The sequence below is a fragment of the Paenibacillus sp. FSL R5-0713 genome (assembly GCF_037973325.1).
Lineage (GTDB): Bacteria > Bacillota > Bacilli > Paenibacillales > Paenibacillaceae > Paenibacillus.
Map to the genome: position 1 here is coordinate 6,745,904 of NZ_CP150229.1, position 43,003 is coordinate 6,788,906.

40 protein-coding genes and 1 tRNA gene (1 of these 41 only partly in view) are annotated in these 43,003 nt (G+C 44.9%); 5 read left to right on the forward strand and 36 right to left on the reverse strand.

All coding sequences use genetic code 11. The features are described from left to right. From MKZ12_RS29895 to rpsF, 20 genes are all read right to left on the reverse strand, one after another. Positions 1-859, reverse strand: the 5' portion of a protein-coding gene (locus MKZ12_RS29895; protein WP_339238880.1) for an adenylosuccinate synthase. Its footprint begins 428 nt before the window's first position; 859 of the gene's 1,287 nt are visible here — the first part of the coding sequence; it begins with the start codon at positions 857-859; its stop codon lies beyond the left edge, outside the window. Positions 860-1,303: 444 nt separating this feature from the next. Then, entirely contained in the window at positions 1,304-2,665 is a 1,362-nt protein-coding gene (dnaB, locus tag MKZ12_RS29900) for a replicative DNA helicase (protein WP_253442260.1), read from the reverse strand. Between the two features lies 1 nt (position 2,666). Next, positions 2,667-3,110, reverse strand: coding sequence for a 50S ribosomal protein L9 (rplI, locus tag MKZ12_RS29905; RefSeq protein WP_036611925.1), 444 nt, complete (start codon positions 3,108-3,110; stop codon positions 2,667-2,669). Beyond that, on the reverse strand, positions 3,107-5,098 hold the full coding sequence (locus MKZ12_RS29910; protein ID WP_339238881.1) for a DHH family phosphoesterase: 1,992 nt from the start codon (positions 5,096-5,098) through the stop codon (positions 3,107-3,109). The genes rplI and MKZ12_RS29910 overlap by 4 nt, the downstream gene beginning before the upstream one ends. A gap of 11 nt (positions 5,099-5,109) precedes the next feature. Beyond that, positions 5,110-6,021, reverse strand: a complete 912-nt coding sequence (locus tag MKZ12_RS29915; protein ID WP_017691446.1) for a DUF2232 domain-containing protein — start codon at positions 6,019-6,021, stop codon at positions 5,110-5,112. Positions 6,022-6,026: 5 nt separating this feature from the next. Further along, positions 6,027-6,329 (reverse strand): MazG-like family protein, encoded by a 303-nt coding sequence (locus MKZ12_RS29920; RefSeq protein WP_253442948.1) that lies wholly within the window; start codon positions 6,327-6,329, stop codon positions 6,027-6,029. A gap of 265 nt (positions 6,330-6,594) precedes the next feature. Further along, positions 6,595-7,020: a CBS domain-containing protein gene (locus MKZ12_RS29925; protein ID WP_091035263.1), complete on the reverse strand. Its 426-nt coding sequence runs from the start codon at positions 7,018-7,020 to the stop codon at positions 6,595-6,597. Positions 7,021-7,204: 184 nt separating this feature from the next. Beyond that, the gene (locus MKZ12_RS29930) at positions 7,205-8,239 is read right to left on the reverse strand and encodes an LCP family protein (protein ID WP_091035261.1); all 1,035 of its coding nucleotides are present in this window, start codon (positions 8,237-8,239) and stop codon (positions 7,205-7,207) included. Positions 8,240-8,671: 432 nt separating this feature from the next. Continuing rightward, a complete protein-coding gene (locus MKZ12_RS29935) occupies positions 8,672-10,261 on the reverse strand; it encodes an MFS transporter (protein WP_339258129.1) in 1,590 nt (529 codons plus the stop codon). Positions 10,262-10,489: 228 nt separating this feature from the next. Beyond that, entirely contained in the window at positions 10,490-12,919 is a 2,430-nt protein-coding gene (locus MKZ12_RS29940) for an alpha/beta fold hydrolase (RefSeq protein WP_339258131.1), read from the reverse strand. Positions 12,920-13,038: 119 nt separating this feature from the next. Further along, the gene (locus tag MKZ12_RS29945) at positions 13,039-13,929 is read right to left on the reverse strand and encodes a D-alanyl-D-alanine carboxypeptidase family protein (RefSeq protein ID WP_339238886.1); all 891 of its coding nucleotides are present in this window, start codon (positions 13,927-13,929) and stop codon (positions 13,039-13,041) included. A gap of 252 nt (positions 13,930-14,181) precedes the next feature. Further along, a complete protein-coding gene (locus MKZ12_RS29950; RefSeq protein ID WP_339238887.1) occupies positions 14,182-16,011 on the reverse strand; it encodes an oligopeptide ABC transporter substrate-binding protein in 1,830 nt (609 codons plus the stop codon). A gap of 19 nt (positions 16,012-16,030) precedes the next feature. Beyond that, positions 16,031-16,936, reverse strand: a complete 906-nt coding sequence (locus MKZ12_RS29955) for an ABC transporter permease (RefSeq protein WP_253442274.1) — start codon at positions 16,934-16,936, stop codon at positions 16,031-16,033. A gap of 29 nt (positions 16,937-16,965) precedes the next feature. Next, positions 16,966-17,928, reverse strand: a complete 963-nt coding sequence (gene opp4B / locus MKZ12_RS29960) for an oligopeptide ABC transporter permease (protein WP_253442276.1) — start codon at positions 17,926-17,928, stop codon at positions 16,966-16,968. 7 nt (positions 17,929-17,935) lie between these two features. Next, complete coding sequence (locus MKZ12_RS29965; protein WP_339238889.1) at positions 17,936-18,868, reverse strand: ATP-binding cassette domain-containing protein; 933 nt, start codon at positions 18,866-18,868, stop codon at positions 17,936-17,938. Continuing rightward, positions 18,868-19,872 (reverse strand): ABC transporter ATP-binding protein, encoded by a 1,005-nt coding sequence (locus MKZ12_RS29970; protein WP_339258133.1) that lies wholly within the window; start codon positions 19,870-19,872, stop codon positions 18,868-18,870. The genes MKZ12_RS29965 and MKZ12_RS29970 overlap by 1 nt, the downstream gene beginning before the upstream one ends. 728 nt (positions 19,873-20,600) lie before the next feature. After that, the gene (locus MKZ12_RS29975; protein ID WP_339258135.1) at positions 20,601-21,194 is read right to left on the reverse strand and encodes a M15 family metallopeptidase; all 594 of its coding nucleotides are present in this window, start codon (positions 21,192-21,194) and stop codon (positions 20,601-20,603) included. A 217-nt stretch (positions 21,195-21,411) separates the two neighbouring features. Next, a complete protein-coding gene (rpsR, locus tag MKZ12_RS29980) occupies positions 21,412-21,684 on the reverse strand; it encodes a 30S ribosomal protein S18 (RefSeq protein WP_017691433.1) in 273 nt (90 codons plus the stop codon). A 56-nt stretch (positions 21,685-21,740) separates the two neighbouring features. After that, positions 21,741-22,226 carry a single-stranded DNA-binding protein gene (ssb, locus tag MKZ12_RS29985; RefSeq protein WP_307218987.1) on the reverse strand — a complete coding sequence of 162 codons (486 nt, stop codon included), beginning with the start codon at positions 22,224-22,226 and terminating at the stop codon, positions 21,741-21,743. A 48-nt stretch (positions 22,227-22,274) separates the two neighbouring features. Continuing rightward, positions 22,275-22,568 carry a 30S ribosomal protein S6 gene (gene rpsF / locus MKZ12_RS29990; RefSeq protein ID WP_036611944.1) on the reverse strand — a complete coding sequence of 98 codons (294 nt, stop codon included), beginning with the start codon at positions 22,566-22,568 and terminating at the stop codon, positions 22,275-22,277. A 202-nt stretch (positions 22,569-22,770) separates the two neighbouring features. Here rpsF and MKZ12_RS29995 point away from each other — a divergent pair, with 202 nt between their 5' ends. Then, a complete protein-coding gene (locus tag MKZ12_RS29995; protein ID WP_036611947.1) occupies positions 22,771-22,965 on the forward strand; it encodes a YjzC family protein in 195 nt (64 codons plus the stop codon). Positions 22,966-23,406: 441 nt separating this feature from the next. On the opposite strand, the gene MKZ12_RS30000 is transcribed toward MKZ12_RS29995, so the two are convergent. From MKZ12_RS30000 to MKZ12_RS30015, 4 genes are all read right to left on the reverse strand, one after another. After that, positions 23,407-23,497: transfer RNA gene (locus MKZ12_RS30000), tRNA-Ser, on the reverse strand. 103 nt (positions 23,498-23,600) lie between these two features. Continuing rightward, the gene (locus MKZ12_RS30005) at positions 23,601-23,810 is read right to left on the reverse strand and encodes a DUF951 domain-containing protein (RefSeq protein WP_339238893.1); all 210 of its coding nucleotides are present in this window, start codon (positions 23,808-23,810) and stop codon (positions 23,601-23,603) included. Continuing rightward, on the reverse strand, positions 23,800-24,738 hold the full coding sequence (locus MKZ12_RS30010) for a mechanosensitive ion channel family protein (protein ID WP_339258137.1): 939 nt from the start codon (positions 24,736-24,738) through the stop codon (positions 23,800-23,802). The genes MKZ12_RS30005 and MKZ12_RS30010 overlap by 11 nt, the downstream gene beginning before the upstream one ends. A 14-nt stretch (positions 24,739-24,752) precedes the next feature. Beyond that, complete coding sequence (locus MKZ12_RS30015) at positions 24,753-25,016, reverse strand: DUF3343 domain-containing protein (RefSeq protein ID WP_017691427.1); 264 nt, start codon at positions 25,014-25,016, stop codon at positions 24,753-24,755. A 117-nt stretch (positions 25,017-25,133) separates the two neighbouring features. Between MKZ12_RS30015 and yyaC the strand changes: the two genes are divergently transcribed. Continuing rightward, positions 25,134-25,739, forward strand: a complete 606-nt coding sequence (gene yyaC, locus MKZ12_RS30020) for a spore protease YyaC (RefSeq protein WP_036611957.1) — start codon at positions 25,134-25,136, stop codon at positions 25,737-25,739. On the opposite strand, the gene MKZ12_RS30025 is transcribed toward yyaC, so the two are convergent. The 12 genes from MKZ12_RS30025 to rpmH form a co-directional block, all read right to left on the reverse strand. Then, positions 25,714-26,214, reverse strand: a complete 501-nt coding sequence (locus tag MKZ12_RS30025) for a DUF4446 family protein (RefSeq protein WP_062836527.1) — start codon at positions 26,212-26,214, stop codon at positions 25,714-25,716. The genes yyaC and MKZ12_RS30025 overlap by 26 nt on opposite strands. A gap of 142 nt (positions 26,215-26,356) precedes the next feature. After that, positions 26,357-27,511 (reverse strand): aminotransferase class V-fold PLP-dependent enzyme, encoded by a 1,155-nt coding sequence (locus MKZ12_RS30030; protein ID WP_339258139.1) that lies wholly within the window; start codon positions 27,509-27,511, stop codon positions 26,357-26,359. A 160-nt stretch (positions 27,512-27,671) separates the two neighbouring features. Then, positions 27,672-28,517: a ParB/RepB/Spo0J family partition protein gene (locus MKZ12_RS30035; protein WP_339238899.1), complete on the reverse strand. Its 846-nt coding sequence runs from the start codon at positions 28,515-28,517 to the stop codon at positions 27,672-27,674. Next, complete coding sequence (locus MKZ12_RS30040; protein WP_024629525.1) at positions 28,510-29,271, reverse strand: AAA family ATPase; 762 nt, start codon at positions 29,269-29,271, stop codon at positions 28,510-28,512. The genes MKZ12_RS30035 and MKZ12_RS30040 overlap by 8 nt, the downstream gene beginning before the upstream one ends. A gap of 185 nt (positions 29,272-29,456) precedes the next feature. Then, positions 29,457-30,275, reverse strand: a complete 819-nt coding sequence (gene noc, locus MKZ12_RS30045) for a nucleoid occlusion protein (protein ID WP_253442288.1) — start codon at positions 30,273-30,275, stop codon at positions 29,457-29,459. Between the two features lie 514 nt (positions 30,276-30,789). Then, positions 30,790-31,512, reverse strand: a complete 723-nt coding sequence (gene rsmG / locus MKZ12_RS30050) for a 16S rRNA (guanine(527)-N(7))-methyltransferase RsmG (protein WP_062836523.1) — start codon at positions 31,510-31,512, stop codon at positions 30,790-30,792. Next, on the reverse strand, positions 31,512-33,401 hold the full coding sequence (gene mnmG, locus MKZ12_RS30055; RefSeq protein WP_339258141.1) for a tRNA uridine-5-carboxymethylaminomethyl(34) synthesis enzyme MnmG: 1,890 nt from the start codon (positions 33,399-33,401) through the stop codon (positions 31,512-31,514). Before mnmG ends, rsmG begins: the two co-directional genes overlap by 1 nt. A gap of 180 nt (positions 33,402-33,581) precedes the next feature. After that, on the reverse strand, positions 33,582-34,958 hold the full coding sequence (gene mnmE / locus MKZ12_RS30060; RefSeq protein ID WP_339238901.1) for a tRNA uridine-5-carboxymethylaminomethyl(34) synthesis GTPase MnmE: 1,377 nt from the start codon (positions 34,956-34,958) through the stop codon (positions 33,582-33,584). 212 nt (positions 34,959-35,170) lie between these two features. Beyond that, positions 35,171-35,872 (reverse strand): RNA-binding cell elongation regulator Jag/EloR, encoded by a 702-nt coding sequence (jag, locus tag MKZ12_RS30065; RefSeq protein WP_339258143.1) that lies wholly within the window; start codon positions 35,870-35,872, stop codon positions 35,171-35,173. Further along, positions 35,869-36,747: a YidC/Oxa1 family membrane protein insertase gene (locus tag MKZ12_RS30070; protein ID WP_124118701.1), complete on the reverse strand. Its 879-nt coding sequence runs from the start codon at positions 36,745-36,747 to the stop codon at positions 35,869-35,871. Before MKZ12_RS30070 ends, jag begins: the two co-directional genes overlap by 4 nt. Before the next feature lie 74 nt (positions 36,748-36,821). Then, the gene (rnpA, locus tag MKZ12_RS30075) at positions 36,822-37,172 is read right to left on the reverse strand and encodes a ribonuclease P protein component (protein WP_036611981.1); all 351 of its coding nucleotides are present in this window, start codon (positions 37,170-37,172) and stop codon (positions 36,822-36,824) included. 359 nt (positions 37,173-37,531) lie between these two features. Continuing rightward, positions 37,532-37,666 carry a 50S ribosomal protein L34 gene (rpmH, locus tag MKZ12_RS30080; protein ID WP_017691413.1) on the reverse strand — a complete coding sequence of 45 codons (135 nt, stop codon included), beginning with the start codon at positions 37,664-37,666 and terminating at the stop codon, positions 37,532-37,534. 612 nt (positions 37,667-38,278) lie between these two features. Here rpmH and MKZ12_RS30085 point away from each other — a divergent pair. The 3 genes from MKZ12_RS30085 (at position 38,279) to gntK (ending at position 42,140) form a co-directional block, all read left to right on the forward strand. Then, on the forward strand, positions 38,279-38,953 hold the full coding sequence (locus tag MKZ12_RS30085) for a GntR family transcriptional regulator (RefSeq protein ID WP_339238903.1): 675 nt from the start codon (positions 38,279-38,281) through the stop codon (positions 38,951-38,953). A gap of 211 nt (positions 38,954-39,164) precedes the next feature. Then, entirely contained in the window at positions 39,165-40,526 is a 1,362-nt protein-coding gene (locus MKZ12_RS30090) for a gluconate:H+ symporter (protein WP_339258145.1), read from the forward strand. Positions 40,527-40,592: 66 nt separating this feature from the next. Beyond that, positions 40,593-42,140, forward strand: coding sequence for a gluconokinase (gene gntK / locus MKZ12_RS30095; RefSeq protein WP_339258147.1), 1,548 nt, complete (start codon positions 40,593-40,595; stop codon positions 42,138-42,140). Positions 42,141-43,003: the final 863 nt, after the last annotated feature.

The following is a 43,003-nucleotide window of genomic DNA, read 5'->3' on the forward strand; positions in this document are numbered from 1 at the left end:
CGCCGATCGCATCATGCAATTCCGTAGGGAATGGGCCATCTCCTACACGAGTTGTGTAGGCTTTGGCTACGCCAATAACTTGCTGAATACGAGCTGGGCCTACGCCAGACCCGATACATACGCCACCTGCGGACGGATTGGATGATGTAACAAATGGATAAGTTCCTTGGTCAAGGTCCAACATCACGCCTTGTGCGCCTTCGAACAATACTTTTTTGTTCTCATCAATATATTCGTTCAGAACAACGGATGTATCACGTACATAAGGACGCAGAATTTCTGCGTATTCGAGGTAATCTCGCAGAATCTCTTCCACATCAACAGGCTGACCGCCATAGACTTGCTCAATGACGCGGTTTTTTTCTTTGACCAGGTGACGCAGTTTCAGTTCGAAATCTTCAGCATCCAGCAGGTCAACCATTCGAATACCGATACGAGCTGATTTGTCCATGTAACATGGGCCAATTCCTTTGCCAGTCGTACCAATTTTGTTCGGGCCTTTGCTCTCTTCTTCCAGTGCATCCAGTACCATGTGATATGGCAGGATGATATGTGCACGCTCACTGATGGACAGGTTCTTCGTTGTAAAATCATTGTCATGAATATAGTTAATTTCTTCGATGAGTGCCTTCGGGTTGATAACCATTCCGTTACCAATAACACACGCTTTATCCGTGTAGAAAATCCCTGATGGAATCATCGTCAGTTTATATTTTTTGTTATCAATTAGAATTGTATGACCCGCATTGTTACCACCTTGATAACGAGCCACCACATCAGCGCTCTCCGCCAAATAATCCGTGATTTTACCTTTTCCTTCGTCTCCCCATTGCGTTCCCACTACAACTACCGTTGACATAGTTAACATTCCTCCGTGGGTGCCTTGCGCACCTTTGTATTGGTCTGTCCGTCCTCTATCCCGGCAGGCATGTTACGCAATAAACCGACTGAGAAGCGTGCTAACGGACAGTAAAAATGTCCTTCCGTTACATTCAAGGGAAGGTTTGCGCTGCTTTAACGCAGCAGTATTAGTGTACCAGTACCTTTTTTCAAAGTCAAATCAAATGGCGAACAATTAGATATAGTACAACTGTAATGTTCGGGATTTGCCCATAATTTCGACACAAAAAACCGGAGACCTCAGTCCAATCTTGCTTGACTGCTATCACCGGTTCAAGGATATCTATTTTAGTGTGAATCTATATCTGGTATTTATAACACATGTTTGAGTTCTGTTGTTCTAATAGTTGATCTTCGGGACAGACGAGTTTGCTTCCTGATCGAAGCCGTCAGCACCTGCCCGTTACATCGCAAAGGCGTCATTGTGCGCCCTCTCGTAGTTGACGAATTTATTAAAGTTTTTCAGGAAGACCAGTTCTACTGTACCTACCGGACCGTTACGCTGTTTGGCGATAATGATCTCGATAATATTTTTCTTTTCGGTATCCTGATTATAGTAGTCATCCCGGTAGAGGAACGCTACGATGTCGGCATCTTGCTCAATCGAACCCGATTCCCGCAAGTCACTCATCATCGGACGTTTATCCTGACGCTGCTCTACACCCCGGCTCAGCTGAGACAAGGCGATAACTGGAACTTCCAGTTCCCGGCCAATCTGCTTCAGTGTACGTGAGATCTCGGATACCTCTTGTTGACGGTTCTCCCCGGCTTTGCCGCGTCCACTAATCAATTGAAGATAGTCAATCAGGATCATACCCAGACCCTTCTCCTTCTTCAGACGACGGCATTTGGCACGAATATCGGCTACCGTGATACCAGGTGTATCATCGATATAGATATTAGCTTCGTTGAGAGCTGCGATACCCATAGTCAGCTTCTGCCAATCTTCATCCCCTTTGAATTCCCCTGTACGAAGAACTCCTGCGTCCAGGTTGGCTTCCGCACAGATCATACGTTGTACGAGCTGTGCAGCCGACATCTCGAGACTGAAGATGGCTACCGTTTCTTGCGCCCGGATGCCTACATTCTGAGCGATATTCAAGGCGAAAGCCGTCTTACCTACGGATGGACGTGCCGCTACAATGATCAAGTCACTGCGCTGGAAGCCGGCAGTCATCTTGTCCAAATCGATGAAGCCGGAAGGGATGCCAGTTGTCGTTCCCCGGTTCTGATGCAGCGTTTCGACTTTATCGAATACTTCCATCAATACGTCCTGAATGGCTATAAAACCACTACTGGAGCGACGATTGGAAATCTCCAGAATACGACGTTCAGCTTCTCCAAGCATGGCTGCAACATCTTCGCCGCCTGTATATCCTTCGCTTACGATCTGTGTTGCCGTACGAATCAGACGACGCAGCATCGATTTCTCTTCGATAATCTGAGCGTAATAGTCTACGTTCGCGGCTGTAGGTACACCATGTGCCAGCTTAGCCAGATAACTAACGCCGCCGATGTCCTCCAGCTCACCTTTATCCTTCAGAAGCGAAGTCAGTGTCACGAGGTCAATCGGTTGATTTCCCTCACCCAGCTGAATCATCGCTTCAAAGATTAATTGATGGGGTTTATCATAGAAATCCTCGGTTTGCACCCGTTCCATCGCTGTAATCAGGGCTTCACCCTGCAACAGGATTGCACCCAGCACGGCCTGTTCGGCTTCCAGGTTCTGCGGGGGAATCCGGTCGAATAACATTTCGCCGCCCATCTTACTCTTCCGTTACCTGTACCTTCAAGGTTGCCTTCACTTCAGGGTGAACCTTGACAGTTACTTGTGTTACGCCGAGTGTACGAATAGGCTCGTCCAGCTCAATTTTGCGTTTGTCTACTTTCAAACCCTTTTTAGACAAAGCTTCTGCGATCTGTTTGCTGGTAATGGCGCCGAACAGACGACCACCTTCGCCGGACTTGGCTTTCAGTTCAGTCACTTCTGCTTCCAGCTTCTTCGCGAGTGCTTCCGCTTCTGCTTTCTCTTCCTGTTTGAGTCGTTCCTCAGCTGCCTTCTGGTTGTCGAGTGTCTTCATATTGCCGTCCGTTGCCAGACGAGCAATTCCCCGTGGCAGTAGGAAGTTCTGTGCGTAGCCCTCAGATACTTCCTTCACTTGCCCTTTCTTGCCTTGACCCTTCATATCTTTTATAAAAATGACTTTCATTCGAACAGCCCCTCTTCCTTTTCGATTTCAGCCAGTACGTTCGTCAGCCGTTTTTCTGCCTCTCCAAGCGTTCCTTCGAGCTGAACGGCAGCATTCGTCAAATGTCCGCCACCGCCCAGTCGTTCCATGACAACTTGAACATTCATGCGTCCCAGCGATCTCGCGCTGATGCCAATCAGTCCATCCGGACGCTCACTAATTACAAATGAAGCGACCACGTCAGTCATGTTTAGCAATGTGTCCGCCACCTGGGCGATCATCATCTGTGAAATCTTGCTGCCAGGGTCCGTGACCGCCAGCGCAATGTTCCCGTATACCATTTTAGCATGCTTTATGATTTCTGCCTTAGCAATATATTCTGACAGATCTTCTTTCATCAACCGCTGAACCATAATGGTGTCCGCACCACTACGTCGCAGGAAGCCTGCGGCCTCGAACGTTCTAGACCCGGTGTGCAATGCAAAATGCTTCGTATCCATCGTGATTCCGGCAAGCAGAGCCGTAGCTTCAAGTGGAGTAAATTGTACTTTGTCATGAATATATTGCAAAAGCTCCGTTACCAGTTCCGCAGCCGAAGAAGCGTAAGGCTCCAGATAGATCAACACAGCATCATTGATGAACTCCTCACCCCGACGATGGTGATCCACAACAACAACTCGGGTTGCAGACTGCACCAGTTTCGGCTCCATGGTCATAGAGGCCTTGTGTGTATCCACCACGACCAGCAGCGTGTGCTCTGTCATCATCTGGGTTGCTTGTTCCGGTGATACAAATGCTTTGGACAACTTCTCGTCCTTGTTCACTTGCTCCATCATCCGTTCAATCGCTGGATTGATTCCATCCAGAACAATGCGTGCTTCCACATTGTACAGACTCGCCGCTTTCCATACCCCGATGGACGCACCGATTGCGTCCATATCCGGAATTTTGTGCCCCATGATGAGCACTCGATCGCTCTCCTGCATGAGGTCACGCAGCGCATGCGCAATAACTCGTGCTCTCACCCGTGTTCGTTTCTCCACGGCGTTGGACTTGCCCCCGTAGAAAGACAGACGTTGCCCCGATTTCACAGCCGCCTGGTCGCCGCCGCGTCCAAGTGCCATGTCCAGACTGGACTGTGCCAATTCTCCCATCTCGCTGATGCTATCCGAACCAAACGCGAGTCCGACACTGAGTGTCATGGGCACTTTGAGGTCAGCGGTCATCTCCCGAACTTCATCCAAAATGACAAATCGGCTCTGCTCCAGTTCTTGCAATGACTTATGATTCAGCATCAACAGATAACGATCCGAAGACAGCCGGCGCAGGTACACTTCATACTGTTTGGCCCATGATGTAATCTCACTGGTCACACGAGCAATCAGCGCGGTACGCTGCTGGTCGTCCATGCCTTGGGCAGCCTCGTCCAGATTATCGAGAACGAGAATACCCAAAGCAAGGCGTTCATTTTCATATTTATCACGAAGAATGGCTAGCTCCGTAATCTCGTATACATATACATACCGCTCCTGCGGGTTATGAATAACTCCATAATGCCGATCATCCAACTGGAATTCGTCATGGAATTCCCTGGATGCATGTTCCTTCGTCCCATCCTTCTTCTCTTTAGGCTGAGGAAGTTTGGGAAACAAATTAAGCAGCGGATTACCCACCATTGTCTTCTCCTGGAACATCTCCGCAACAAAGCGATTATGCCACTCTACCGTACGATCTTCGCTGTACAGCACAATTCCGAATGGAAGCATGCTGACCGCTTCCCCCTCCATCCGTTTGATCCGGATAGACAGGCCATTAATATAGTCGTTAAGCTCACGGCGGAACGCGAGCTCCGCCTTAATCATGACGATTCCCAGCGCCGAAGCCAGTATCAGACTAATCAAACCAAGCGTCCAGTTATAAATGGTAACGAACATAACGAGCAATAGAAGCAGTATGAACGCCCATACGGTATAGTAGCCGTGCCAGCGTTTCTTCAGAAATTTAGGCAAGACTCATCACCCTATCGTTTTGATTTCGATATTGCCTCACGAAGCGGGAACGCCAGATCGATAATTCCGATAATCCGAAGCGGACCAATGAAGAAGACCGCAGCCGCCAGGAAATATGGTATAACCGGATTCCATTTCTTTGTATGTGAGAGAAAGAAGAAGAAGCCGATCGCTTGAATCATGAAGCCCAGATTGATTAATGGCGACAGGTTCATGGCAATCATCGTCCAATATGTTCCATCGCTTTGTCTCGAGATCACTTCGATCAACAGTGCAAGGAAATAATACCAGATCAACGCACGCGGCATACGCCACTCTCTCGCTGGTGGAAGCTTCGATACCACCACACCCATCACATTCAGAATCGGACGCGCAATGGCGTGCGTAATGAAGGCCATTACCATCGATGTAACAACGAGAGCAAACGGAATCATAAGCTGCGTTTGCTTGGCGACATCCTCGGTCATCTCAGGAGTCCATGCAAACCCGTTAATCATCTGATTCGATGAATTCGTTAACGGTTCAATAGTCAATTTGACTACATCTTCAATATAACTGGACAGGTCGAATTGGAAAATGACACTGCCAACCAAGAGCAACAACAAGTATTCTGCCAACATCATGCCACTTCCCGCCATCAGTGCAAACAGCGCCGATTTGCGTGTTTTATACGCGTGACCCATAACGATCGCTGGCAGGGTAAAGATAAGCAATAGTAACAGGTAGATGGGGTGGAATACGACCAAAATAACAGCTACAGGCACGAGATGCCATATAAAAGATTTTAAAGATAATGAAGCATACAAAATAACTCCCGGTATCATCATAAAAAATATGGCAAGTACCGATAAAGGAGTTAACAGCGAAAGTAGCAAGAGCAGATAAACTGCGCTCCAAACAGCTGATTTAAAGCTAAATTTCAACAAATTCACCTCTTACGCATATGATCTTCTAGTGCGGAAATATCCTGGTACCAGTCTTCAAGCTGGTGACCTTCCTGTTTATGCTTCCTCAACTTCTCAACTAGCAGAGCATCCAGATCCTTGAAAGGAATACCGAGCCTGCGGCCCAATATGTAACTACTCATAATCAAACTGGCAAGACTGTCCCCGATTCGAGTTGTACTGCCTTCCCATAACGCCTTGAATAATCGGGATACCTGATCAAGCACTTCGGTTTTCAGCCATTCAATCACTTTAGCACGTTTGGCTACATCCAGTTCTTTAGGCATATTGGCGAAAGTCACTCTCCCCCGAAAAAGCTTTATTCTCCATTATAGCATAAAAAGAGGGCCCGCAAAATTACCCCAAAAAGCGGAGAAGTTCTCCGAAACTGATGTCAGGTACTTATGCGGAGTCCTCCGTACATCTTATCGACCTATATATTTGTCAAAAGCTTCGAGTGCGCCCTTGGTTCAGCACTTCTTAAGTTTAACATGATACTGGATGGCTGTGATTATCCCTCATGACACCATAATATTTAAATTCGGTACAGCTTTACTTAGCCTTGATTGATTCTTTAGCTACAATGCCCTCGCAGTACTCAATAATCTGACTCCGTCTGACAATACCAATGAACCGATCCATGTCATCGACCACAGGAACAAAGTTCTGAACTTTAGCCAGATTAATCAGGTCTTCCATGTTGGCGTCAATGGATACGGGTTTAATATCCAAGCGGAGTGGAACGTCTTTGAGTAAAAATTTTGAAGCGTTTTCAAATGAAATCTTTCCCTCGGCATTCTTCATATACCACAGTAAGTCGCCTTCGGTAACCGTACCAATATATTTGCCCTCTTTATTCAAAATGGGAACCGCCGTAAAACGATGATATTCCATCCGTTCCAACGTTTGCCGCAGCGTAGAATCCGACGTCACACACGTAACCTCTTGTTTGGGTAGCAAAAAGAATGCGATGTTCATACCCTTGTGTATCCTCCTTATGAATTTCTTCGTTCAACTTATCTCGCTCAACTTATATTATACGGATTAGAACGCAGGATGTTCCAAAAGGATCACAGTTCTCACTGCAAAGAAAAAAAACAGCAGCCCGCGAATAAACGTACTGCTGATTGTGGTCTACAACACATCATCGGTATGGAATTGGTTATTCAATCTTTTGCCGGTCAGGGATCATTACTTCGCCGGCTGGAGTCGATTGATCCATCCAGTTGTTAATCAGCTCTTTGGCATATTGGACATCTTTCTCGTCAGCCTGGCCATAATAGATACCATCCTTTTTCATCCCCTCACCAAGAATGGTGAAGCTCGAAATCTGAGGTTTCTCCTGAGTAAGCACCTGTTTAGCCAGATCAATAATAAACGAAGCTCGCATATCCGTCTGGAAGCTGTCTCCCATAATCTGAATCAATTCGGGAATTTTGGCGATTTGATTCAAATTGAGCATCTCATTCGCCATCGCGTTCAGGAAAATCTGCTGCCGTTTGGTACGATTAAAATCACTATCCTCACGGTATCTTACATAATACAATGCTTCCTGCCCGTCATAGATCGGCTTACCGCCTTCAATCGTGAATTGCACATGATCCGGGTTCTTGTTCACAATGTCCTCATCAATTGGCAGTTTTACACCACCAAGCGCATCAACTACTTTTTTGATCCCGTCAAAGTTGATCGTTGCATAGTAACCTACATCAGCATCAAGGAATTTCTCCACCGTATTGATGGACATATTCTCCCCACCAAAAGCATAGGCATGCGCCAGCTTATCATAATCATCTACGCCGTCTTTGTTTGCATCCCGTCCAACAATCTGCACATACGTATCACGTGGAATGGATACCAGAAGCACACGAGATTCCTTGGGGCGTACTACAGCATAGATAACGGTGTCTGAACGTCCGCGCGTCTTCTCATAGGCACGTTTATCCGAACCCAGCAGTAACACGGAGAAAGGTTCCTTACGGTATACTGTTGGATCAGGCGTATTGTTGCCTTCTTGTGGTACATAAGAGCGGGATAGCTGATCTTCTACCGAGCCGGCGAGAAACAGATCAAATGCCGCCACAGCCAGCTGTTGACGGAACAAGTAACCTCCGATTAACAAAACAACAAGTGAAACGAGCGTTATATATAGGCCTTTTCTTCTTTTCTTCTTCTTATCTTTAGTTCTGCTTTTCATCCATTGATTCCTTCTTCACTATGAAAATGATACTGCCTGGCTATATAAGTTTCAGCTAATATTTACACAAATAACGGAGAGGTCAGAGAAAACCTCAAGAAGCGTAGCGCTCGCCTTTATTACCGGATTTTAACCTTTGGAAAGGAAATCAAAAAATCTGGGGATAACAGCGATCGGAAGGTTACTCTGAACTCGCAGTGATGCAGTGTAACGATTCGTTGAACTTATATAATACCAATTAAACGTCTGAGATACCTTGTGACTCGGTGTTCTTCAAAGTTTTCTCTCTCTGGAATCAAGACACCGCTTACGCTCGTTCTATTGTAATCATTGCGGGAGGAGGAAAAGTTACAATCCGGTTAAATTGAAAAGAACAGTGACTCCTTTTTCGTTTCAAAAGGTACACTGTTCTCTTCATTTTCACACATGATTTTATCCGTTCGTCGATACACTTTCCACATGAGGATTCTTCTCTTTATGACGCAGACGTCCCGTTATAAGCGCAGCCACCAGCGTAAGCACACTGAATATAACCGCGGACCAGAAAAGTCCACTGTAACCCTCGCCTGTCGTTTGATGCAGTGCCTGAAGCAACACATCACGGATACCTTCATCAGGGATCTGGGACAGGCCCTGGGTCAGACTGGAGACATCACTACCTGATGCCCCGCCTGACGCATATTGTTGCAGCATTTCAGGCGGCACCTGAATTCCTTTATCAGCGAATCCTGCCTGAATGTTGGACCCCAGATTAGTGAAAGAACGTGCCAGGAATCCGGCGAAAATGGTAGGTGCAATAGCCATTGCCATCTGGCGGAATAACGAGCTTGTCGCTACCGCGATACCTTTGTTGTTCTCCCCCGCCTGTTCGGTGACAAGTACGTTAACTGGCGCACCAAGCATCATGCCGAAGCCGATCCCTACGAGAGTACTCGCAATGACAAATTGCCAGATATGCTCCACCCATAATGGGAACAGCAGAAATCCAATGGCAGATAATAACCCCGCAACCGATAACGTCCAGATGGGCCCTTTGCGGTCAACAAGGTAGCCACCTCCGCCCGCCCCAATACCGGATGCCAGCGCGAGTGGAGTAAACCAATACCCAGAAGCCGTATTGGATACGCCAAGATACTGTTCAACGAAACCGGGAATAAAGATCACCGAGGCCAGAATGGCTCCCGAGAAAAAGGCAATCAACAGCGTCCAACGAAAGGATGCAATGCCCAGAAGCTGTGTTGATACAACAGGTTCACGTTCAGATCCTTCCAGTCTTTTTTCCATGAAGTAAAAGAGCACCAGAATGATTACACCTGCCAAGAAAAAGCCGAAGAACATTGGTGATCCCAGGCTTTGAATCATGTTCACACCATCCAGATTGCTGAAGCTATACATTAGACTGAGTACACCCAGCGTCAGGACAGCAATACCGCTCCAGTCCACTGCTGCACGATTAAGCTCCTGCTCTTCATGAATAAATCGGATACCTGCAATGAATAGCAGGATGGCAATAGGTACGTTGATCAGGAATAACCAATGCCAGTTGCCCGTAATGTCCAGTATAAAAGCACCGATATTCGGCCCCAAAATGGCCGCAACACCATTCATACCCCCTAGCAGACCCAAGGCTGTACCTTGACGCTCCGCCGGGAACTTACTTAGCACGTAGGAGCTGGCAATGATAAATATCCCCCCACCGCCCAAAGCTTGAATGACACGAGCGATCAGGAAGAACGTAAATGATGTGCTTAGCGCAACCAGCAGGGACCCGATCCCAAACAGCGCCACTTCTATCAAAAACAGTTTCTTGCGACCATAACGGTCAGACAGTTTGCCTGCAATCGGAACACTCACCGCAAGCCCAAGTGTGTAGAGCGTAATCGTCCATGCTCCCCACGTTGGTGACACACCAAATGATGCATTTAAGGTGGTCAGTGAAGAGGTGATGATTCCGTTATCCAGTGCAGCCATAAATACCCCTATGGCAAATAGGACGAGCGGCCATTTCATTTGTTTTTGCATCACATGTTACCTCCCGATCAGATCTTGATTTAAGTATCGTACAGTGGGTCTGGTACATATATATTAAACCGAATTGAATATTAATGACTCACTGGTCATTTTAAAACAAAAGAAATCCATATGTCAATTTAATAATAAGGTTACATGGTTCATTTTACCTCTGCTCCGATAAAAAAAGCTGCCCACAGGTTTGATAAAACCTGCGGGACAGCCCTCATGCCTAACGTATTATGGCTGCATCAGGTGACGATTCAGGAATTTCTCAATCGCACGGTACAGATCAAGCTGATTCTCCACATTTGCGAAGCCATGACCTTCATTGGTCTTTAACATATAGGGTACGTCAACTCCACGCTTGCGTAATGCTTCAACAATCTGGTCTGACTCGGCTTGTTTGACACGTGGATCATTAGCGCCCTGAACCACGAATAATGGAGCCTTCATCTGATCGATGTGGAAGAGAGGTGAAATCGCTGTTAACAGCTCCTTGTCTTTCACGGGATCTCCTACACGTTCATAGAACATACTACGCTCAGACTCCCAATAAGGTGGAAGTGAGTCAAGAAGGGTGAAGATGTTGGAAGGTCCCACATAGCTGATGCCAGCAGCATAGACATCCGGTGTGAAAGCCAGTCCTGCCAGAGCGGCATATCCACCGTAAGAGCCTCCATATATGGCTACTCGTTTTGGATCAACCGTCCCCTCTTCAACCAGCCAATTCACACCGTCTGTGAGGTCGTTCTGCATCGCTTTGCCCCACTCTTTATTACCTGCATCCAGGAATTCTTTGCCGTATCCCGTGGAACCACGGAAATTGACCTGAAGAACAGCATAACCACGGCTTGCAAGGAATTGAGTCTCAGGATTGAAGCCCCATGAATCACGCGCCCAAGGACCACCATGTGGAACAACCACCAAAGGCAGGTTAGAAGTCTCAGCTCCTTGAGGCAATGTTAGATAACCATGAAGGGTCAGACCATCACGTGACTTATACGTAATAGGCTTCATATCTGCCATTTGACTCTCATCAATCCAAGGTGCAGCATCAGCCAGTTTATCGAGTTTGCCTGTTTTGGAATCATAGAAATAATACGTTCCCATTGCTTTGTCACTATACGCTACGAACAATACTTGGCCTTCCTTACTTATGCTACCGATACTAACTTCCTTGCCTGGCACTTTCGCTTTGATATCCTGCATTAATGTTTTGAACTCTTGATCAAAGAATTCATAGTTCACTTTATCTGTCTCATATATAGCAGCAAGAATAGTACCCTTTTCTTTGGAAGGTACGAAGTTGCTTACATCCACATCTTTATTTTCATAGATGGTTTTGGTTACCTTTTTGCTGCTTGGGCTGTACTCGACAATCGCCGTTTTGTCTCGCTCCAAGTTGGATATCGCATAGATATTTTTGTTATCATACGTGAACATGACTGGCGCAAAAGTCTCTCCAAGCTTCGTTGTCAGAAGCGGCTCAAATTCTTTGTCCTCCGATTCACGATACAGTAACGAAGACACATTGCCATCACTGGACACGGCAACACGAATTTTACCTTCGTGATCCGTCAGCCAGCCCGTAATATTACCCGGGTTCTCTGCAGCAAGTACAGCCTCCCCTGTCTTGATGTTAATCCGATACACATCGAAAATGCGCGGATCACGCTTGTTCATGCCTACCAAGATTTCATCCGGAATATTCTCAAGCGGATCTACCAGGATGGCTCTTGTGTTAGGATATGGCGTCAGATCCTTGCTGTTTTTACCATCGATATCCGTGACATATATATGGTAATTCTCATCGCCTGCCTTATCTTGTACATAGAGCAGCTTTTCATTGGTTGCCCAAGCAAATCCTGCAATATTACGTTCTGTTTCGCTCGTAATCCGTGCAGGCTTATCCTGGCCATTTGCAGTAACTACGATATTCATGCGGTTGTTCCACGGCTCCAGGTAAGCAAGATGCTTACCGTCCGGGGACATCTGGAACCCTGCCTGAGCAGGCTGTTTGAAGAAGTCTTCCAGAGGAGTAAGACCATCCGATTTCACATCGAGTCCAAGCGCCAGATATAGTGCATCAGCGAATTCCCCATGGGTGACTGACTGTTTGGCGTTAAATGCGCTACCTTCGATAATAAAATGCTGTTTCACGCGCGCAGCGTCATCCGCATGCACAGCTGGGATCTGATCGGCATCACTGTATACGACTTGGATTCCGTTATCCTTCAGTTCAAATGCACGTGTGAACAACGATGCCATCTGGGCGCGTGTAAGTGGAGCATCCGGGGCATATCCTTTGGCCTTCCCTTGAATAAATCCGCCTTGTTTTAATGCGTAGATGGCAGGCGCAGCTTCATTCTCTGGCAAAACATCTGCAAAACCCTTGAGTGATGCAGGCGCATCCAGTTGAAGTACCCGTTGCAAAATGATTGCTGCCTCCGCGCGAGTGATTGGAGCCGTTAATTGGGCCATGCCATCTGTCGTACCATCTATGTATCCGAGTTGTTGCAGTGTTTGTGTTGCCTTGGAAGCAATTGCCTCCGAGACAGAGGCTGTAGGTTTAACGGCTTCGGCCGCCTGGACAGCCGGTTGAATCAGTGCGATGGACATAGCCATGGTAAGCGTGAGAGCGTATACCTTTTTACTAATTGCGTTCAAACAATCTCCCCCTTTAAAGTGAATTACATATTAATATGGAATTATACGTAAGTCATTTTACCATGATTAACCATAAGTTAACAGCGAGATGTCTCTCTGAGCAAGCCCATGTCCACTCTTTATTTTGAGCCCGAAAATCCATAGTTGAACAACTTTCGTGTCTCCACAAAACGCCCTTCACGGGTATCCGTCCCAAAAACAACTGAAATCAGTCTTTTGCCATCACGTTCAGCTGTCCCCACAAAGTGATATCCCGATTCTTCATCATATCCGGTTTTCAATCCGTCATTCCCATCATAAGCATAAGGCCCACCAATGGAGGACAACATCCAATTCGTGTTGCTCATGTACATCCCTTTTTGATGCATGGAGACTTGCATTTGACTGGAGATTCTTAAAATCTCGGGATGGTTATTCAGCAGATATCGCGCAAGTTTGCATGCATCTATAGCCGTCATTAAGGTTTGCCCTTGTATTTCCATCGGACGGTTAGGACCAAGCAGCTTTTCACTGAGGCCCGTTGAATTCGTGAATTGTGTATTTTCAGACAACCCGATCTGAGAAGCTTTCTGATTCATCTGCTGCACAAACTTCTGCTCTGAACCACTGATATGTTCTGCCAGAGCGACAGTTGCATCATTGGCTGAATAGACAGCCACGATCTCGAATAATTCCTGAACGGTGAATTGCTCTCCCTGCTTCAGGGTCAGTTGACTACCACCCACAGAGCTGGCATACAAACTCACATTAACTAGATCGTCCCATCTTATATCTCCTTTAATCACGGCTTCCATCACAAGCAGTTCTGTCATCAACTTACTAACGCCTGCAGGAGCAATCTCTTCGGAGCCGTTAAAATCCATTAGGATCTGTTCGGAGTTCATATCCATTAATACCGCGGATTCAGCTTTAATTCCCGGTTTGCCTACCAGCATGTCCGGTTTTACACCCAAATATATAATGAGCAGTAGAGCCAGCAGCATACCTGCCCGTTTCCACCATTTTTTCATAAGATGATCACCTCTTACCTATATAGACGAAGTGAAGAGGCATTTTGTCTGCACTTTTTTGAAAAAAAGTTAAATTTTTTTTATTTTTTGGTTACAAAAAAAACATGAACCCCATACACCCATGCCAGAGTGTACAGAATCCATGTTTGTAAAGACACTTTAGTTCAATTTCCCAGGAGAATTCTTCATCATAATCTAGCAACCGACTTCTTAAAGGACCCCAATCCTTACAGTTACTACTGGAAGAAAGGATTACTCAGCTACAACTGCTTTTTCTGCATTCACTTGCAAGTCGCTCAGGTAAACACCTGTTCCATCGCCAATCGCGTAGTTCATTACACGTTTGTTAACTGGTGCTACAACTGCGCGATACAGTGTAGGGAATACAGGAACTTCATCTACCATGTATTGCTGCCATTGATTGTAGATCTCTTTACGCTTGTCTACATCGAATGCTTCAGCAGAGATACCTTGTGCCAGCAATTTGTCATTCTCTTCGCTGGAGAATCTGGAGAAGTTGTAGAGTGCATCACGGCCGTACAGGCCAGATGGATCTACGTCAATACCAACACCCCATGCGGCTTGATACACATCAATGTTCGGATCATCTTTACCTGTGTTACCTACACGGTCATAGAAGCTGTTGAATTCAACCATTTCCAGGTTTACTTTCAAACCAATAGCTGCCCATGATTGAACATAATAACGTGCCAATGGTTCAGCTGTGTCCCCACCAGTCATAGATACAAAGTTGATTTCGAGTGGTGTTCCATCCGGATTGGTACGGAATTCACCATCCAGTTTGTAACCAGCTTCATCAAGCAAAGCTTTCGCTGCTTCTGGATCATACGTTACACCTGGATTGCTGGCATCATGGAATTCTGGGTGAGACGGTGGAATCAGAGTTGTTGCATTCCAACGCAGGCCATTATAGAAACGTTTACCAACTTGATCGTTATCTACAGCCATCCACATTGCTTTACGCAAGTTTTTGTCGCCCATTTTTGCTTCAGCATTGCTTTTAACTTTTCCATTCTCTTCATCCCACGTTCCCAGTTTGAAACCGATGTACGTATAAGCACGATCGATTGCGCCCAGGAATTCTACGTTGGACAGGTTAGCATTGTCTTTATATTGATCTGTCGGGAAGGCATCCACGAGGTCTACCCCGCCAGATTTCAGTTCTTGAACAACCGTTGTCGGGTTGATAACTTTCAGAGTTACACTATCCAGTTTTGGAGCTCCACGCCAGTAGTCATCGTTTTTAACAAAAGTTACAGACTCACCTGGAGTGATAACATCCACTTTAAATGGACCAAAACCAATTGGTTTTTCACGTACTTCTTTGGAAGAAGACATTTTTGCTACATCCATATCTCCGAAGATATGTTTAGCGAGTGGGTACGTCCACACGCCACCTGTCAGCAGGGACGGAGTAGATTCTTTATACGTAATGCTGATTTGTTTGTCGCTCAGCACCTTAATACCAGAGATTGTTTTTGCTTTTCCAGCATGATACTCATCCATACCCACTACACTAGTGAAGTTGGAGTCGTAACGTGGACCATCATACGCTTTGTTACCGATAACTTCATAAGCAAACTGCAGATCTTCAGCCGTTACCGGCTTACCATCATGCCAGTTTACATTGTCGCGAATAGTCAGTGTGAACGTTTTACCATCTTCGGAAGTCTCATATGTTGCAGCACCATCATTGGTGTACACATAGTCTTTATCCCAAGTCAGCAAACCTTCATCGAACCATTGAAGAACCTGTGCATCAGGGTTACCGGAATAAAAGTTGAAATTCAGTGTACCTTCAAAAGCAGTATCCGATACAAGTCCGAATGTAATTGATCCACCTTCGATCGCAGTACCTTCATTCGTTTTGACATTGTTGAAGTCTTCAATGGAGTAAACGCCCTCTTCATTAGCAGGTTTTTCCTCCGTTTTTCCCTCTTCTGTGTTGTTGGTAGCAGGAGCTGGAGTAGCTGCTTCTTTTTCAGAGCACGCTGCGAGCACCAATACAAAGACCAACATCATCGTGAAAAATAGTCCCCGTGAAAATAATCCCTTTTTCATGAACCTTTCCTCCCTTTTTTTAACCTCTTCTTTGTCTTGCATCAGTCGCACGCTTTAGGGCTTGACCGACATTATTTATACTCAACATCAATACCAGGATCAGTACTGATGCGGGTAGCCATATCCACCATCTGGATTCCAGGGTTTGCGGATTACGTGCATAACTTACGAGTGTTCCAAGACTAGGCGTACTTTCGGGAAAACCAAACCCGAGGAAAGACAGCCCTGATTCGAGGCCAATGTTGGCAGCGAGATTCAATGTCATCGTTACGATGATAATGGAGCTCAGATTCGGAAGAACCTGTGAGAGCATAATCTTCAGATGAGAAGAGCCCAATGTTTTTGAAGCTTTTACATAGTCCAGCTCCCGTTCCTGTAATGCTTTAGAACGAATCAATCTGGCGATACCCATCCAGAGAAACGCCGTCATGATTAGAGAGAACGAGATGATATTGTATTTCGGTACTGCCGTAACAAACGCGATAACAATCATCAACATCGGAAGGATCATGAAGAAGTCAACAACACGCATAAACAGGTTGTCTATCATTCCACCGAAGTAACCGGATAAAAGGCCAATTAAGATACCTATGAAGCCAGTCATTAACGTTACGATAATTCCAATAGTCAGCGAGTTACGTGTACCAATGACCAGTTGGCCAAATACATCACGACCCCCATAGTCTGTTCCAAGCCAATATTGTGCAGAAGGTGGTTCATATAAGGCAAACAGATCCACGCGTACGATATCATCCTGATTCAGAATGAGAGACGTGCCATACACCAGCAACATGACCAAGCCCAAGAAAATGAGCGAGATTAGTGCCACCTTATCTCTGACAAGCTCCCTCCATAAAATACTCAAACTGGAGGGGCTTTTATCAACTTTTTGTGAAGTTACAACTACCTCGTTGGCCTTGCTCATCTTGTTTTCACCCCGAAATCTTCAAGTTCTTACTTGATCCGTATACGTGGATCTACAATTCCCAGAATTATGTCAGACAGCAATGCCCCGAGAATGGAAGCTACGCCATATAACAATACGAGTGCAGTCACAACGCTGAAGTCACGCAATGAGATGGAATTCAGGAACAACTGCCCCATACCTGGATAACTGAATATGCTTTCGATAAATACGGTACCACCGATAAGCCCCGTAATCTCATATCCGAAGAATGCGGCGATAGGTAATAGCGAGTTTCTCAAAATATGTCTGTTATAGATCCTGGATTCTGAAGCCCCTTTGGCTCTCGCAGTAATAACGAATTCCTTATGCTTGATATCAATGATTTCACTACGCAAATATTGAACGGTAGATACCGTTGTAATCAGTGCCATGGATAATGCCGGCAATAATAGATGATAGAACTTACTCATTACGTAGCTGAATGTGCCTGGTGTAAGTCCTGGCGCAACGCTTCCTCCCGTCGGGAACCAGCCGAAATGGAATCCGAAGATCCATACCATCACCAGTGCGAAGATAAACAATGGAGCGGCGAAGCCCAAGTAGGTGTAACCAGTGATCAACCGATCAGACCAGGTATCGTTGTAACGACCACTGATGATACCCAGTGGAATAGCAATCAGGTAAGTCAGTACAAGTGTCGCCAGTGCGAGCCAGAACGTGTTTGCTACACGTTGACCGATCAGGTCCGTAACGGGCATTTTGAAGCGGAAAGATTGTCCAAAATCACCTTGGATGGCGTTTTTGATCCAGTCCCAATATTGCACGTACCAGGGATTATTCAATCCCAGTCTCTCTCGCTGGGCTTCCAACGCTTTGGGATCAACGCTTGGATCAAGCAATCCGGTTAGTGCATCACCCGGCATGGCCTTGGCCATCAGAAAGACCAAAAGACTTAGTAAAAAGATCTGAGGGATCATTATGATAATTCTGCGTACTATCGTTTTCCACATATGGCCTTCAACCTTTCTGAGGTAGAGCTACTCGGTGAGTATCGGAAATGGATTGGAGCGAGTATGCAAGCCCTTCCTCATCAAAGAAATTTCGGTATGAATGTTCATACTCGGACTTGACCTGTTGACGGAAGGCTACCATTTCCTCTCGTTTGGTTGGGTCCATATCCGGAATGGCAGCAATCAGACGTTTGGTATAGATGTGTTGCGGATTCTCAAAAATATCATTCGTTGTACCTTGTTCCACATATCGACCTTTATACATAATTCCGATCTGATCACACATATGGCGGATGATGCCCAGATCGTGACTGATGAACAGATACGTCAGATTTAATTCTTTTTGAATCTCCTGCATAAAGTTAAGTACCTGAGCCTGTACTGATACATCCAGTGCAGAGACAGGTTCGTCCGCGATAATCAGCTTCGGCTTCAGTGCAATAGCCCGTGCAATGCCGATTCGTTGCCGCTGCCCCCCTGAGAATTCATGCGGATACTTGTAGATGGACTCCGGACTCAGACCAACTTTTTCAAGTAATTCTCTTACTTGTCTTTTCTCCTCGGTCGCTGTCAGACGCTCATAGTTACGAAACGGTTCAGCGATGATATCGATAACCCGCTTCTTTGGATTCAATGATGAATATGGATCTTGGAAAATCATTTGTACATCCCGCTGGAGCTGTCTGTTTTTACGTCGCTCCGTAGCCAGGTTTTTGCCGTTAAACAGAATTTTTCCGTCAGTGACATGGTTCAGCCCAATAATGGCTCTGCCTGTTGTCGTCTTGCCTGAACCTGATTCGCCAACCAGTCCATAAGTCTGTCCTTGTTCAATGGAGAAGCTCACATCATCAACAGCCTTTACACTGCCGATTTCCCGTTTAAGCAACCCCCCGCGAATCGGAAAGTGTATCTTGAGCCCTTCTACTTCGAGTAATGCCATTATGTTATTCCTCCTCCGCTTTGGTCAGGGAAATGAAAGTGCTGGTAACAGGTACACCGTACAAAGTGACCTGGTGCAATTTCATGCATCTGCGGGTTCTCTTCATGAGCCGATTCACTAATCCATGGAATTCTGGCTTTGAATCTGCACCCTTTGCGAGGAAGATTTTTGAGTGATGGTACGATGCCTTGGATAACATGTAATTTGGATCTTTCTTCAGACAGGGTGGGAATAGAATTCAACAATGAGCGGGTATATGGATGCTTCGCATCGTTCATCAATGTGAAGATATCTGCGATTTCAACAATTTCGCCTGCGTACATAACGGCAACGCGATCAGCCATCTCAGCCACAACACCCAAATCATGTGTAATCAGAATAATGCCTGCGTTAATTTCATTCTTCAGATCTCGGATCAGCTCCAGAATCTGTAGTTGAATGGTAACGTCAAGCGCCGTCGTTGGTTCATCGGCTATGAGTAGTTCTGGTTTGTTAGCAATCGCAATGGCGATGACAATTCTCTGTCTCATACCACCAGATAATTCGTGGGGATACTGCTTGTATATTTGTTCGGGACGTGGAATCCCTACCTGATTCAATAAGTGAATAACCTTCTCTCTCTTCTCTCTGGAAGACAGCTTAGACTGATGAAGTGTAAGGATCTCTTCAATCTGTTCACCAATAATCATTAGAGGGTTTAACGCAGACAATGGATCCTGAAAAATCATAGCCATTTCTTTACCGCGTAGCTTGTTCAACTTGTTTGGAGAGATGTTGGCAATATCTTGCCCTTTATAGAGAATCTGGCCTTCGATTTTTGCTTTGTTATGCAAACCCATAAGAGAGAATGCAAAAGCACTTTTACCTGACCCGGATTCACCTACAATCGCCAACACTTCATTTTTTTTCACCTTAAGGTTAACGTGATCCACTGCTGCATAATAGTCATCTTCAATTCTGAATGATGTCGTTAGATTTCTGACTTCCAATAGCTCTGTATTCAAATCAATCACCCTAACCCCATAATTTCCGTAGATTGTATTCGTGTGTAGAGGAATGCATCCACTGTATATTTCCAAGTTCTTGAAGATAACGAACAATAGCTTATACAAAATACCAAATCATTAGGAGAAACTAGTTTAAGAGACTTATATTTAGACCATTGGTCAATTAATGTTGATAATTCCTAGTGGAATTATACAGCAAAATAATTAATGTAATCATACGTGTAATTTTAGCTAACGTCAATGCTTATTTTGAGATTTTTGGTATAAATGTTTTTTATACTACAGATTTGGATATTAGTAATATTATAAAGGCATATAGCAAGGATTTGGGGAATTATTTTCATGTTTTTAGATGTGAGGTGCACATAGGCAATTGGTCAATTTAACATATACATAACATAGTAGTTACATCAGTTGTATGTGTATCTCTTAATTAGGGTAGAGTTTCTTAAATTAACGTGAGGTAAATGTTACATTTAGTAGTGTTGATTATATCTCGAACTATAGCTGAAATTTATTCAATTGGAGCTACCATGCTTATATTTGAAATAATATGTGCGATCAAAGTAAAAAATCTAGTTATTATAGTATAGTTTTATTTATTTGCTAATGTAAAGACCAAATTGTCATCTTTTATCATTTATTTTACAAAAGAAAGAAAAAAGCCCTGCAAAATGCAGAGCTTAGTTAATATTTATTCATTTCATTGTATATAAACAATTGTTTTAGGAAGTTTCAGGAGGCCTTTTACCACGTTTTAACTCATTGATACTCAAGCCAAAATCCATCTGTAAGTGAGGATAGTCCGGAAAGTTAGCCCAGTCTCCACCCCAAGTGAAACCTAACTCTTTGGCGAGATCTACAACTTCCATCCAGTCTGCCTTGCCATTCCCGTTATCATCTCGCTCCATATCCCACACCACATCACCCTCAGGCGTCCTCAATGCAAAATCAATAGCTAATCCATAGTTATGATATGACTCACCACCACGCGCATTCGTAACGATATTACCTGCACTTGAGCGTCCTTGGTTGAATAGTGCGTCTTGCTCCTCAGAACTTCGGTAGCCGTGGGTAATAACCATCTCTATTCCTCGTCTCGCTGCCTTCCGTACCAATAATTTCTCATTCTCTGCTACCACAGGATGAAGGCCTGTAATCGGTACAACCTCTTGAATCGTTGTCCCGGGCCACATGCTTTCTATATCACCTTTTTGCTGTAACCATACATATATAATGGAAAGTAAAAGAGTTGCTAGAATCCAGGTTTTCAGACTTCTCTTTTTTCTCTGTTTGCCTCTACGCTTTGATGTATTCATATCCACTCCTGGTGATTATTCTGAAATATAGCTATTTCTGCGAACTGAGCCTTTTCAGTAGATTAGACTCTATTATAATTCATTTGAGCCTTAAATGCTTCTATCACCATAGTTTTGGAATCTCATATTAGCCAGAGTGAGCATGTTATTTTATTGTATAAATACAAAAAAGCAGCCGGCTATGAGCCGACTGCTTCGTATGCAAGCTGAGTATATACTACTCAGTTGTGTATGGCAATAATGCGATTTGACGGGAGCGTTTGATTGCAATCGTCAGCATGCGTTGATATTTAGCGCTAGTACCTGTTACACGGCGTGGCAAAATTTTTCCACGTTCGCTGATAAATTTACGAAGCAAGTCCGTATCTTTATAATCGATGTGAGTAATTTTGTTAGCTGTGAAGAAGCACACTTTACGACGTTTATTACGGCCGCCACGACGTGCCGGTCTTTTATCGTTGTCTCCGCCTTCTCTTTGCTTGAAGCCCATGCTTTTCAGTCCTTTCCTATCATGTAACCCATATCTCCGAAGAGTATCAGCTCATGTTAAAATGGCAAATCATCATCCGATATATCAATCGGTTTTCCGTCATCAGAAAAAGGATCCTGATTGTTGCTACGCGAATTATTGTTATTGTTCGCGCGTCCGCCGCCTCCATAAGAAGGCTCTTCACGCATTGGTTGCCCACCGCCGCCACCGCTATTATCACGGTTAGCTGACTCCAAGAAACGAACATTATCAGCAATAACTTCGGTCACGTATACACGTTTTCCTTCGTTATTCTCGTAGTTCCGTACTTGAATGCGTCCTTCGACTGCAGCCAGGCGTCCTTTGCGCAAATAGTTTGCACAGGTCTCGGCAAGCTGTCTCCAGGTTACGACCGGAATGAAATCGGCTTCCCTTTCTCCTCCTTGGCTTGTAAACGGTCTGTCCACTGCCAAAGTAAATTGCGTAACTGCTACTCCTGCTGGAGTGTAACGCAACTCAGGATCCCGGGTTAACCGTCCGATCAGAATGACACGGTTCAACAATGTAATCCCCTCCTTCAGAGCGTATTGGTGCGTTAATCACGAGTTGTCTTAAGCAGACTTAACGTCGTTGGTAATGAGATAACGAATTACTTCGTCAGAAATCTTCATGAGACGCTCAAGTTCAGTTACAACTGCTGGTTCAGCAGTGAAATGTACCAGAACATAAAAACCATCACGGAATTTCTTGATCTCATACGCAAGACGGCGTTTACCCATAACGTCGTGAGCTGTAACTTCACCACCGCCATTGGAGATGATGCCTTGGAATTTATCGACTGTAGCTTGAACAACTTCTTGCTCAATGTCAGGACGAATAATGTACATCACTTCATATTTGCGCATAATTTTCACCTCCTTATGGACTCTGGCCCTCAATCCAGGTTGAGAGCAAGGAACGAGCACAAACTCGAACTATATTAATATAACAAATACCGAGTCAAAGTGCAAGCAAACGTTCCCTGTACATATTGGCACATGATCAGCCCGGCTATGGAGCACACTACAAAAGCAACAAAGTAACATAATCTGCAGAGGAGGTTTTATCATGGGTGAAAAAACCGAGTTTGAACCAGGAGACAAAGCCCCAAACGATGGAGAGTACACGGAAGTTGGGGAAAAAAGCTTTGTCACGGAAATTCAGAATCCAAAGCGGGTTACACTGCAAAAAGGTGAAGCATTTCCCGAAACAAGCAATCAAAATCGTAAGTGGAAGAAGCTGACCAAAGCCCGCGTCCATTAATCGCAATACTTTTTTCACAATCCATGTATACAATACGGAATAAAGCACATAATACAATTAGGCGGTGCACGAGAGAGGTGTGGTTCCGTTGGACAACGAAGCCGATCATTCGCTGTTGGAGATTCATCACGTAATTTAAGAAGCAAGTGGTTATGTGTTGTAAGGCCCTTCGTCTGAAGCACGCGTATTGCTACGTGCAGTACACCAAGTTTCTGATTGTTACGACCGATTGTTTCCTAACAAACAAATGCACCGCCGGATAAAGAGCCCTTCGGGGCTCTTTATTTTTCGACTTTAATCATTGTTGATGTATCTGATATGGATACGTGTTCAATACATATTCGATAAAACGTTATACCAAAAAAGACTTCCCTAATGGGAAGTCTTATTAACGATCTTTTTTATAAAACTCAATGTATATTGAGTAAATTGTAAATGAAGTGGCGGAAAGGGTGGGATTCGAACCCACGCACGCTGTGACACGCCTAACTGATTTCGAGTCAGCCCCCTTGGGCCTCTTGGGTACCTTTCCGCAGCAATAATGATTATAGCATGATCATTTACAGAACGCAACACTCATGCGGGGCCTGCATGTAAACGTTATTTTGAGCACCCTGCCCCTATTATTTTCAAGGTCATGATTCAGTGGACTCTTCGGCTGAGCGCAATACTTTCTTCATGTTTTTCTCGAATTTTGCTCTTGGAATCAATACGCTATGTTTGCAACCGACACACTTGATCCGAATATCCATACCCATACGAATGATCTCCATTTCATTACTGCCACAGGGATGCTGCTTCTTCATCTGCACGATATCCCCAAGCTGGAAACTTTTACGCTCCACCTGTGCCATCCCCCTCATCTTTATCCAAAGCTGCTGCCTGTTCCAATGCTGCTTGATGACTCAACTCACGATACTCCAGCGTTTTTTTCACATCGCCCTGAATCTGACGTTCCACAGAAGCACGGGAGTTGGGCATACATTCAGCTACGATCCTCACCACGTACTCTGATGTGGACATCGACTGTATACCGAGCACATCCGGCACCTTCACAATATTTAGGTCACGCTCTTCGATTCCGACCAAAGATTTCTTCACTAGCTGTACCGACTCATCGAGAGTTAAGTCCGCCTTCATCGGAATATCCACTACAGCCAGCGAATTCGACATGGAGTAGTTCGTTACACTTGCAATCGTCCCGTTCGGGATAATGTGCACCTCACCTTGCCAGCTGACCAGTTTGGTTGTTCTAAGTCCGATCACCTCAACCGTTCCCTTGTAGGTTCCCGTCTGTATAACATCCCCCACAGCGAACTGGTCCTCCAATATAATGAAGAAACCCGTAATCACATCCTTGACCAGACCCTGTGCACCGAAACCAATGGCAAGCCCTAGCACACCTGCACTCGCGAGTAGCGGTCCAACTTGGATATTGATCTCAGATAACAGTAGCAGAATCATAATAAAATTACATGTTATGGAGGTCGCATTTTTCAATAGTTCCCCTACAGTTACGAATCTGCGCGGATTTACGCGAATCTTGCCTTCCTGCTTGCGTTCCATGGAACGATCTATAATGCGATATACCACCTTAATAACAATACGGGTGATGATAAAAATAATGATGATACGGATGGAGCTGAACATAATGTTAAGCCACATATCGGGATCTGCAATTCTGTTCCAGACTTTATCTGTCCAACGAAGGGCTTCATTCAAAGCACCAGTGGTGTCACTACTTCCTCCTTGAGCAAATTGAAATGGCAACATCCAGCATGCCTCCTCTACATCGGTATGTTATCATAGCTGTCTTCTGTTTTGAAATAGAGGCCCCGGATCTCTACGAACTCGTTACGAATGATCTTTTGCACTCGCTCCAGATCCTCTTTTGGAAACTGGATACACAGCGCGCACCCTGCTGTAATTTCTTTTGGCGTAGGGAACAAGTCGATTTCTATCTCCGCAAACTCCAGCAGCATTTCAGCACGCAGGGCCTGCTGGGTTGAATCAAATGCAATCAGCATCCAATCATTAATCCATTCGTCCATGTCCGGCTCCTTTCGCCATACGTTTAACCTTGGAGAAAAAGCTTGTCCTCGTGAAGTATAAAACGCTCTACCTTTCCATATACTGTTACTACTATTCCAAGGGAAAGGATAGATCCTATGAATCCTACTTCGCGTTCCTTTTCATCACAAGACATGACCAGTTTGAAAATCCCCCATACCGATCCAGGCATTCACTCCGCCATTACCCATCGGTTAATGTTCCATCTCTATAAAGCCCATTCTCTGCAAAATGTAGTGATCGTCTGCATCGGCACTGATCGCTCAACAGGCGACTGCCTTGGTCCTCTGGTCGGATCAGCCCTTTCCAAGTGGGACAGCCCTTTATTCCATCTCTATGGTACCTTGGATGAACCCGTCCATGCGATGAACCTGCAGGATACACTTCACAATATACAAAAAACACACCATAACCCTTATGTGATTGGCATTGATGCTTGTCTAGGACAATCATCCAGTGTAGGATGCATTCAAGTCGTCAATGGCCCACTCAAACCAGGTGCGGGAGTAAATAAAGAATTACCGCCGGTCGGCGATATCCATCTGACAGGTATCGTTAACGTCGGCGGCTTTATGGAATACTTTGTTCTACAGAACACACGGCTCAGTCTCGTTATGCGCATGTCCGAGATTATATCCAGCAGTCTGTATTCGGCCATTCGGGAATGGCATACACGTTCTACTCTGCTTGCTGTGCCAGAGTAATAGCTTCCTTTTCCTCTGGGGACAGAGTATAAGCGGACTCTCCCCCTTTAAGAGGTTTTGCATATACATAAGAACCGTCACGGTTATATATCCCCGTAAGGATCATGCCATCCTGGCTGTCGTTAATCATGGCCATGGAGAAGCTCAGATCACTGCCATGCTCTCCATAGGCATTGTATCTTTTCACGCCAACTTTACCTTGAATGCGGGTCAGCTTTTGCATGACAACTTGCAGCTGATTCGTTTGCAGTTTGTGTTCATCCTCAATGCTGTCCATCTGAATTTTCAGATTAATCAGCAATGACTCCAGGTCCTCTACTCCACTGCCAGCCATCATGGCTTCATATTTACGTTTAAACTTTCGTAACTTTGCTCCTTGAGCAATACTCACAATCAGCAAGATCACCGTAAGTAATGCCATTCCGCCAATAATCCATAACAGCTGTTCCAGAATCAGCTCGTTTAATTCAGCCATGTAAGTGCAACTACCCCTCTATATTTTTGATCAGATTAACGTCTGTCTGTAATATTATCATTTATTATAAATCAACCCGATATCCCTAAGCTTAATCACACAGCAGCACACTACCAAATGAGTTCAACATTTCAACTATAATCTAGTCTGCCCCCGTCAATTCCAACACTGCCTTAACGAGCGCATCCACATCTTCTCGAGTTGAATTGTATCCCACACTTGCCCTTACTGCTCCGGTAGCGGTTGTACCAGCAGATTCATGTGCAAGCGGTGTGCAATGAAAACCGGAGCGAACCGCAATCCCATAATTCCGATCTAATCGGAAGGCGAGTTGTGCTGAATCATACCCATCCACAGTAAAAGATACCAATCCAGTACGTGGCTGTCCAATCTCTGGACCAAGCATGCGAATACCCTTAACAGATGACAAACCGTCCATCATATGTTGGGTCAGTTCCCACTCATGCTGGTAGATAAACGTTGGTGTCATTTCCAGTACGTGCTTCACGCCCGCATTCAACCCTGCGATCCCGACTGTATTGGGTGTCCCCGCTTCATACCGATCAGGACGCACCTTGGGCTGCTCCAGAGCTTCTGATTGACTTCCTGTGCCCCCATGAAGCAAAGGCTCTATATCGAGCTCAGGAGCAATGTACAAGCCTCCTGTACCCTGGGGTCCAAGCAGTCCCTTATGCCCTGGAAAAGCCAACATATCAATGCCCAATTGTTGGACATTCACAGGCATAACCCCAGCACTCTGCGCCGCATCTACCAATAAAATCGCCCGATGTTTACGACACAGAAGCGAAATTTCTCCAATAGGAAGAATACTGCCAAGGAGATTGGAACTATGTGTACATACCACTAATTTCGTATTTGAACGAAACATACGTTCCATTTGCATCAGATCAATGGCTCCCGCAGCATTAACAGTTACATAATCAATCTCCACATTTCGGAGTCTGCGCATGTACTCCAGTGGACGTCTAACTGAGTTATGTTCAACCATGGTGGCAATCACATGATCGCCTTCCTGGAGCGAACCTTGAATAGCCAGATTCAAGGCTTCTGTCGTATTTGATCCGAAGGCAATATCATTCGCATTTTTGATTCCAAAAATATCAGATACAGATTTTCTCGCCTCGAACAGTACACGACTTGCTTGAACAGCCATTCGGTGGCTTCCTCTGCCCGGATTAGCCCCTGCAATCTCCATGGCATTCAGCATCGAATCACCGACAGCAGGTGGTTTGGGCCAAGATGTTGCTGCATGATCCAGATAGATAATTCCCTCCACCTCACAACCACCTCTGTCCCTAAAATTAATAATTCGCCTACACGTACTACGTATATGACCTTGTAAACAAAGAATGACATATCGTTTCTCCATGGTACAGAGGCGATATGTCATGACATGAGTAAGCCCCGCATGTTGTTAATGAATCTTGGACCGACTGTTATTGTAACAATTCCAATAGCCGTTCCAGATCCTGTTGACTGTAGTAGTTGAGCTCAATTTTACCTTTATCTTTATTGTGCTTGATTTTCACTGTTGTTTTGAAACGTTCACGCAGAGATTCTTCCAACGTATCAATAAATGGATCTTTCTTTTTCAATTTTGACTTGGCTTTAGCCTCACCTGTTTTGGAACGATCCAGTTGTTGAACAGCTTCCTCCAACTCACGTACACTCCATTGCTGATCAATGGTTTGTTTGGCAAGCTGCTTCACTACAACCTCATCTTTAATACCTACGATGGCACGTGCATGTCCCATGGATAATGTTCCACGTGAAACATGGTCCTTCACTTCTTCCGGCAAGGATAACAGACGCAAGAAGTTAGCGATGTGAGAACGTGATTTACCTACTTTTACAGATAACTCTTCCTGAGTCAACGCGAATTGATCCATTAACCCCTGATAAGCAACTGCAACTTCCATCGCATTCAGATTCTCCCGTTGCAGGTTCTCGATCAATGCAATCTCCATTACCTGCTGGTCACTGAAGTTGCGGACTACGGCCGGTACAGTGGCATTACCACAATATTGTGATGCTCTGAACCGTCGCTCTCCAGCAATAATCTCATAACCTCTTAATACAGGACGAACTATAATAGGTTGTATGACACCATGCTGACGAATGGACTCAGCCAGTTCATGGATTGCGCCCTCATCAAATACTTTACGTGGTTGATAGGGGTTAGCCCGCAGTTGACTAATCGGGATTTCTACGACTTTATCATCGTCATTAATTGAAAGCGAAGGAATGAGGGCATCAAGACCTTTTCCAAGCCGCTTACTCATAAGAAATCACTTCCTTTGCGAGCTCTAGATACACTTCCGCCCCTCTGGAACGAGGATCATACGTAATAATGGATTGACCATGAGATGGCGCTTCACTAAGCCGTACGTTACGCGGAATAATCGTTTGATATACTTTTTGTTGAAAATACTTTTTCACTTCTTCAATAACCTGTATCCCCAGATTGGTCCGTGCATCAAACATCGTTAGCAATACCCCTTCAATCTGCAGGGATGTATTCAGATGTTTTTGTACCAAACGAACCGTATTAAGCAATTGACTTAATCCTTCAAGTGCATAGTACTCACACTGGATCGGAATGATCACCGAATCGGAAGCGGTTAACGAATTGATCGTTAACATGCCAAGGGATGGTGGACAATCGATCAGTATGTAATCATAGTTTTTTTTCACCATGGCGAGTGATTTTTTCAGGCGAACTTCCCGTGATATCGTGGACACCAATTCAATCTCGGCTCCGGCAAGCTGAATCGTTGCAGGTATGATATGAAGACCTTCAATCTGAGTCTCCACAATCGCTTCTTGAGGAGGAACCTCATTAATGATGACATCATATATACAATTAGCCACATCTGCTTTATTGATTCCAACTCCGCTGGTTGTATTCCCCTGAGGGTCAATATCGACAAGCAATACTCTTTTCCCGAGTGAAGCCAGTCCTGCACCCAAGTTAACAGATGTCGTCGTTTTCCCCACACCGCCCTTTTGATTTGCTACGGCCATAATCTTAGACAATTACTTCACCTCAAATAAAATAGGAGTCTTTTCTTGTAGGTTGTGAGATATTGTTAACAAAAAGCAGGTGGCTATCGTCCACACAAACAACAACTACCGTTCCATCACTATACCGACCTTTAAAATGTCAGACCTGTCTTGCTTTATAGACATAAAAAGCGGCCCATTGCCGCCATAAGCTTCAATTATTTACGTTTGGGAATATGGATAACGATCTCATAATGATCCTCATGATCTGCTTCTTTTGTTTTGATATCCAGACCAGAGCCAGTTACCATATCAATGGATTGGCGAATCGTATTCAGTGCAAGTCTAACGTCCTTGGTGAAAGAAATACGTTTGGATTTTTTGATCTTGGAAGATTCCTTGTAGAAGGCAACACGTGCCTCTGTCTGTTTCACGTTTAATTCTTTCTCAATAATCTCACCGAGCAACTTCATCTGCAGTTCTTCCGTATCGAGAGAAAGTAATGCTCTTGCATGACGTTCAGAAATTTTGCGTTCCATCAATGCAGCCTTAATGCCATCCGGTAGCTGTAACAACCGGATTTTGTTGGCAATGGTTGACTGGCTTTTGCCGAGTCGTTGCGCAAGACTTTCCTGTGTCAGCTGATGCAAGTCGATCAGCTTCTGATAAGCGACGGCTTCTTCAATTGAAGTCAATCCTTCACGCTGCAGGTTCTCAATCAGTGCAATGGATGCGGCCTGAGAATCGTTGAATTCACGCACAATAGCAGGAATCGTATCCAAACCCAGTTTTCGAACTGCACGCCAGCGACGTTCCCCGGCAATAATCTCATATGATCCATTACGCACGCGAACGACAATAGGCTGAATGACGCCATGTGTTTTGATCGTCTGCAACAACTCATCAATTTTATCATCATCAAAAATAGTACGGGGTTGATATGGGCTGCTCACAATTTCATTAACCGGAATCTGTTTGATCTCATCTCCGTTATTGCGCTCCGCCAAACCAAACAACTTCGAAAATTGTTCTTTCATTCCGCAGATTACCACCTAGTTTCGTAATAGCTCCCACAGTCTTTGCAGGTGCTTCTTATTCAATAAGCGACCCTTCAATTGCATCGTTCTTGGAATAAGTTTTGCCTTTCATAATGCTTTCTGTCATGCAACATCGGACGCATATCCATCTATCTATACATATAATCTATGATCACTGTGACCCAGGATCGGATACTTCTATTCTATCATCTTTTCTATCATAATCCTATGCTTACCTATTCTTTAAACTCTGCTAATTTTCCTGCTTTTTCTTTGTGAATATTGGAAATATGACCACTGGCACACATTCAATTAGCGAAAATGTTTATGAGCTAATTTACACGAAGTTTATCATGAGAGGTTCTTTGAGAAATATGTAAAATGCATTGTCTGTGATGTTAACTAAACCTTTCCTTTTAAAAACAAAAAAAAAGAAGATGTTTCACGTGAAACATCCTCTTAATACGTGTTTACAATTTATTTAGTTATGACTGATTACACAGCCATCACAATACTATACTAGTGGCGTCTTCATTGGAGTGCCTGGTTTGCGTGGATACTTATATGGTGTCTTATCAAATTTCTGAATCAGGATGATATGACGCTCTGATTCTTCAACCGGTAGCTGAAATGGATGAACGGCTTTAACCCGTCCTTTCAGCTGATTGAAGCTGAATTCCGCCTCTTTCATTTCCTCACGCGGGTCACCGCCCTTCATTGCAGCGAATATTCCACTTTTACGAACAAAAGGAAGACAGAATTCATTCAGCACAGCCAGCTTGGCTACCGCACGCGCCGTAACGAGATCGTAGCTGTCACGATATCCTTCTTTACGTCCAATCTCTTCAGCACGTCCATGAACCAACTCCACGTCTGTCAGGCCAAGGATATCTACCACATGCTGTAGAAAGCCAATCCGTTTATTCAACGAATCAATGATCGTAAGCTTAATGTGCGGGAAACAGATTTTCAGTGGCAATCCAGGAAAACCTGCTCCAGAACCAATGTCAGCCAGCTTATTCACTTTGGTCATGTCAGTATAAAAAGCCAGTGATACTGAATCATAGAAATGCTTGGTATACACTTGCTCACGATCCGTGATTCCAGTCAGATTCATCTTTTCATTCCAGGATACCAATTCCTGATAATACAACTCGAATTGCTCCAACTGGAGTTCTCCCAGCTCTAATCCATGTTTCTTTAAGCGCCGCTGCAGTTGCTGTTGAATATCGTCCATTATTGTCCCCTTGCTGCGGTTACACGGTTATAATGCTCCAGGTAGACCAGCAGAATGGAGATGTCAGCAGGAGTAACTCCAGCAATACGAGAAGCCTGACCAATCGAGATTGGACGAATCATAGCGAGCTTCTGCTTGGCTTCCATAGCAAGACCATGAATCTCATCATATACGATGGTGTCCGGAATTTTCTTTTTCTCCATCTTTTGCAAACGTTCCACGTGGATCAATTGTTTCTCAATATAACCCGCATATTTAATTTGTATTTCGACTTGTTCTTTCATATCTGCTGTCAGTTCTACCTCAGATGGTGAGAGTTGTTCAATCAGTTCATACCCCAGTTCCGGGCGACGTAGCAAGGTAAGCAACGTACTGCCATCCTGAATAGGTGTAGATCCGTACTCTTCTAACTTCGCGTTCACTTCAACCGGGCGAGCTTTAGCCACTTTCAGACGTGCGACTTCCTGCTCGACTTTCGCCTTTTTATCCAGGAATTTCGCATAACGATCATCTGGGATCAGACCAATGTCATGTCCGATTTCCGTCAAGCGCATATCTGCATTATCATGACGAAGCAGCAGACGATATTCAGCACGCGAAGTCAACAGACGATACGGTTCATTCGTACCCTTCGTTACCAGATCATCAATCAGCACGCCAATATATCCTTGGGAGCGATCAAGCACAATCGGCTCTTTATCTTGTACTTTGCGTGCTGCATTAATGCCAGCCATAACGCCTTGTCCAGCCGCTTCTTCATAACCCGATGTACCATTAATCTGACCTGCTGTGAACAGACCTGGCAGACGTTTGGTTTCAAGTGATGGCCACAATTGTGTAGGTACCATCGCATCATATTCAATCGCATAACCGTTACGCATCATTTCCACTTTTTCCATACCTGGAATGGAGCGCAGAACCGCAAGTTGAACATCTTCCGGCAGACTTGTAGATAGTCCCTGCACATAATACTCGGATGTATTTTTGCCTTCCGGCTCGAGGAAAATCTGATGTTTAGGCTTGTCACTAAACCGAACAATTTTATCCTCAATGGATGGACAATAACGCGGTCCAGTCCCTTCAATTACCCCCGAAAACATCGGTGCGCGATGCAGATTATCATTAATAATCTGATGTGTTTCCACAGATGTATACGTCAACCAGCAAGGCAGCTGCTCATTATCGGAAGATTCTGTTTCATAGGAAAAGAACTTCGGCTCATCATCGCCAGGCTGAATTTCGGTTTTGCTAAAATCAATCGTATCCTTATGCACACGTGGTGGTGTACCTGTTTTGAAACGAACCAGATCAAAGCCCAGTTCACGCAGATGCTCTGACAATTTAAGAGATGGTTGTTGATTGTTCGGTCCACTCTCATACATCAGCTCACCCATGATCACTTTGCCGCGCAAGTATGTGCCTGTCGTCAGAACGACTGCTTTGGCCCGATACTCTGTTCCCGTCTGAGTCACGACGCCTACACATTTTCCGTCTTCAACGATCAGGCGATCAACCATACCTTGACGCATCGTCAGATTACGTTCATTCTCCATTGTTTCCTTCATTTTATGTTGGTAGGAGAATTTATCTGCCTGAGCACGAAGCGCGTGAACAGCAGGCCCTTTACCTGTGTTAAGCATCCGCATCTGAATAAAGGTCTTATCAATATTTCGTCCCATTTCTCCACCAAGAGCATCAATCTCACGAACGACATGTCCTTTCGCCGGTCCCCCAATGGATGGGTTACAAGGCATAAAGGCCACCATATCCAGATTGATCGTAATCATTAGTGTTTTGGACCCCATACGAGCTGCGGCCAGTGCGGATTCCACACCAGCATGCCCTGCACCAACGACGATTACATCATAACTGCCGCCATCAAAAGCCATTCCCGTTTACCCCCTTATAATGAAAACAAAATACTTCTAACCGTTCATCGGAACTTGCATTCCTATCTATATGAAACCAACACGTAATGGCTACAACATCATTCCATCCTTTGACAACAGGCAGAAATTGTACCTTTCCATCATACACTACGATTCAAGTCAATCCGCAGTATATTTTTTTTACTTTCCTAGACAGAACTGGGAGAAAATCTGATCAATTAATGCATCATGTGCTGTATCTCCAACAATCTCGCCCAAATGCTCCCACGCCAAACGAACGTCAATCTGAATCATATCAATCGGAACGAACTGATCTGCTGCTTCATAGGCATCAACCAGGGACTGCTTTGCTTTTTTGAGCAACGCAATATGACGCACATTGCTGACATAGGTCAGGTCTGCGGACTCCAGTTTACCACTGAAAAATAGTGTAGAGATGGCATCTTCCAGTCGATCCACACCCAGATCATCTTTCACTGACATCGGTACAAGCCTTTCTTCCGGAATGTAACGAAGCAGCACGTCACGTTCTACCTGTGGCGTTAAGTCCATTTTATTCATAATGATTATCGATTGTCTACCGCGGATTTGTTCCAATAATTCAATCTCATCCGGATGAAGTGGCTCCGCAGCATTCACGACCATTAAGATTAGATCGGCTTCACTTACCGCGGAACGTGAACGTTCTACCCCGATCTTCTCAACAACGTCCATCGTTTCCCGAATTCCTGCCGTATCAAGCAACTTCAGCGGGATATTATTAATCGTAATAAACTCCTCGATTACATCACGAGTTGTTCCTGGAATGTCCGTGACGATAGCTCGATTATCTTGCGCAAGTGTATTCATCAATGAGGATTTACCTACGTTAGGTCGTCCAACGATCGCCGTCGTGATCCCTTCCCGCAGGATCTTTCCTTGTTCTGCTGTAGTCAACAATTTATCAATTTCAGTCATAACCTGACTGGACTTTTCTTTAATAAAATCAGACGTTAACGATTCCACATCATGCTCTGGATAATCAATATTCACTTCAATATGAGCCAATGTTTCCACCAAAGTATAGCGTAGATCACGCAGTTTGGAGGACAGTTTACCTTCAACCTGTTTCAATGCAACCGAGAAAGCCCGGTCCGATTTGGAACGAATAAGATCCATGACACCTTCAGCCTGAGACAGGTCAATCCGCCCATTCAGGAAAGCACGCTTCGTGAACTCACCGGGTTCAGCCAGACGAATATCAAGCTGCAATAGCAGATCCATGACCCGTTTTACCGACACCACGCCGCCATGCGCACTAATCTCCACGACATCTTCGGTTGTGAACGACCGAGGTGCTCGCATGACTGTAACCAGCACTTCCTCGATCTTCTCGCCGCTCGCCGGATCTATAATATGACCATAATGGACCGTATGGGATGCTGCCTGAGTTAAAGGGGTTTTGCTGCGGAAAATCTTTTCCGTCTCCGACACTGCTTCCGGGCCGCTGACCCGGATCACGGCGATACCCGCCTCTCCGACAGCCGTTGATATCGCTGTGATCGTATCACTGATCATGGTTATCTCTCCTTGCTCTATTTTAAAATTGCCGTCCCTCGGGGAACGCCATATCCATTTTCAAATCTATTAATGATATAACATATGACATGTCACTTATCGTATTAAGTTCACTCTTTGCTTGTTTCTACACACCTTACCAAATTGCTTCTGTACGAAAAAAGCAATGGCTTCTGCACCGGGCAGGAAGCCATTGCGTCTTCAATTTCGTGTTATTTCGTCGTAATAACCACACGCCGATTAGGCTCCTCACCCTTACTTAATGTCTTAATCTGCGGGTGGTTTTGCAGTTTAGCATGAATGACTTTTCGTTCGAGCGGAGGCATTGGCTCCAGTACAACTTCCTTGCCGGTACGGATGGCTTGTCCAGCCAACCGTTCAGCCAGATCCTCCAGCGTCTTCCGCCGACGTTGACGGAAATTCTCCGCGTCGAGCACAATTCGAACAAAGCTTTCCGAGTATCGGTTCGCTACAATGTTCGTTAGATACTGAAGCGCATCCAACGTCTGTCCACGTCTGCCAATAATCATGCCCAGATCTTCGCCGGCAATATTGAAGATATGTCCATCCCGCTGTTTTTTGATATGCACTTCAACATCCAGTCCCATACCTGCTGCGACCTCTTTCAAGAAAGCAGCCGCTTCTTCATAGGGATTTTTAGCTGCGATATCCTCAAGTAATGCATCTACTTCAGGTTGGTATGCAGCTGGCTTGATCGGCTGTGGGACAACTTCAGGTACAGGCAACAATTTCACTTCTACTTTGGCCGCCCTCACCCCGAACAAACCCAGGAATCCTTTTGACGGCTGCTCTAACACTTGTATCTCGACCTTGTCCCGACTTACGCCAAGCTCAGTCAATCCTTGGTTTACAGCATCTTCAACGGTTTTTCCTGACGTAATGACTTTGGTCATTTCGATTTTTTGGCCCCTTTCGACCCTTTTCCAGAGACGGTCGCTTTGCCACCGTTTTTGCGTTTAGCTCCATTTTTCGAAGAGCTATTCTGCTTCACGTTGACCTCAGCCACGATTTTATCATTATTCCGGTAAAGGAAATAGTTTTGCACGATCGTGTAGATGTTACTGTAGAACCAGTACAGCGGAAGTGCTGAAGGGAACTGGTAAGACATCACGAAGATCAAAATTGGGTATACCCACAGCATGAACTGCATCGGTCCCACTTGCTGTGCAGGGTTCATACGCATCATCATCCATGTTTGAATGAATGTTGTGATCGCAGCCAGCACTGGCAAAATAAACAGGTGATCCGGTTCTCCGAGCTGGAGCCACAAGAAATCATGGGTTCTCAGACTGGAGTTTCCATAAATTGAGTTATAAAGTGCGATGTAAATCGGCATCTGAATGATAAGCGGCAGACAACCGGCCATCGGATTAACTTTGTTCTCTTGAAACAACTTCATTGTTTCTTGCTGAACTTTCTCAGGTGTATCTTTATACTTCGCTTGAATCTCCTTCAATTGCGGCTGAATTGCCTGCATGGCTTTGGAGCTACGGACCTGTTTCATTGTTAATGGTAAAATCAATGTCCGAACAATAAGCACCATTACGAGGACAGCCAGTCCATATTCACCGTTAAACCAGTTGGCGAATGTATCGAGCGCTAGTGAAAACCAATATACAACATTACTTTGCCAGAATGAGCCACTGTTCTTCAGATCTTCCGTAGTAACCCCGGCTCCTTGTGGAGTACATCCGGCGAGTACGGTGACCATTGCAATAACTGCAATGAGGAGAATCCACTTCCCCTTTGATGTCTTCAATCGCGACACTTCATAACCCCTCTCTTAACCATTCCATTCCACCGTAAATCATACCATAATTAGGAGGACAAATAAACCGAAGCTTACCGCTTACTTGACTTCAAAAGTGAGCCCTTGCGCATCGCATGGAGCAGGCTTTTTTCCATTTCCTTATAGGGCATGTCCAGCGCACCTTTTCTGACGATAAAAATCAGATCCATCTGCGTAACGATCTCATGTTCATGATGACGAACAATTTCCTTAATCATGCGTCTCATCCGGTTGCGTACGACAGCGTTTCCGATTTTCTTGCTGCAGGATACACCGACCCGGAATTGTTCCGTATCTTTACGGCGGCAGCCATACACCACGAATTGATGATTGGCAAACGATTTTCCATACCGGTATACGCGGCTAAAGTCCGCCCGGTTTCGTAGACGCAGTCTTTTATACACGGCACTTCTCCTTGCTGTTCTCCATCATTCTTATTGACGGAGGCCTCATTACTGATTTAGTATAGGCTTTCTTGAATGACGGTAAACCGTCTTGGCGACAACTTCATTTGGACGAATGGTTGATCGGCTAATTGAAACGCATAATCATTCATCCGGGATAATTGCTCCTCGGCCAAATGAAACGAAACAACATTCATCCTTATATAAAGGTAAGTTTTCGTAAAATGGAAAACTCACTCCACATACATCGTGTGTGTTCAGCACTTTTTCGCAGACCTTTCAGACCTGATCTGTACCAGCATCCAGTCTGAATTGAGCTCATTAAGAAAAAAAAGACCACCTCGGTGGTCTTCAATGCATTAAGCACTCAGGTTTTTACGGCCTTTAAGGCGACGTGCGGCCAAAATTTTACGGCCGTTGCTCGTGCTCATTCTTTTCCGGAAACCATGAACTTTTTTACGTTTGCTAACGTTCGGTTTGAATGTAGGTCTCAATGTATTGCACCTCCTCACAAGGAAATACTTATGTGATGAATCACTTTCATCTTCACAGAAAACACCTTTATATATTTAACCATGTCCACCTGCAAAAGTCAACTGCAAGACGCACAGCTTCTCCCTCTTTTATATATCCTCTCCAGCTGACCCAAAGTGATGACCACAGTCCCTTCATTTGAATCTCATTACCAAGCCTCGAAGAGAGTCCTGAAAGTTATCCCCAGACCCTGATCAGAACACCATATTTCATCATTTATAGTTATCCACACCCTCCAATGCCCACTATCTTCTTTATTCCATTCTGTTTGAAGTTATTCACATGTGGATAATGATTATAGGTTATTGATATTGCCGAATTCCAATCATGTTGTATCCGCTTCAATTATGGTTTACAAGCTTTTGAGAAAGGTGTAGGATAAAAATCACATCTTGTATACAAGTATATGGATGGAGCTGGTTACTTACCTGCCTTTAGTAGTCCTTTGAAAAAAACATTAGCCGTTAGCTTGCAGCTTGCAAACTATGGATTGAACTGAAATGTCCAGTCCGCAAAATAGTTATGTTATGATCAGTAATGAACTGATTATTATTAATAGGAGCGTTAGCCATATGCTATTTCCTTCTTCCTGGCTTCAAGGGGCTTCCCGTGGTGAAGCCATAGCCTGCGAATTAAGGCTGCGGATTATCAGCGGTACCCTTCGACCTGGAGAGATTTTGTCGGAAAATCGAATTGCGGCTGATTTTGACAGCAGTCGTTCACCTGTCCGCGAAGCGTTACGAACATTGTCCAATGAAGGCCTTATTCGGCTTGAACGGATGGGTGTCGTTGTTATTGGACTACGAATCAAGGATGTCGAAGAATTGTATGATGTCCGTTTCCTGATTGAAAGTTTTGTGCAGCAGCGACTCGCAGGTGATGTTCCAGCGTCATTAATCACCCAGTTGCGTAACGTAATCGACAAAATGCAACTCGCCGGACGACATCAGGACGCTGTCGAATTCGCCTATCAGGACCTCGTTTTCCACGAAACGATTATTGAAGCCGCCCAGCATTCCCGTATTTCACATCTATGGAAGAGTATTCGATATGTTGTGATGACCGTTATGCTGCTCACGACGCGCAGAGTATTCGTTCAAGGCGAGCAGAAAGTAAGCGCTGTAATTGAGAAACACCGGTTGCTCGTTGAAGCACTTGAATCCGGCGACAAAATGCTCATTCAGGCTGGAGTCCGCACGTATTTTCAGGATTCCGGTAAAACCCTGCACGAAAGCTTTGATTCCTAAAAGGAGCAGGGCGTTTGCAATCATATCCGCTGTGAGTGATTGCGGCTTAACTTGTCGACAAGTATACAAAATGCGATTTTGTTTCAGTTTGGGCATGATAAAACTAGATTTCTCGCCAATACCTTTTTTCAAGTACTCGCATAAAAAAGATTGTTGACGTAAATTTCACTTGTAAGCGTTCTATATCAGAAATAAAGGAGCACATAACATCATGAGCACTCTTTTTGGACTTTCCCACAACGCAACATTATTGGTTTGGACGTTAATTGCGATCGTTTTTCTAATCGTCTTGATTTCCAAGTATAAATGGAATCCCTTCATCACGCTGCTGTTGTCCGCATTAATGCTCGGTTTGCTTACAGGTATGAAACCTGCCGATGTGATCTCTTCCATTACCGGGGGACTTGGCGGCACACTTGGAACCATTGCAATTGTTATTGCTCTTGGTACGATGCTTGGCAAGATGATGGCCGAATCTGGCGGTGCCGAGCGCATTGCAACGACATTGGTCGATCGGTTCGGTGTGAAACGTGTGCACTGGGCCATGATGATCGTTGGATTTATCGTTGGTATTCCTGTTTTCTTCGAAGTCGGCGTAATTTTGATGATTCCGATCATCTTCACCGTTGCACGTAAAACCAATATGTCTCTACTTCAGATCGGTATTCCCATTTTGGCCGGTCTGTCGACTGTACACGGCTTGGTTCCACCCCACCCAGCGCCAATGATAGCGATTGAAGCCTACAGCGCGGATCTGGGTAAAACCATTTTGTACTCCCTGATTGTTGGTATTCCTACAGCAATTATTGCAGGTCCTTTGTTTGGTAAATTTATAGGCAAAAGAATACACACCGAACCGCCAGCTGAACTGGCTGAACAATTCGCAAACAAAACAAACAGCAACATGCCTGGGTTTGGTATTACCCTGTTTACCATATTGCTGCCGGTTATTTTGATGCTGATTGGTTCCATAGCAAGCATCATTGACCCAAATGCCACGAGCGGCTTCACTGTTTTCAGTGAATTTATCGGGCATGAGATCATTGCTCTGCTCATTTCAGTTGTGTTTGCCCTCTTTTCACTTGGCTTTGCACGTGGATTCACCAAACATGATATTTCTCGCTTCACCAGTGAATGTCTGGCACCTACGGCGACCATCATTCTCATTATTGGTGGAGGCGGTGCCTTCAAACAGGTATTGATCAATAGTGGTGTAGGTAACGCCATTGCTGATGTCGCTACCCATGCCAACATCAACATCATCCTGTTTGCCTGGCTTGTCGCTGCGCTCATTCGTGTAGCTACCGGTTCAGCAACCGTAGCTATGACAACTGCGGCCGGCATTGTCGCGCCAGTGCTTGCACTCACACCAGGTGTCAATATTGAGCTGGTTGTACTCGCTACAGGTGCAGGGTCACTCATCTTGTCTCATGTGAATGATGCGGGATTCTGGATGATCAAAGAATTCTTTAATATGAGCGTTTCCCAGACATTGAAAACGTGGACCGTTATGGAAACACTATTATCCGTGGTTGGACTGATCTTTATTTTGCTTCTGAGTACAGTGGTATAAATGGGGTCTCTATAGTAGAAAGAAATTAAAATCTCATCGCTTTCTGGAGAAAGAAGGATTAAATACATGAACAACTATATGATTGGGATCGATATTGGTACAACCAGTACCAAATCCGTGTTATTTACCGAGCAAGGCTCCGTTATCAGCACGTCAACGCAGGAATACCCTTTGTATACCCCTGCACCTGATGTTGCCGAACAGGACCCTGAAGAGATTGTACAAGCGGCCCTTCGCTCTGTCCGTGGAGTCATGGATCAGAGCGGTGTAGCTGCCGAGCAGATTCTGTTTGTATCCTGCAGCTCAGCTATGCATAGTGTCATTGCTATGGGACAGGATAACACACCCTTAACCCGTTGCATCACCTGGGCGGATAATCGAAGTGCCGCATGGTCTGCCCAGCTGCAAGAGAATGGATTGGGACATCGCATCTATCTGCGCACAGGTACACCTATTCATCCGATGTCACCTCTAACCAAACTAATGTGGCTGCGCCACGATGAGCCTGAAATTTTTGAGCGTACAGCGAAATTTATTTCGATTAAAGAATATCTGTTCTTCCGTCTATTCGGACAATATGTCGTCGACCATTCCATTGCTTCCTGCACAGGTTTGCTCAATCTGGAACAACTGGACTGGGATGCAGAGGCCCTTGAGGTAGCAGGCATTACACCGGACCATCTTTCAAAGCTGGTACCCACAACACATATATTAGAAGGAATGAATCAAGAATCGGCTGAAAAAATGGCTCTCTCCCCCTCCACGCCCTTCGTAATTGGCGCAAGTGACGGGGTTTTATCCAATCTCGGCGTTAACGCCATTGAACCTGGTGTTGTCGCAGCAACTATCGGAACCAGCGGTGCCATTCGTACCGTCGTGGACCGTCCAGTTACCGACCCAAAAGGTCGAACGTTCTGTTACGCCCTTACAGAGAATCTTTGGGTTATTGGTGGACCTGTGAATAACGGTGGCATGCTGTTTCGCTGGGTGCGGGATGAATTCGCCGCGTCTGAAGTGGAGACAGCGAAGCGACTTGGCATCAATTCCTATGATGTGCTGACCAAAATTGCCGAACGTGTCCGGCCAGGATCGGAAGGACTTCTGTTTCACCCCTACCTCTCGGGCGAACGTGCACCATTGTGGAATCCGGATGCCCGTGGTTCCTTTTTTGGCTTAACACTCCATCATCAGAAAGAGCATATGATCCGTGCTGTCCTGGAAGGGGTTATTTTCAACCTATACACAGTACTGCTCGCCATGGAAGAACAGATTGGGCAGCCTACCTCCATTCAAGCCACCGGTGGGTTTGCACGCTCACCTCTCTGGCGTCAGATGATGTCTGATATCTTCAATCAGGAAGTCGTTGTGCCCGAGAGTTTCGAAAGTTCCTGTCTGGGTGCTGTCGTGCTTGGTTTGTACGCTACAGGGCGGATCAAATCGCTTCATGCCGTCTCTTCCATGGTGGGTACAACACATCGACACACCCCTGTCAAAGAGAATGCTGCCATCTACCAAGAGCTGCTGCCCATCTTTATTCGGATCTCTCGCAAACTTGAAGAGGAATACGCAGATATCGCTGAATTCCAGCGTAAGATGTCCATTACCCGTCTCTAAATCATCAATCCATACATTGTCTCTTCAAAAGAGGTTGCCCTCCAAAACCGGTTATTGGTTTTGGAGGACAACCTCTTTTGTTATACACGTATAATTTATCCTTCCGAATCATATGATACATTCATAGCATTCTACCTCTATGTTTAAGCACCCGCTTACCTCTTTATTGCGGATAATTCACATTCCAGATCCCAAAAAGAAGTCCTTTTAGTCCATTATTCTTCTACATCGCCGATCACAGAATTACCATCTGTTTAGAAAATACACCCCTGATCCTGTTCAATTAAATCCATGAGTTTCCCCTCTCTTCGTCTCTACCCTGACATTGAACTCGTAGCTTTCACCATCGTTCCATTGCCATGAAAAAAGCGAGGTGGAGGGGTAACTCTTTTTCCGATCTCGATCATGCTCCATGTTCACCTCACGGTTATCCACAGACAGGTTATTCACAAACGAAGAATACTTTTACACACAATTTGGCATCATTTGACGGATAACCTGTGTATAAAACATTTTTGGTTTTTGGGTCTTTCTGTCGAAAATTAAACAGTTTATAAACAATATATTGTGTTGTGACTAAAAATTATACACAAGTTATTGAATTTGTGGATAAAATCACGCGATACGTTGAAATGCGGGGTTTCTTTTGCTATGATTGTATTACTTTTGGATGTGAATATGTGATCTGACCCATAATATTATCAACAGCCTGTGGATAAAGTTGTGAACAATTTTCCGTTGTTCATACTTTTTTTGTTTTTGACCTGCGGGGGTTTGGGGATAAATTCAACAATATATCTCGTATTTCGACACTGCATCATGGCTTAAGCCACACTTGGAACATGTAAAAGGAGTGACAGTCT

What these genes read in the sequence shown, in the direction of transcription:
- gntK (WP_339258147.1), top strand. Translation starts at nt 40,593, where the DNA reads ATGAACAACTATATGATTGGGATCGATATTGGTACAACCAGTACCAAA.
- MKZ12_RS29925 (WP_091035263.1), bottom strand. Translation starts at nt 7,020, where the DNA reads ATGAACATCGCATTCTTTTTGCTACCCAAACAAGAGGTTACGTGTGTG.
- jag (WP_339258143.1), bottom strand. Translation starts at nt 35,872, where the DNA reads ATGACCAAAGTCATTACGTCAGGAAAAACCGTTGAAGATGCTGTAAAC.
- mnmG (WP_339258141.1), bottom strand. Translation starts at nt 33,401, where the DNA reads ATGGCTTTTGATGGCGGCAGTTATGATGTAATCGTCGTTGGTGCAGGG.
- rplI (WP_036611925.1), bottom strand. Translation starts at nt 3,110, where the DNA reads ATGAAAGTCATTTTTATAAAAGATATGAAGGGTCAAGGCAAGAAAGGG.
- MKZ12_RS29955 (WP_253442274.1), bottom strand. Translation starts at nt 16,936, where the DNA reads ATGAGCAAGGCCAACGAGGTAGTTGTAACTTCACAAAAAGTTGATAAA.
- MKZ12_RS30090 (WP_339258145.1), top strand. Translation starts at nt 39,165, where the DNA reads ATGAGCACTCTTTTTGGACTTTCCCACAACGCAACATTATTGGTTTGG.
- MKZ12_RS29975 (WP_339258135.1), bottom strand. Translation starts at nt 21,194, where the DNA reads ATGAATACATCAAAGCGTAGAGGCAAACAGAGAAAAAAGAGAAGTCTG.
- MKZ12_RS29965 (WP_339238889.1), bottom strand. Translation starts at nt 18,868, where the DNA reads ATGGCATTACTCGAAGTAGAAGGGCTCAAGATACACTTTCCGATTCGC.
- MKZ12_RS30085 (WP_339238903.1), top strand. Translation starts at nt 38,279, where the DNA reads ATGCTATTTCCTTCTTCCTGGCTTCAAGGGGCTTCCCGTGGTGAAGCC.
- opp4B (WP_253442276.1), bottom strand. Translation starts at nt 17,928, where the DNA reads ATGTGGAAAACGATAGTACGCAGAATTATCATAATGATCCCTCAGATC.
- MKZ12_RS29950 (WP_339238887.1), bottom strand. Translation starts at nt 16,011, where the DNA reads ATGAAAAAGGGATTATTTTCACGGGGACTATTTTTCACGATGATGTTG.
- noc (WP_253442288.1), bottom strand. Translation starts at nt 30,275, where the DNA reads ATGAAAGAACAATTTTCGAAGTTGTTTGGTTTGGCGGAGCGCAATAAC.
- MKZ12_RS29945 (WP_339238886.1), bottom strand. Translation starts at nt 13,929, where the DNA reads ATGAAAAAATGGTGGAAACGGGCAGGTATGCTGCTGGCTCTACTGCTC.
- MKZ12_RS30035 (WP_339238899.1), bottom strand. Translation starts at nt 28,517, where the DNA reads ATGAGTAAGCGGCTTGGAAAAGGTCTTGATGCCCTCATTCCTTCGCTT.
- rpsR (WP_017691433.1), bottom strand. Translation starts at nt 21,684, where the DNA reads ATGGGCTTCAAGCAAAGAGAAGGCGGAGACAACGATAAAAGACCGGCA.
- dnaB (WP_253442260.1), bottom strand. Translation starts at nt 2,665, where the DNA reads ATGGGCGGCGAAATGTTATTCGACCGGATTCCCCCGCAGAACCTGGAA.
- MKZ12_RS29920 (WP_253442948.1), bottom strand. Translation starts at nt 6,329, where the DNA reads ATGCCTAAAGAACTGGATGTAGCCAAACGTGCTAAAGTGATTGAATGG.
- MKZ12_RS29995 (WP_036611947.1), top strand. Translation starts at nt 22,771, where the DNA reads ATGGGTGAAAAAACCGAGTTTGAACCAGGAGACAAAGCCCCAAACGAT.
- MKZ12_RS30025 (WP_062836527.1), bottom strand. Translation starts at nt 26,214, where the DNA reads ATGGCTGAATTAAACGAGCTGATTCTGGAACAGCTGTTATGGATTATT.
- MKZ12_RS29935 (WP_339258129.1), bottom strand. Translation starts at nt 10,261, where the DNA reads ATGCAAAAACAAATGAAATGGCCGCTCGTCCTATTTGCCATAGGGGTA.
- rpsF (WP_036611944.1), bottom strand. Translation starts at nt 22,568, where the DNA reads ATGCGCAAATATGAAGTGATGTACATTATTCGTCCTGACATTGAGCAA.
- rsmG (WP_062836523.1), bottom strand. Translation starts at nt 31,512, where the DNA reads ATGGACGATATTCAACAGCAACTGCAGCGGCGCTTAAAGAAACATGGA.
- MKZ12_RS30010 (WP_339258137.1), bottom strand. Translation starts at nt 24,738, where the DNA reads ATGTTGCCATTTCAATTTGCTCAAGGAGGAAGTAGTGACACCACTGGT.
- mnmE (WP_339238901.1), bottom strand. Translation starts at nt 34,958, where the DNA reads ATGATCAGTGATACGATCACAGCGATATCAACGGCTGTCGGAGAGGCG.
- MKZ12_RS30015 (WP_017691427.1), bottom strand. Translation starts at nt 25,016, where the DNA reads ATGGACGAATGGATTAATGATTGGATGCTGATTGCATTTGATTCAACC.
- MKZ12_RS29930 (WP_091035261.1), bottom strand. Translation starts at nt 8,239, where the DNA reads ATGAAAAGCAGAACTAAAGATAAGAAGAAGAAAAGAAGAAAAGGCCTA.
- yyaC (WP_036611957.1), top strand. Translation starts at nt 25,134, where the DNA reads ATGAATCCTACTTCGCGTTCCTTTTCATCACAAGACATGACCAGTTTG.